The organism is Malaciobacter marinus, assembly GCF_003544855.1.
In the GTDB taxonomy this organism is placed as follows: Bacteria; Campylobacterota; Campylobacteria; order Campylobacterales; family Arcobacteraceae; genus Malaciobacter; species Malaciobacter marinus.
Genome location: NZ_CP032101.1, coordinates 57,672 through 115,342, shown reverse-complemented (window position 1 = coordinate 115,342; position 57,671 = coordinate 57,672). Strand labels below are relative to the sequence as shown.

59 protein-coding genes (2 of these 59 cut by a window edge) are annotated in these 57,671 nt (G+C 27.7%); 22 read left to right on the top strand and 37 right to left on the bottom strand.

From position 1 onward, the window contains the following. The 4 genes in view from rlmB to AMRN_RS00550 are tightly spaced (at most 15 nt apart) and all read left to right on the top strand, a layout consistent with a single transcriptional unit that may run on beyond the window. Positions 1 to 42 carry the final stretch of a 23S rRNA (guanosine(2251)-2'-O)-methyltransferase RlmB gene (gene rlmB / locus AMRN_RS00565; protein ID WP_079580299.1) on the top strand. It extends 648 nt beyond the left edge of the window, so 42 of the gene's 690 nt are visible here — the last part of the coding sequence; its start codon lies beyond the left edge, outside the window; it ends in the stop codon at positions 40 to 42. A 9-nt stretch (positions 43 to 51) separates the two neighbouring features. After that, a complete protein-coding gene (locus AMRN_RS00560; RefSeq protein WP_099311381.1) occupies positions 52 to 873 on the top strand; it encodes a hypothetical protein in 822 nt (273 codons plus the stop codon). Positions 874 to 875: 2 nt separating this feature from the next. After that, a complete protein-coding gene (locus AMRN_RS00555; protein ID WP_099311382.1) occupies positions 876 to 2,087 on the top strand; it encodes an LL-diaminopimelate aminotransferase in 1,212 nt (403 codons plus the stop codon). 15 nt (positions 2,088 to 2,102) lie between these two features. Next, complete coding sequence (locus AMRN_RS00550; protein WP_099311383.1) at positions 2,103 to 3,365, top strand: homoserine dehydrogenase; 1,263 nt, start codon at positions 2,103 to 2,105, stop codon at positions 3,363 to 3,365. Positions 3,366 to 3,447: 82 nt separating this feature from the next. On the opposite strand, the gene AMRN_RS00545 is transcribed toward AMRN_RS00550, so the two are convergent. Beyond that, entirely contained in the window at positions 3,448 to 4,119 is a 672-nt protein-coding gene (locus AMRN_RS00545; protein ID WP_099311384.1) for a cysteine hydrolase family protein, read from the bottom strand. A gap of 113 nt (positions 4,120 to 4,232) precedes the next feature. Between AMRN_RS00545 and AMRN_RS00540 the strand changes: the two genes are divergently transcribed. Together AMRN_RS00540 and AMRN_RS00535 are read left to right on the top strand one after the other, a co-directional pair. Then, on the top strand, positions 4,233 to 4,544 hold the full coding sequence (locus AMRN_RS00540; protein WP_099311385.1) for a MerR family transcriptional regulator: 312 nt from the start codon (positions 4,233 to 4,235) through the stop codon (positions 4,542 to 4,544). Beyond that, complete coding sequence (locus tag AMRN_RS00535) at positions 4,541 to 5,905, top strand: MATE family efflux transporter (protein ID WP_228150833.1); 1,365 nt, start codon at positions 4,541 to 4,543, stop codon at positions 5,903 to 5,905. The genes AMRN_RS00540 and AMRN_RS00535 overlap by 4 nt, the downstream gene beginning before the upstream one ends. A gap of 17 nt (positions 5,906 to 5,922) precedes the next feature. On the opposite strand, the gene AMRN_RS00530 is transcribed toward AMRN_RS00535, so the two are convergent. From AMRN_RS00530 to AMRN_RS00495, 8 genes are all read right to left on the bottom strand, one after another. Further along, complete coding sequence (locus AMRN_RS00530) at positions 5,923 to 6,276, bottom strand: DUF1641 domain-containing protein (RefSeq protein WP_079580295.1); 354 nt, start codon at positions 6,274 to 6,276, stop codon at positions 5,923 to 5,925. Between the two features lie 9 nt (positions 6,277 to 6,285). Further along, entirely contained in the window at positions 6,286 to 7,476 is a 1,191-nt protein-coding gene (locus AMRN_RS00525) for an NAD(P)/FAD-dependent oxidoreductase (RefSeq protein WP_099311386.1), read from the bottom strand. A 76-nt stretch (positions 7,477 to 7,552) separates the two neighbouring features. After that, complete coding sequence (locus AMRN_RS00520; protein ID WP_099311387.1) at positions 7,553 to 8,236, bottom strand: response regulator transcription factor; 684 nt, start codon at positions 8,234 to 8,236, stop codon at positions 7,553 to 7,555. Beyond that, positions 8,236 to 9,672 (bottom strand): PAS domain-containing sensor histidine kinase, encoded by a 1,437-nt coding sequence (locus AMRN_RS00515; protein ID WP_099311388.1) that lies wholly within the window; start codon positions 9,670 to 9,672, stop codon positions 8,236 to 8,238. Before AMRN_RS00515 ends, AMRN_RS00520 begins: the two co-directional genes overlap by 1 nt. Positions 9,673 to 9,722: 50 nt before the next feature. Beyond that, on the bottom strand, positions 9,723 to 10,415 hold the full coding sequence (locus tag AMRN_RS00510) for a hypothetical protein (RefSeq protein WP_099311389.1): 693 nt from the start codon (positions 10,413 to 10,415) through the stop codon (positions 9,723 to 9,725). Then, on the bottom strand, positions 10,408 to 11,229 hold the full coding sequence (locus AMRN_RS00505; protein ID WP_099311390.1) for an MbnB/TglH/ChrH family RiPP precursor modification enzyme: 822 nt from the start codon (positions 11,227 to 11,229) through the stop codon (positions 10,408 to 10,410). The genes AMRN_RS00510 and AMRN_RS00505 overlap by 8 nt, the downstream gene beginning before the upstream one ends. A gap of 13 nt (positions 11,230 to 11,242) precedes the next feature. Then, positions 11,243 to 11,563 (bottom strand): HvfA family oxazolone/thioamide-modified RiPP metallophore, encoded by a 321-nt coding sequence (locus AMRN_RS00500; RefSeq protein WP_191282146.1) that lies wholly within the window; start codon positions 11,561 to 11,563, stop codon positions 11,243 to 11,245. A 14-nt stretch (positions 11,564 to 11,577) separates the two neighbouring features. Further along, positions 11,578 to 12,159 (bottom strand): YceI family protein, encoded by a 582-nt coding sequence (locus AMRN_RS00495; protein WP_099311391.1) that lies wholly within the window; start codon positions 12,157 to 12,159, stop codon positions 11,578 to 11,580. Positions 12,160 to 12,275: 116 nt separating this feature from the next. Between AMRN_RS00495 and AMRN_RS00490 the strand changes: the two genes are divergently transcribed. The 7 genes from AMRN_RS00490 to AMRN_RS00460 all read left to right on the top strand — a co-directional run bounded on the left by AMRN_RS00490 (position 12,276) and on the right by AMRN_RS00460 (position 20,147). Continuing rightward, a complete protein-coding gene (locus tag AMRN_RS00490) occupies positions 12,276 to 12,935 on the top strand; it encodes a response regulator transcription factor (RefSeq protein WP_099311392.1) in 660 nt (219 codons plus the stop codon). After that, entirely contained in the window at positions 12,910 to 14,085 is a 1,176-nt protein-coding gene (locus tag AMRN_RS00485; protein ID WP_133116769.1) for a sensor histidine kinase, read from the top strand. The genes AMRN_RS00490 and AMRN_RS00485 overlap by 26 nt, the downstream gene beginning before the upstream one ends. A 41-nt stretch (positions 14,086 to 14,126) precedes the next feature. Continuing rightward, the gene (locus tag AMRN_RS00480) at positions 14,127 to 14,510 is read left to right on the top strand and encodes a FixH family protein (RefSeq protein ID WP_099311394.1); all 384 of its coding nucleotides are present in this window, start codon (positions 14,127 to 14,129) and stop codon (positions 14,508 to 14,510) included. Further along, positions 14,510 to 15,694 carry a TolC family protein gene (locus tag AMRN_RS00475; protein ID WP_099311395.1) on the top strand — a complete coding sequence of 395 codons (1,185 nt, stop codon included), beginning with the start codon at positions 14,510 to 14,512 and terminating at the stop codon, positions 15,692 to 15,694. The genes AMRN_RS00480 and AMRN_RS00475 overlap by 1 nt, the downstream gene beginning before the upstream one ends. Beyond that, a complete protein-coding gene (locus AMRN_RS00470; RefSeq protein WP_099311396.1) occupies positions 15,695 to 16,696 on the top strand; it encodes an efflux RND transporter periplasmic adaptor subunit in 1,002 nt (333 codons plus the stop codon). A 10-nt stretch (positions 16,697 to 16,706) separates the two neighbouring features. Further along, positions 16,707 to 19,823, top strand: a complete 3,117-nt coding sequence (locus tag AMRN_RS00465) for an efflux RND transporter permease subunit (RefSeq protein ID WP_099311397.1) — start codon at positions 16,707 to 16,709, stop codon at positions 19,821 to 19,823. 93 nt (positions 19,824 to 19,916) lie between these two features. Then, complete coding sequence (locus AMRN_RS00460; protein WP_099311398.1) at positions 19,917 to 20,147, top strand: hypothetical protein; 231 nt, start codon at positions 19,917 to 19,919, stop codon at positions 20,145 to 20,147. 9 nt (positions 20,148 to 20,156) lie between these two features. Here the strand turns inward: AMRN_RS00460 and AMRN_RS00455 are convergent, their stop codons facing one another. The 26 genes from AMRN_RS00455 to AMRN_RS00330 form a co-directional block, all read right to left on the bottom strand. Continuing rightward, positions 20,157 to 20,816 carry a response regulator transcription factor gene (locus tag AMRN_RS00455; RefSeq protein WP_099311399.1) on the bottom strand — a complete coding sequence of 220 codons (660 nt, stop codon included), beginning with the start codon at positions 20,814 to 20,816 and terminating at the stop codon, positions 20,157 to 20,159. 58 nt (positions 20,817 to 20,874) lie between these two features. Then, positions 20,875 to 21,576 (bottom strand): ABC transporter permease, encoded by a 702-nt coding sequence (locus AMRN_RS00450; protein WP_099311400.1) that lies wholly within the window; start codon positions 21,574 to 21,576, stop codon positions 20,875 to 20,877. Between the two features lie 46 nt (positions 21,577 to 21,622). Further along, positions 21,623 to 21,988 (bottom strand): NifB/NifX family molybdenum-iron cluster-binding protein, encoded by a 366-nt coding sequence (locus tag AMRN_RS00445; protein ID WP_099311401.1) that lies wholly within the window; start codon positions 21,986 to 21,988, stop codon positions 21,623 to 21,625. A 9-nt stretch (positions 21,989 to 21,997) separates the two neighbouring features. Continuing rightward, positions 21,998 to 22,339, bottom strand: coding sequence for a NifB/NifX family molybdenum-iron cluster-binding protein (locus AMRN_RS00440; RefSeq protein ID WP_099311402.1), 342 nt, complete (start codon positions 22,337 to 22,339; stop codon positions 21,998 to 22,000). Beyond that, positions 22,311 to 23,225: an ATP-binding protein gene (locus tag AMRN_RS00435; protein ID WP_099311403.1), complete on the bottom strand. Its 915-nt coding sequence runs from the start codon at positions 23,223 to 23,225 to the stop codon at positions 22,311 to 22,313. Before AMRN_RS00435 ends, AMRN_RS00440 begins: the two co-directional genes overlap by 29 nt. Further along, positions 23,222 to 24,070: a nucleotide-binding protein gene (locus tag AMRN_RS00430; RefSeq protein ID WP_118897335.1), complete on the bottom strand. Its 849-nt coding sequence runs from the start codon at positions 24,068 to 24,070 to the stop codon at positions 23,222 to 23,224. The genes AMRN_RS00435 and AMRN_RS00430 overlap by 4 nt, the downstream gene beginning before the upstream one ends. Continuing rightward, positions 24,070 to 24,258, bottom strand: a complete 189-nt coding sequence (locus AMRN_RS00425; RefSeq protein WP_099311404.1) for a hypothetical protein — start codon at positions 24,256 to 24,258, stop codon at positions 24,070 to 24,072. The genes AMRN_RS00430 and AMRN_RS00425 overlap by 1 nt, the downstream gene beginning before the upstream one ends. Positions 24,259 to 24,261: 3 nt before the next feature. Beyond that, positions 24,262 to 24,558: a DUF134 domain-containing protein gene (locus AMRN_RS00420; protein ID WP_099311405.1), complete on the bottom strand. Its 297-nt coding sequence runs from the start codon at positions 24,556 to 24,558 to the stop codon at positions 24,262 to 24,264. A 295-nt stretch (positions 24,559 to 24,853) separates the two neighbouring features. After that, a complete protein-coding gene (gene torA / locus AMRN_RS00415) occupies positions 24,854 to 27,316 on the bottom strand; it encodes a trimethylamine-N-oxide reductase TorA (protein WP_099311406.1) in 2,463 nt (820 codons plus the stop codon). A 9-nt stretch (positions 27,317 to 27,325) separates the two neighbouring features. Further along, a complete protein-coding gene (locus AMRN_RS00410; protein ID WP_099311407.1) occupies positions 27,326 to 27,904 on the bottom strand; it encodes a hypothetical protein in 579 nt (192 codons plus the stop codon). A 75-nt stretch (positions 27,905 to 27,979) separates the two neighbouring features. Further along, positions 27,980 to 28,666 carry a response regulator transcription factor gene (locus AMRN_RS00405; protein WP_099311408.1) on the bottom strand — a complete coding sequence of 229 codons (687 nt, stop codon included), beginning with the start codon at positions 28,664 to 28,666 and terminating at the stop codon, positions 27,980 to 27,982. Beyond that, positions 28,663 to 30,681 carry a sensor histidine kinase gene (locus AMRN_RS00400; RefSeq protein WP_099311409.1) on the bottom strand — a complete coding sequence of 673 codons (2,019 nt, stop codon included), beginning with the start codon at positions 30,679 to 30,681 and terminating at the stop codon, positions 28,663 to 28,665. The genes AMRN_RS00405 and AMRN_RS00400 overlap by 4 nt, the downstream gene beginning before the upstream one ends. 10 nt (positions 30,682 to 30,691) lie before the next feature. Further along, entirely contained in the window at positions 30,692 to 31,588 is an 897-nt protein-coding gene (locus AMRN_RS00395; protein WP_099311410.1) for an NAD(P)H-dependent glycerol-3-phosphate dehydrogenase, read from the bottom strand. After that, positions 31,588 to 33,015 carry an Asp-tRNA(Asn)/Glu-tRNA(Gln) amidotransferase subunit GatB gene (gene gatB, locus AMRN_RS00390; RefSeq protein ID WP_099311411.1) on the bottom strand — a complete coding sequence of 476 codons (1,428 nt, stop codon included), beginning with the start codon at positions 33,013 to 33,015 and terminating at the stop codon, positions 31,588 to 31,590. The genes AMRN_RS00395 and gatB overlap by 1 nt, the downstream gene beginning before the upstream one ends. 10 nt (positions 33,016 to 33,025) lie before the next feature. Continuing rightward, entirely contained in the window at positions 33,026 to 33,850 is an 825-nt protein-coding gene (locus tag AMRN_RS00385) for a peptidylprolyl isomerase (protein ID WP_099311412.1), read from the bottom strand. Positions 33,851 to 33,938: 88 nt separating this feature from the next. Further along, the gene (locus tag AMRN_RS00380; RefSeq protein WP_099311413.1) at positions 33,939 to 36,776 is read right to left on the bottom strand and encodes an FAD-binding and (Fe-S)-binding domain-containing protein; all 2,838 of its coding nucleotides are present in this window, start codon (positions 36,774 to 36,776) and stop codon (positions 33,939 to 33,941) included. 215 nt (positions 36,777 to 36,991) lie between these two features. After that, entirely contained in the window at positions 36,992 to 38,365 is a 1,374-nt protein-coding gene (locus AMRN_RS00375) for a TRAP transporter large permease (RefSeq protein ID WP_099311414.1), read from the bottom strand. Then, positions 38,365 to 38,943: a TRAP transporter small permease subunit gene (locus AMRN_RS00370; protein WP_099311415.1), complete on the bottom strand. Its 579-nt coding sequence runs from the start codon at positions 38,941 to 38,943 to the stop codon at positions 38,365 to 38,367. Before AMRN_RS00370 ends, AMRN_RS00375 begins: the two co-directional genes overlap by 1 nt. 153 nt (positions 38,944 to 39,096) lie before the next feature. Next, a complete protein-coding gene (locus AMRN_RS00365) occupies positions 39,097 to 40,164 on the bottom strand; it encodes a TRAP transporter substrate-binding protein (protein WP_099311416.1) in 1,068 nt (355 codons plus the stop codon). A gap of 88 nt (positions 40,165 to 40,252) precedes the next feature. Continuing rightward, positions 40,253 to 40,897 carry a response regulator transcription factor gene (locus tag AMRN_RS00360; protein ID WP_099311417.1) on the bottom strand — a complete coding sequence of 215 codons (645 nt, stop codon included), beginning with the start codon at positions 40,895 to 40,897 and terminating at the stop codon, positions 40,253 to 40,255. Positions 40,898 to 40,900: 3 nt separating this feature from the next. Continuing rightward, positions 40,901 to 43,093 (bottom strand): sensor histidine kinase, encoded by a 2,193-nt coding sequence (locus AMRN_RS00355; protein ID WP_099311418.1) that lies wholly within the window; start codon positions 43,091 to 43,093, stop codon positions 40,901 to 40,903. A 30-nt stretch (positions 43,094 to 43,123) separates the two neighbouring features. Then, a complete protein-coding gene (locus tag AMRN_RS00350; protein ID WP_099311419.1) occupies positions 43,124 to 43,708 on the bottom strand; it encodes a LutC/YkgG family protein in 585 nt (194 codons plus the stop codon). Continuing rightward, positions 43,698 to 45,074 carry a lactate utilization protein B gene (locus AMRN_RS00345; RefSeq protein WP_099311420.1) on the bottom strand — a complete coding sequence of 459 codons (1,377 nt, stop codon included), beginning with the start codon at positions 45,072 to 45,074 and terminating at the stop codon, positions 43,698 to 43,700. Before AMRN_RS00345 ends, AMRN_RS00350 begins: the two co-directional genes overlap by 11 nt. Further along, complete coding sequence (locus tag AMRN_RS00340; protein WP_099311421.1) at positions 45,067 to 45,813, bottom strand: (Fe-S)-binding protein; 747 nt, start codon at positions 45,811 to 45,813, stop codon at positions 45,067 to 45,069. The genes AMRN_RS00345 and AMRN_RS00340 overlap by 8 nt, the downstream gene beginning before the upstream one ends. 81 nt (positions 45,814 to 45,894) lie before the next feature. Next, entirely contained in the window at positions 45,895 to 46,458 is a 564-nt protein-coding gene (locus AMRN_RS00335; protein WP_099311422.1) for a methyltransferase domain-containing protein, read from the bottom strand. Further along, on the bottom strand, positions 46,455 to 46,892 hold the full coding sequence (locus AMRN_RS00330; protein ID WP_099311423.1) for a deoxycytidylate deaminase: 438 nt from the start codon (positions 46,890 to 46,892) through the stop codon (positions 46,455 to 46,457). The genes AMRN_RS00335 and AMRN_RS00330 overlap by 4 nt, the downstream gene beginning before the upstream one ends. A 77-nt stretch (positions 46,893 to 46,969) precedes the next feature. Here AMRN_RS00330 and accB point away from each other — a divergent pair, with 77 nt between their 5' ends. From accB to AMRN_RS00315, 3 genes are all read left to right on the top strand, one after another. Next, positions 46,970 to 47,434, top strand: coding sequence for an acetyl-CoA carboxylase biotin carboxyl carrier protein (accB, locus tag AMRN_RS00325; protein ID WP_099311424.1), 465 nt, complete (start codon positions 46,970 to 46,972; stop codon positions 47,432 to 47,434). Positions 47,435 to 47,446: 12 nt separating this feature from the next. Next, complete coding sequence (locus AMRN_RS00320) at positions 47,447 to 48,787, top strand: acetyl-CoA carboxylase biotin carboxylase subunit (RefSeq protein WP_099311425.1); 1,341 nt, start codon at positions 47,447 to 47,449, stop codon at positions 48,785 to 48,787. A 217-nt stretch (positions 48,788 to 49,004) separates the two neighbouring features. Next, on the top strand, positions 49,005 to 50,462 hold the full coding sequence (locus AMRN_RS00315; protein WP_099311426.1) for a DEAD/DEAH box helicase: 1,458 nt from the start codon (positions 49,005 to 49,007) through the stop codon (positions 50,460 to 50,462). Between the two features lie 23 nt (positions 50,463 to 50,485). Here AMRN_RS00315 and AMRN_RS00310 read toward each other — a convergent pair whose 3' ends face one another. After that, the gene (locus AMRN_RS00310) at positions 50,486 to 50,701 is read right to left on the bottom strand and encodes a hypothetical protein (protein WP_099311427.1); all 216 of its coding nucleotides are present in this window, start codon (positions 50,699 to 50,701) and stop codon (positions 50,486 to 50,488) included. Between the two features lie 259 nt (positions 50,702 to 50,960). Between AMRN_RS00310 and AMRN_RS00305 the strand changes: the two genes are divergently transcribed. The 6 genes from AMRN_RS00305 (at position 50,961) to AMRN_RS00280 (ending at position 57,413) form a co-directional block, all read left to right on the top strand. Beyond that, positions 50,961 to 52,541, top strand: coding sequence for an inorganic phosphate transporter (locus tag AMRN_RS00305; protein ID WP_099311428.1), 1,581 nt, complete (start codon positions 50,961 to 50,963; stop codon positions 52,539 to 52,541). A gap of 101 nt (positions 52,542 to 52,642) precedes the next feature. Continuing rightward, a complete protein-coding gene (locus AMRN_RS00300; protein WP_099311429.1) occupies positions 52,643 to 53,560 on the top strand; it encodes an AEC family transporter in 918 nt (305 codons plus the stop codon). After that, positions 53,560 to 55,338, top strand: a complete 1,779-nt coding sequence (gene asnB / locus AMRN_RS00295) for an asparagine synthase (glutamine-hydrolyzing) (RefSeq protein WP_099311430.1) — start codon at positions 53,560 to 53,562, stop codon at positions 55,336 to 55,338. Before AMRN_RS00300 ends, asnB begins: the two co-directional genes overlap by 1 nt. A gap of 62 nt (positions 55,339 to 55,400) precedes the next feature. After that, the gene (locus AMRN_RS00290) at positions 55,401 to 55,703 is read left to right on the top strand and encodes a hypothetical protein (RefSeq protein WP_099311431.1); all 303 of its coding nucleotides are present in this window, start codon (positions 55,401 to 55,403) and stop codon (positions 55,701 to 55,703) included. After that, complete coding sequence (gene bluB / locus AMRN_RS00285; RefSeq protein WP_099311432.1) at positions 55,703 to 56,326, top strand: 5,6-dimethylbenzimidazole synthase; 624 nt, start codon at positions 55,703 to 55,705, stop codon at positions 56,324 to 56,326. The genes AMRN_RS00290 and bluB overlap by 1 nt, the downstream gene beginning before the upstream one ends. Before the next feature lie 19 nt (positions 56,327 to 56,345). After that, entirely contained in the window at positions 56,346 to 57,413 is a 1,068-nt protein-coding gene (locus AMRN_RS00280; protein ID WP_099311433.1) for a TRAP transporter substrate-binding protein, read from the top strand. Positions 57,414 to 57,460: 47 nt separating this feature from the next. On the opposite strand, the gene AMRN_RS00275 is transcribed toward AMRN_RS00280, so the two are convergent. Further along, positions 57,461 to 57,671 carry the 3' end of a methyl-accepting chemotaxis protein gene (locus AMRN_RS00275; protein WP_099311434.1) on the bottom strand. 1,616 nt of this gene lie beyond the right edge of the window, so the window shows 211 of its 1,827 coding nt (coding positions 1,617-1,827); the start codon falls outside the window, past its right edge — the gene reads right to left on this strand; its stop codon occupies positions 57,461 to 57,463.

The window sequence follows — 57,671 nt, the reverse complement described above, 5'->3', positions numbered from 1 at the left end:
TCTGTTGCAGCAGGAATATTAATATATAATTTGAAAAAATAGAAGTAGGCCATGATAAAAAAAATATTTTTCTTAACAATTTTAGCTTTAACACTACAAGCTTCAACTATACTTGATAATAAAATATCAAATTTAATTGGAAAGTTTGACTACATTAAGCATAAAAATCTTATCAATTATATATTCAAAGATAAACACAATTATATAATTGGGGAAAATATTGATTATATTAAGGTGATTAAAAAACTTCAAAGCAATGGTCTTTTAAACCTATCATTAGATAGACCAAAAGATGTTTATATTAAATTCAATACAAATCATGACCCTATAAAATCTTTAAAAATTTTAAAAGACACTCTTAAATCTTTAGGCTTTTACTATTATTTTACAAAAACATTAAAATATGACAAAGAAAATCTAAATTGGGAAATCAAGCTGAAAACAGAAGCCGCCATTGACCCTCTCATTTTAGCAAATGAACTCTATAAACAAAACTGTAGAGTTGCTGATATAAAAAGAGAGGGAGATAATAAATGGGAATACAGCATTGATACAACATTTTCATCATTAAATAACTCAATTCAAATAACAGTAGATGAAAAAAAATATTTAAGAAAACCGCTTAAGCCTTATTTACTAAAAATCAAAGGTGATGCAAGCAAAATTACAGTTGTATCAAAAATACTAAATAACTGGTTCCCTAAAGTTGTATTTTATGATAAGAGTTTAAATATTTTAAAACTTATCAAAGAAGATAAGGTGCATGGAAAGTTAGTTCTTGAAGTGCCACAAAACACAAAATATATAAAAATAGATGACTTATACACGCTTATAAATATCAAGCGTGGATTAAGTATTATAATTAAGGAGTAGTAGTGTTTCCTGAAATTGAATTTGAAAGAATGAAAAGACTTCCAAACTATGTGTTTGCAGAAGTTAATGAAATAAAAATGGATGCAAGAAGAAGAGGCGAAGATATTATAGATTTCTCTATGGGTAATCCAGATGGTCCAGCTCCTCAGCATATCGTTGATAAACTAAAAGAAACAGCAGATAAACCAAAAAATCATGGATATAGTGCAAGTGCTGGTATTTATAAATTAAGACTAGCTATTTGTAATTGGTACAAAAGAAAATATGGGGTTGATTATCTTGATCCTAATAAACATGCTTGTGCTACAATGGGTAGTAAAGAGGGATATGTTCATCTTATTCAAGCTATTGTAAATGTTGGAGATGTTGCAGTTGTTCCAGACCCAACTTATCCAATACATTCATATGCATTTATGCTTGCAGGTGGAGCTATTCATAACTTTGAACTACCATTTGATGAGCAAAATTATAGAGTTGATGAAGATCTGTTTTTTGAAAGATTAAATAAAACATTAAGAGAATCTATTCCAAAAGTAAAATATGTTTTAGTAAACTTTCCACACAATCCAACTTGTGCAACAGTAAGACCTGAGTTTTACCAAAGATTAGTTGATTTAGCTAAAAAAGAGAGATTTTATATTATCTCTGATATTGCATATGCTGATATTACTTTTGATGGATATAAAACACCATCAATTTTCCAAGCAAAAGGTGCTATTGATGTAGCAGTTGAGTCATTTACTCTTTCAAAGTCATACAATATGGCAGGCTGGAGAGTTGGTTTTATAGTTGGAAATGAAAAGCTTGTAGGAGCTTTAAAAAGAATTAAATCTTGGCTTGATTACGGTATGTTCACACCTATCCAAGTTGCAGCTACTGTTGCACTTGATGGACCACAAGATTGTGTAGCTGAACATATTAAAAAATATAACCATAGAAGAGATGTTATGATAGAAGCATTTAAAGATGCGGGGTGGGAAATGGAAACACCAAATGCTTCTATGTTTATATGGGCAAAAATCCCAGAAAAAGCCATGCATCTTGGAAGTATGGAATTTTCTAAACAGCTTCTAACAGAAGCTAAAGTTGCAGTAAGTCCAGGTATTGGCTTTGGGCATTATGGTGATAAGTATGTAAGAATTGCCTTAATAGAAAATGAAAAAAGAATTAGACAAGCAGCAAAAAATATAAAAAAATATTTAAAAACTTTATAATTATTAGGATAGAAAATGTTAAAAATAGCAATTATTGGTGTAGGAACAGTAGGTTCAAGTGTAGCAAATATTTTAAAAGATAATAAAGAGATTATTACTGCAAGAGCTGGAAGGGAACTAATACCAACAATTGGAGTTGTAAATAATTTATCTAAAAAAAGAGATGTATCTATTGAATTAACTGATGATATAGATAAGGTTTTAAACGATGACTCAATTGATATTGTAGTTGAACTTATGGGTGGAGTTGAGAAGCCTTATGAAGTTGTAAAGAAAGCTTTAAAAAAAGGAAAATCAGTTGTAACTGCAAATAAAGCGCTATTAGCTTATCATAGATATGAGCTTGAAGAGTTTGCAAAAGATATTCCTTTTGAATATGAAGCAGCAGTTGCAGGTGGTATTCCTATTATTAATGCATTAAGAGAAGGATTAACTGCAAATAATATTCTTTCAATTCAAGGTATTATGAATGGTACTTGTAATTATATGCTTACAAAGATGATTGATGAGGGTGTAAAATATGAGGATATTCTTAAAGAAGCACAAGATTTAGGTTATGCAGAAGCTGATCCAACTTTTGATGTAGGTGGTTTTGATGCAGCACATAAACTACTAATTCTTGGTTCTATTGCTTATGGAATTGATGCAAAACCAGAAGATATATTAATTGAAGGTATTGAAAATATCACAAGTTATGATATTGAATTTGCTAAAGAGTTTAATTACTCTATTAAACTTCTTGGTATTGCAAAAAGAGAAAATGACAATGTAGAACTTAGAGTTCATCCAGCATTTGTTCCAAAAGATCAAATGATTGCAAAAGTTGATGGAGTTATGAATGGTATTTCTGTAATTGGTGATAAAGTTGGTGAAACAATGTATTATGGGCCAGGTGCAGGTGGTGATGCAACTGCAAGTGCTGTTATTGCAAATATTGTTGATATAGCAAGACGAGGTAAAGGCTCTCCAATGCTTGGTTTTGAAAGAAATTATGGAAATAAACTTTCATTATTAAATAAAAACCAAACAAGAACAAAATATTATCTAAGATTAGAAGTTGCAGATAAAACAGGCGTTTTAGCAAAAGTAGCTTCAATCTTGGGAGATTGTGGTATTTCAATAGAAAAAATGCTACAAAAACCTTTAGGTAATCAAAAATCAAATCTTTTACTTTCAACACATAGTTCAGTTGAAAGAGATATTTTAAAAGCAATTGAAGAGTTAGAAAATACTAAAGTAGTAACTCAAAAACCAGCAATGATTAGAATAGAGGATTAATCTCCTCTTCTAATCTTTAAAAAATTGATATTTTTTTATTTTCATCTAACCTATCAATTCTAGAATCAAAATTTTATAATATTTATTTCGGCTTTAGAGATAAAAACTCTTGTGTTGTTATTTTAGCTGCAAAATGATGAACAATATATTCTAAAAAGTGTTCTTGTTCCTCTTTTGTAAAAGAACTTGTAGCATCAGAAATGATAGTTGTATTATAACCCTTGTCATGTGCTTCTCTCATAGTTGAATCTACACAAACATTAGTAGCATACCCAATTAAAAATATATTTTCTATTCCATTATTTCTTAATATTGCATCCAAATTTGAATTAGCAAAACCACTTGCACCTATTCTTCCTGAAACAATAAACTCTTTTTTTAAAGGTTTGAAATCCTCATGAAAATCTTTATTATTTCCTTGCCATGTTTTTACTTTTGGAATAATTGCACGTAATCCGTATTTGGCATTATTTCCAAACTCTTTATAATCGTCACTTATCATAAGAGGAACATGAATTATATTTAAGCCTAGTTTTCTAGCATAAGATAAAACTTTTTTAGAATTCTCAATTGAGTTTTTAAATTGAATTTTATCTTTCATCAATTTTGACAATTTAGTTCCCTCATTAAGCCACTCATTTTGATATTCTATCAATACCAATCCACTATTTTCTAATGATATATTATTCATTTTATCCTCTTTTTTAGCATGTAAGTTCAATATAATCAAACAAATCAAAAATATTCTTGTCATTTACTATCCTTTTTTGTAGATAATCTACAATTTATGAAAGTAAATTCTTACATTAGTTTCCTTAATTGTAAATTAATTACAATTATTGTATCCTAATTTACTAAAGGAATAAAATGATAGAACAATTGTTTGACCCTAAATTAGTTTCTCAATTACTTGTAACTATAGGTGATGTTTCAGAAGTAACAGGGATACCACAAAGAAAATTAAGATATTGGGAAGAAAAAGGAATAATAATATCTTCTTGTCAAAAAGAAGGTGGTACTAGAAAGTTTGATTATTTAAATATCAAAAAAATACTTCTTATAAAAGAACTCCTTGATGAAGGTTTTACTCTTGAATCTTCTGTTAAAAAAGTTGAAGAAAGAATTAAAAAACTTGAAGATGCCTTTAAAAAAATAAAAGAAAAGACACAAATAAATTGAAAAAAAAATCCCATTTACTTAATGATAATATTCCAAGCTTACTTAAACAAATAACTATTCCTGCAAGTACGGGAATGTTTTTTAATACTATGTACAATGTTGTAGATACATTTTATGCTGGACTTATTTCTACACAAGCTATTTCTGCACTTTCTCTATCTTTTATGATATTTTTTACAATTATTGGATTAGGATATGGATTTTCTTCTGCTATTACAGCACTTATTGGAAATGCTAGTGGTCGTTCTAAAAGTTTTTTAGCTTCAATATATGCCCATAAAGGTATTTTCTTTATGCAACTGCTTGCAATAGTACTTACAATAATTGGATTTATAATCTCACCTTATTTATTTAAACTATTGGGTGCAAGTGGTGAATACTTACAAATGGCACTTGATTATATATATATAATTTTAGCTGGAACTATATTTTTCATGACTAATTTTGCACTTAATGCAATACTTGTATCAAAAGGAGATACTAAAGCTTATAGAAATACTTTAATATTTGGTTTTTTTGCAAACTTAGCATTAAATCCTTTATTTATATATGGTTTTTTATTTGTTCCTGCTATGGGTTTAAAAGGAATAGCACTTTCTACTATACTAATACAACTTTTAAATGCTTCATATCTTTTACTTAAAGTTATGGATACTAAGCTTGTACATTTTAATAAAATAAACTATTTCTTTCCCCATAAAAAGATATATAAAGACCTTATAAATCAAGGTATTCCCTCATCAATGAATATGCTTATTATGTCTATTGGTTCTTTGTTTTTAATGTACTTTGTATCACTTTACGGAGTAAAAGCAGTAGCAGGATATGGAGTAGGTTTTAGAGTTGAGCAAATCATGCTTCTACCAGCACTTGGACTTAGTTCTGCTGTTCTTTCTATTGTTTCAAATAACTTTGGAGCAAGAAGATATGATAGAGTTATGGAAACTGTAAATAAAGCTTTAAAATATGGATTTATAATTGCTACTTTTGGAATAATATTTTTATATATTTTTGGTAAAACTATTATTTCTCAATTTGACTCAGATCCTATAGTAATAGGCTTTGGATATGACTATTTAGTTATTGAAGTTTTAGTTTTTTATGCTTATGTAATACTATTTATTTGTGTATCAACACTTCAAGGTATAAAAAGACCTAAGATGATTTTGTATATAGCTTTATATCGCCAACTAATTGCTAAGTATGCTATTGCTTATGTTATAGTTATTTGGCTTGCTTTAGATTATATCTATCTTTGGGTTGGTGTTCTTATCATGATTTATAGTGCTGCGATTTTTGCGTACTTTTATACACAAAAGCTTTTAAAAGAGGTTACGCTAAATAAACTTTCTAAAAAATAGAAAGTTTATTTAAAAAACTATACTTGCTTCCCGATACCTTTTGTTAAGTGAAGAACAAAAGCTAAGCCTTTTCTTGTCTCTTCATCTTTTAACAGTTTAAGTAAACCAAATAAAGATGGTACTTCATTTTTTTTCATTTCTCTATTTGCATATCTTACAGCATTTTCTGTTACAAAACCTGCAGTGGCAAGATTATCTACTGTACCTATCATTTTATCAACCATTGGAGCAGTTGTCATCTCAATATTATCTGATATAACAGCTAATAGATCTATTAGATTATCTATTCTACCAGTTTGTATTAGCATTGAGAACTTCTCTTCAAGTTTTTCCATCTCTTCTGTTTTTAAAACTTCTACTTTTTCACTCATTATTTTCTCCTATACCATTCCACGAGCTGCTGCCCAATAAATTCCCATATTAAAACCTTTTCTTACGAAACTCCCAAGTTTACTACAAGGAGTAGGTTTTACATCTTCGTCATAATCATACCAAAGTGGCATTCCGCAAGATAATCCCATCTGAGCAATTGCAATTACTTTACCATCATAAGTTTCTGTTGGATAGCCGTATCTAAGCTCTGAGGCAATATTATCAGCAACAACATCTGTTTGATTATGTATTGTTCCACCTGCTTTTGAAACTGGTAAATCAACTGTATCTCCTAAAGTATATATATTCTCATATCCTTTAACTTTTAAAGTTTTTTTATCAGTTGGTAACCATCCCTCATCATTAATAGCTTTTGATAATCCTGATTCTCTTATAAATTTTGTTGCAATAAAAGGAGGTGTTGACATCAAAATATCAAACTCAATTTCCTCACCCTCTTCTGAATAAGCAATTTTCTTATCAGGATCAACTTTGTTTAAAGTAAAACTTGTTTTATGCTTTACACCTATATCATCAAAAATAGAAGGTAAAACTTTAGAAGTAGGTCCTTGCATAAAAAGTCCATCTGTTATGCTTTGTGCAACTTTTGGATAAGTATATATAATCTCAACATCTTCTCTTACTCCATGTTCTTTTAAATAATCATGCAACATAATCGTCGTTTCAACAGGTGCAATACCGCATTGATAAGGAACATTTGGAGTTTTTGGAAAACTAACAGTTACTAAAACTCTTCCTTTTTTTAAGTGCCCAAGCTTTTTTGCTAGCTTTTTTGCTCCATCATATGAATAGAACCAATTTCCACCCTCTTTTAATCCAGGAATTCTATCTACTGCTACTTCACAACCTGTAGCAAGAACTACAAAATCATATTTATAAATAGTTCCACTCTCCCCTTTTACAAAATTTTCATTAGGTTTTATCTGTATTGCTTTATCTATTATGAAATTTATTTCTGGCATTAAAAGAGTTTTTTGTTCTCTTACAAATTCATGTCCTGATGCTTTGTGAAAAGCAACATACATAGCACCAGGTCTATAATAATGATATTTTGAATCTGAAATCATTGTAATTTCTATTTCATCTTTATCAATTTCGTGCATCAGTCTTCTTGCTAAATTATTTGCAGTCATTGTACCAGCAGTACCACCACCCACAATAAGAATTTTTTTCTTCATAGAAACTCCTTTTATAATTAATTCTAACAAAAGAACAAAAGGAAATAATAAGATTAGTGTAAGATTAATATAAGATTTAACTCATGCAAAGTTTATAACCAAAACCTTTAATATTTTTGATTGAGTTTTCATAAAGCTTTTTTCTAAGACTTGAAATCACCATTCTAATAGCTTCATTAGTTGTGGGTTCTTCCCAAATTGAATTTTCTATATACTCTAAACTTACAATTGTGTTTCTATTTTCATATAAAAGTTCAAATAGTAAGGACTCTTTTTTTGTTAAATTTATTTTTGAATTTTTATTTATTATCATCTTTTGTACAGAATCATATACATAGTTATTTTTTAGTTTGATTTTCTCAATAATTTTCTTTTGATTTTTTATACTTAAAGAAATAGAGACCAATAACTCATCTATATCTATTGGCTTTTTGAAATAAAAATCCACTTCTGCATCAATTGCCCTATTTAAATAAATATGATTATTAAAAGCTGTCATTACTATTCTGATACAACTTGGCTTAACACTTGCAATTTTTTGTAACAAATGCAAACCATCAACTTCTGGAATCTGAATATCCGCAACTATTACATCAATATCTTCTTTTCTAAATATTGCAAAGGCATCCATTGCATTATTTGCAACTTTTACATCTTTAAAATAAATTGAGAGTATTCTTTCTAGCCATTTTAATGTACTCTCATCATCTTCAACAATTAATAAAGTTAATGCTTGTAGTTTTGTATGTAATTTTTCCATTAATTTTCATCTTTTGATTTTAAGGAAATAGTAAATACTGCACCCATTTGATTATTTTGCACAGTTAAATTTCCTTTCATATTATGTTCTATAATCACTTTTGACATATACAAACCTATTCCATTTCCTTGTTTTTTTGTAGTAACATAGGGTCTAAATATTTGTTCAATATTTTTCATACAAATACCTCCACCATTATCAGAGATATTAAGTTCTGTGAAGTTTCCATTTTGAATAATATCAATATTAATAAAACTATTTAACTGTTTTCTTAATATTAAAATATCTAAAGCATTTTGTATTATATTTAAAAGAGCTTGCCTAAACTCATTTTCTAAACTATAAAGTTCTAAGTTTACACCCTCTTCAATATTTACATTTATTTTTATATTTTCATTTTTTAATTGAACATCAATTAGTTTGATTGTATCTTTTACACTATTTAATATATTAAAATTTTTTTTTTCTTTGGAAATTTTAAAGAAATTACTAAAATCATCAATTGTTTCAGACATATAATTGATTTTTTCAATCATCTCTGTTTCCATTTCATTTAACAAATCAAAATCAAAATTTTCACTATTGTTTAAATGTTTTAAACCTTGAACAATAACTCCAAGACTATTTAAAGGTTGTCTCCATTGGTGCGCAATTGATTCAATCATCTCTCCCATTGAAGCAAGTCTTGATTGATGACACATGATTTCATATTGTTTAGTTCTTCTTTGTACTTCTTTGTTTATTCTTCTTTTTAAATCTTCTTGATATTTTACATCAGAAGTAATATCAGAAGTAATCATCACAATTTCATTTGTACTTTTAATATAACTTAAAGACATACTAGCATTGATTTTTTTACCTGATTTTGTAACACATATTTTCCTAAATCTTTCAACAATCCCTTCCTCAATAGCTCTTTGTACTGCACTTTTACTAGGCTGTGCATATTCAGGAGAGGATAAAGATATACAAGACTCATTGTATAACTCTTCCATTGAATACTCCATCATTGTTTGAAAAAATTTATTTGCATAAAGAAAAGTACCCTCTTCATTTAAAATAGAGATACCATTTCCTGCTAAATCAAAAACTGCATGAAGTTCTTCTTTTTTAGACCTTAAATCTCTAAGACTTTTTTTTAATTCTAAATATAAATTCCTATACTTTGTAACATCTTTGAAGTAATATGTATCATCAAAATATGAAACTTCATAATCTTTACTATTCCAATATATAGTCAAGTTATCTATATTTTTTGATTTTAATAATAAAAGTTTATTATAAGTTACTTTACTAAAATGTTCATATAATTTGCTATTATTAAACTTCTCTTTTATCTGCCCAAAGGAATCAATTATTGTGTCGTTTTTTACTACTAGAATAATGATTTCAGGAAGATTATTTAAAATTGTTAAAAAATTATTGTTCTTTTGCATTATTTATAATATCTATTATTAAATTAAAGTTTTTATAAAAGATGAGTATATTATTTAGATTCGAAGATTCTATTATGAAATAACTCACTTAAAGGCTCAAACAAAACATCTTTTGCTTCTTGAAACTCTATATCATTTTCAAAACATAGTTCTAAAAGATGGCTTTGAATATTTTTAGTTTTATCTATTTTTCGTAAAAGATAAAATATCACTGGGTTTATTTGTCTATACTTAACCTCATCATCTTTAAAATCATAATAAATAATTGCAAAATTCTCTTCTTTTTTTTCTATATTTGCATTTAAAATATCATAGTTAAATTTCTTAAGTCTTGCACTATTTGAAAGTTTATAGCTATTTTCATAATGAAACTCTTTTAACTCTTCTATTTTGTACTCTTGCATAGCTAGTTCAATCTCAATCCAATCAAAATACAAAAGTTCATAAAGATATTTTCTATCATGAAATAGTCTGTTTTTCTTTACAAACTTTCTATAATCATTTGCAATTTGCCAAACAAACTCTGTAGTGCAAGGCTCTTTTAGAAACTTTTTTATTGAGTTTTCTAACTCTTTTTCACTAATATACTTTTTAAACTCTAAAAAACTATTTTTTATAATCTCTTCATATCTATAGTAAACTAACTTTTGATAAACTTTATATTTTGAAGAGATCTCTTTTTTATTATCTTTTGTAACAATATTAATAAAATTTTCTTGTATATCTCTTTCTAAATCAGCCATTTTGAACTTCTTTTACTATGTTTTTCATGTGCAGATACTCTTTTTCAAGCTCACTTAATGGTGGAATATTATTATCCCTTTCTATCATCACAGGGGCATTTATTTGCTTTAAAGTATACTCTAAAAGTTTCCAAACTCCACTACAAATTGGCATGCCATGAGAATCTATTCTAAGATTTGACTCCTCATCAAAATAGTGTCCTGCTATATGCATATATGCAATTTTACTTTTGTCAATTTGGTCGATAAAATCTCTTGCTTTAAAAGAGTGATTTACTGAATTTACAAATACATTATTTACATCAAGAAGCATTTTAGCACCTGATTTTTCCAATACTTCATTTATAAAGTCAACTTCACGCATATTTGCATAAGGTATTAAGTAATATGTGGCATTTTCTAAGATTAAATTTCTTTGAATTATATCCTCAACCTCTTTTACTCTATCACTTATAATATTTACCATTCTTTTTGTCATAGGCAAAGGCAAAAGCTCATATGTTTGCATATTATTTAATGATGAGAAACTAAGATGTTCAGAATAAAACTCAATATTATATCTATCTAAGAACTCTTTTATCTTTTTAACAAACTCTTTATTTAATTTATCAATAGAACCAATTGATAGTGATAATCCATGGGCAACGGTAGGTTTTGAGAATACTTCTTGCTCAAAGGCTTTTTCATAAACCCTTGGCATATGCATCCAATTTTCAGGAGTAACTTCCCACCAATCAGGTGAGAAATTGTTATGTTTTAAATCTAATAAAAAATCACTTCTTAGACCTAATCCACACCCCTTCAATTTAGTCATACAAAACTCTTAGTTAGCTTCCACATTTACCAGAACCACAAGAACCAGTAACTTTTTTATCTTTTTTCATACTATTGTTGTGCATGTCATTTTTCATGTCATTGCTTTTCATATCACCACCACATTTAGCAGAACCAGTAGAACCTTTCATCTCTTTTTGCATATCAGCTCCACATTTACCAGAACCGCATGAGCCTTTTTTCTCTACTTTCTTCATATCGCCACCACACTTGCCAGCGCCACAAGAACCACTACTTGCAGCAACTGCTGTTGTTGATGTAAGAGCAGCTCCTAGCATCATACCTGCTAGTTTTAATTTTGTATTACTTCTCATGTTTTTTCCTTAAACTACTTTTCTACTGCTTGAGCTTCAACTTCTAATTCAACTTTTTCACTAACAGCTACTCCACCAAACTCTAAAGCTTTATTCCATTTCAAATCAAAATCTGTACGATTAATCTCTCCCTCAAGTGAAAACCCTACTCTATTATTTCCCTCTAAGTCTTTGATTGTACCACCAATTTCAACTTCTAATTTAACCTCTTTTGTAATTCCTCTTATTGTCAAGTCACCAATCATAACACCTTCGTCATCACTTTTTTTAATATAAGTTTTCATAACAAATTTAAGTTCTGGATATTTTTTTGCTAAAAAGAAATCTGCACTTCTTAGGTGATTATCTCTTTTTTCAATACCTGTATCTATTGATTCTGTTTTTATTGTTGCGTTTAATGATTTGAAAACTTTTGTTTTAGAATCAAAATCTATATTCGCATCAAACTTCTTAAACTGACCATTTACTTTTGTAATCATAAGATGCTTAACCGAGAAACCTACTTCTGAATGTGCTTTATCTAAAGAGTAAGGCGTTGCATTTAATAATCCCACTGCTAAAAATAAGCCTGCTAGTAATTTTGCTGTTAACTTCATATTGTCTCCTTCGTGTCATTTTTATACAAAAGCATTATAGAATACTTATGTGTATTGTTTGTGTAGAAATCTTATTTATTATTATGTTATACTTACCTTAACTTTTAGGATTAATTATGAATATACTATTATTAGAAGACGACCTTATATTAAATGAAATAATCACAGAATATCTTGAAAATAAAGATTTTGAAGTAACTTCAACTTATGATGGAGAAGACGCATTATCATATCTATTTTCAAATATCTATGATTTATTACTTTTAGATGTAAATGTACCAAATATAAATGGTTTTGAAATTTTAAAAAGATTAAGAGATGAGGGTATTACAACTCCATCTATTTTTATTACTTCACTAAATCAAATTGATGATTTGAAAAAAGGCTTTGATGTAGGTTGCAATGACTATATCAAAAAACCCTTTGAACTTGAAGAGTTAGGATTAAGAATTGAAAATATAAAAAAAATATTTAATATAAATGCAAATATTTTACAAATTGAAGAGAATATTACTTTTAATACTCAAGATTTAATTTTAAATAATGATGGTATTATTCATCATCTTCCACAAAAAGAGGCTAAGATACTTATTTATTTAGTAAATAATGCAAATAAAATAATACCCCATGAAGAGTTGATATCTAATGTTTGGGGATATGAAGATACTCCTAGTTCTTCAACACTTAGAACATATATAAAAAATCTTCGTAAAATTTTAAGTGATGAGTATATACAAACAAAAAAAGGAGTTGGTTATAGTTTTAACAAGAAGTGAAAAATCTGCACTTGTTAGATTTTTGAGCCTATATCTTGGTTCATCGTTTATTTTACTTACTATTATTGCTTGGCTTTTTTATAAAGTAGAGTCAAACTTATATTATGATTTGATAACTTCAAATATGAAAAGTGTTGCCTCTAAAATATCTTCAACCATAATCTATGCACATATGACAAATCAAAAAATAAATCCTGAAAAGATTAGAAAAAATATTGATTTTGATTTTGCACTTTATAATAACAAGCATGAAAAACTTGTAGGGAATATTGAAGATAAGATTGATTTTACAAAAAAGATAAATCAATATGGAAACAGTTTTATTTTAATTGATGATTCTGCATTGGGACATTTAGGAATAAATTATGTTGTTATTAAAGAGAATTTCTTTCATAAAAAAATACTTGAATTAAAAGAGAAGATTTTTATATCCTTTTTACTAATTTTTGCATTTTTATTTATAACTGGTTTTTATCTTGCAAAGATGTTTATTAAACCTATTACAAATGAAAGGCTAAAATTAAATAACTTTATAAAAGATACAACCCATGAATTAAACACCCCAATTACTGCTATTTTAATGTGTACAAGCAAAGGTTCATCACTTAGTGAAAAAAACTTACAAAGAATAAACCTAAGTGCAAAAAGAATTTCAGAAATATATAAAGACCTAATTTATCTATTTTTAGAAGAGAAGAAAAAAGAGTCACCAAAGGTTTTAAAAATTGATGAAATTTTAAATGAACAAATAGAGTATTTTACAACTTTAGCATCAAAAAAAAGAGTGCAAATCACAACAGATATTGAATCAACTTCTTTTTTTATAGACAAAGAGAGTTTTATTAGACTAAGTAATAATCTTATTTCTAATGCAATAAAATATAATAAAATAGGTGGTTCAGTAGATATTATTTTGAAAAATAATCAATTTATTGTAAGTGATACAGGTACAGGTATTGATAAAAAAAATTTAAAAGATATTTTCAAAAGATTTTATAGAGCAAATAGTGTTCAAGGGGGATTTGGAATAGGTCTAAATATAGTATATACAATATGTAAAGAGCACAATATTGATATAAATGTTGATTCTACACAAAATAAAGGCACAACTTTTACTTTAAATTTAAATTCCACGTTAATTGCACAGTAAAAATGTAAGAATTCCTTATAAAATAACAAAAAGGAGTTCTTATGAAAAGTTTTTTAAAACTTTTTTCTATTCTAATCTTAGCATTTGGTATTGCAAATGCAGAACCTATTTCACAATCTGGAAATAAAAATGGCTATGATGTAAAATTTACATCTGAAAAATCACTTGTTGTTGGACAAAATAGTTTCTTTGTTCAAATCTTTAAAGATGGCAAACAAATCACTAATGCAAAAACTAAAATAAAGTTTTATATGCCAGAGATGCCAGGTATGCCATATATGGAGTTTAAAGATAAAGGTAAGCTTGTAGGAGATAAATATAAATTAGATGTAAATTTATCAATGAGTGGAACATGGCAATATCAACTAAAGTTTAAAACTTCTAATGGAGAAGTTCATACTTTAAGAGGAAGCGTGAACTTATAATGAAAAAGTTTTTATTTGTAATCACTCTTTTTATATCAACTCTAACAGCAAATAGCATTGATACTTTAGTAAATAGTGCTATTTTGAAAAATAGTGAGCTTAAAAGTATAGAAAAATCTATTATGATTGCAAATGAGAACATCTTACTTGCAACAAAGTATTCAAATCCAACTTTGTCTTTAGGTTTAACAGATATTCATACAAATGAAAACTATAACAAAAGAGATTTAGAACCAATGCAAGCACAGTCTATAGGGATAACTCAAGCTATTCCTATAACTGATAAACTAGAAATTAATCAATCAATTCAAATCACAAATAAAACTATTTTGGCTCTTAGTTTAGAGGATAAAAAGCTATTATTAAAATCAAAGATTTATGAACTTGCATATAAAATAGCTATTTTAAAAGAAAAAAGAGATTTTATAATAAAACAAAAACAAAATTTAAACAAAATTGAAAAACTACAAAACTATAAGTATCAAACTTCTAATATAGATGTAAAATCCTTATTTGATACAAAAATTGCAAGTAAGAGTTTTGATATTGTATTAAATAATTTAGATACAAATATCCAAACACTTAAATTAAATTTAGAAGAGATAACATATAAAAATATAAAAGATATAAATATAAATACTACAATTAATAAAAAACTTATTAAACTAAAATCTGATAATCACCCTAAAATAAAAGCTTTACAACAACAATTAAGATTAAATAAACAGCAAGAAGCTTTTGAAGAGGCTTCTAAAACATCTGATATTAAATTAAATGCTACATATTTTAATAGAAGAGAGTTTCAAGATTATGTAAATGTCTCTGTTTCTATTCCTTTGTCAATTTATAATACAGAAAATATAAAAGTAAAAAAAGCACAACTACAATACTTAAAAACCAAAGATGATTTACAAACTTTAAAACAAAACTTTATTATTTCAAACAAAATCTTACAAAAAGAGTTAGATAATAGCTATAAAAATCATGAGTTAATTTCAAAAGATATTATTTCATTACAAAAAGCTATTGAAAAAAGTTTGAATATAAACAATAGATTTAAAAATAATACTACAAAAATTATTCAAAATCTAAATAAAACAATTAGCTTAAAAATTGCAGCATTAGATGAAAAAACAAAATATTTCACAGCTTTATCAAAAGCTATTTATTATGAAGGAAAATAGATGAAAAAAGTACTATTTATATGTTTAATTAGCTTAACTTTTATAAATGCAAAAATAATAGAAGTTGAACAACTATTTAATAAAAAAATCACCACTGTAAAAAAAGAAAAAGTATCATTTAGCAAAGAATTTTATGCAAATAGCTTAATAATAGAAGATAAAGTTGTTGATATAGTAACAAGATTTGATGGCTTTATAACAAAACTAAATGCAAATAGATTATATATGGATGTAAAAAAGAACCAAGCACTTTTTTCTATCTATTCTGATGATATTTATAATATAACTAAAGAGTTAAAAATAGCAAAAGATTTAGATAAAAACCTTTATGAAAGTACACTTGATAAACTCGAAGTTCTAGCTATTAATAAAAAAGAGATAAATAGAATTCAAAATTCAAAAAAAGAGTTTAAAGATGTGACTTTTTACTCTCCTATAGATGCAATAATCTTGCAAAAAAATATAAACTATAAATCATTTGCAAAAAAAGGGAAACTTCTTTTACAACTTGCAAATATAGATAAACTTTGGGTTATTGCAAAAATATATGAAAGTGATTTAAAAGATATAAAAGTAGGTCAAAGAACAAAAATCTATTTTGATGGATTAGAACAAGCAGTTGAATCAAAAATAGATTTTATTTATCCAAACATAGACTCAACAAGCAAAACAGTTGATGTTAGAATGATAATTGATAATAAAGATAAAAAAATATATCCAAATATGTTTGCAAAAGTAAAAGTAGAGATTGCACATGAAACAATGCTTACTTTACCTAAAACAGCTGTTTTAAATAAAGCAAGCAAATATTATGTTTTTGAACCAATTTCAAAAAGTGAATTTGAACCAATTGAAGTAAAAGTAAAAAGAGTATCTTCAAATAAGTATCAAATCCTAAGCGGTCTTAGTGAAGGTCAAAAAGTAATAAATAACTCTCTATTCTTACTTGATAGTGATGCTGTTACAAATGGTCTTTATGACAATGATGACGATGATTGGTAGGAAATAAATTATGGTTGAAAATATAATCTCATATAGTATAAAAAACAAATTTCTAGTACTTTTTTCTATTATAATATTAACATTAGGTTCATTTTGGGCAGTTAAAAATACTAGTTTAGATGCCTTGCCTGATTTATCTCCTCCTCAAGTAATTGTACAAGTAGAATGGGCAGGACAAAGTCCTAAGACAATTGAAGAGCAAGTTTCATATCCTCTTATATCAAACTTGATGAGTTTGCCAAATATTGAAACAGTAAGAGCTATGAGTTCTTTTTCAAATGCATTAATTTATATAATTTTTAAAGATAATACAGACCTTTATGAATCAAGAAACAGAATATTAGAGCAACTATCTCAACTTCAAGGGGAATTTCCCTCAAATGCAAAAATAACTATTGGTCCAGATGCAACTGGTGTTGGTTGGGCTTATGAGTATGCATTAAAATCTGATACAAAAAGTTTAGATGAGCTAAAAACATTACAAGATTATTACTATAAATTTGCACTTTTAGGTGTAGATGGAGTTAGTGAAATTGCTTCAATTGGTGGATTTATAAAAAATTATGAAATTACTTTAAATCAAAATAAAATGGTGCAATACAATATAGGTATTGACGAGATAAAAAAAGCCCTTGAAAAAAGCAATAATGACAAAGGTGGAAGAATAATCTTAGAGAATGGTTATGAACACTTAATTACAGCAAAAGGCTATTTACAAAGTGTTTATGATATTGAAAATATCACTATAAAAACTCAAAATAATATCCCTTTAAAAATAAAAGATATTGCAAGTGTTAATATAAGTTCAGCAAGTAGAAGAGGAATGGCTGATTTAAACGGTCAAGGTGAAACTGTTGGTGGTATTGTAGTTGTAAGGTATGGAGAGAATCCATATAAAGTAATTAAAAATGTGAAAAAAAAGATTGAAACACTTAAAATTGATGGAGTTGAAGTAGTTGAGACATATGATAGAAGCTCACTAATTGATAAAGCCATTGATACTTTAAAATCTACATTAATAGAAGAGTCTATTATAGTAATGGTAGTTACTGCTTTATTTTTATTTCATGCAAGATCTGCATTAATTATAATAATTACTCTTCCTATTACTGTACTTTTAACTTTTTTGTTTATGAAGATATTTGGAATGGGTTCAAATATTATGAGTTTAGGTGGTATTGCAATAGCAATTGGAGCTATGGTTGATGCAACTATTGTAATGGTAGAAAATGCCCATAAACATTTACAAGGAAAAGAAGATATTTCAAATAAACAAAGGATTGAAATTATTATAAAATCAGCAAAACAAGTAGGTCGCCCTATTTTCTTTGCTTTAATTTTAGTTGTTGTATCTTTTTTACCAATCTTTGCATTAACAGGACAAGAGGGAAGATTATTTACTCCCCTTGCATTTACAAAAACTTTTGCGATGGTTAGTGGAGCTATTTTATCAATTACAGTGGTACCTATTTTAATGATATTTTTTATAAAAGGCAAGATTTTAAGTGAAGACAAAAATATACTAAATAGATTCTTTGTAAAGCTTTATTCACCACTTTTAAAACTCTCACTTAGATTTAGATATGTAATTGTAGCCCTATTTTTAGCAACTATAATATTAGCATACCCTGTTTATAAAAAACAAAACTGGGAATTTATGCCAATGATGAATGAGCAAACTTTTATGTATATGCCTGTAACTCCTTATGGACTTGGAATTGATTTATCAAAAGAGTTAACTCAAAAAACAGATAAAATTCTGAAATCTTTCCCTGAAGTTGAAACTGTATTTGGAAAAGCAGGAAGAGCAGACACAGCAACTGACCCTGCTCCACTTGCAATGATTGAAACAATTATAACTTTAAAGCCACAAGAGAAGTGGAGAGAAGGCATGACATATAAAAAACTTATGCAAGAAATGGATGAAAAACTAAGAATTGCTGGACTTACTAATTCATGGACTTATCCTATTAGAGGAAGAATAGATATGCTTTTAACAGGGATTAGAACTCCACTTGGAATAAAATTATATGGAAATGACCATGAAACATTGGAAAATGTAGCACTTAAAATTGAGCAAAAATTAAAAAAATATGATAAAACTCTTGCAGTATCATCTGATAAAATAAACTCTGGATATTATTTAAATATAAAAATCGATGATAAAATGTTATCAAGATACTCTATTACAAAAGATGATGTATTAAATACTATCTCTTTTGGTGTAAGTGGAGCAGAAGTTTCTACTTTCTATAAAGATTTAGAAAGATATCCTATTAGTTTAAGATATGAAACAACACAAAGAGAAGATATTGCAAGTTTAGAAAATCTTCAAATTAAAACAAAACTTGGATTTCAACCTTTAAAACTATTTGCAAAATTAAAATATGAAGAGGGGCCATCTGTTATAAAATCAGAAAAAGCTTTAAATGTAAACTTTATATATATTACACCTAAAAGTGGGGTTAGTGCGAAAGAGTATAAGGATGGTGCTAAAGAGCTTTTAGAAGAGATAAAGCTACCAAGTGGTTACTTTTTTGAATGGGCAGGTCAAAGTGAATATTTAGAATCTGCTATGCAAAGACTTACATATATTATTCCTTTTACTTTGATGATTATATTTATTTTAATCTATTTTGCATTAAGAAATATCACATATACACTAATTATCTTCTTTACACTTCCTTTTGCATTAACAGGAGGAGTATTTTATTTAGAGTATTTAAACTTCAATATTTCAATCGCAGTTATTGTAGGATTTCTTGCATTACTTGGAGTTGCAGCTGAAACTTCAATAGTTATGCTTGTATATTTACATGAAGCAATGCTTGAACTTAAAAATAAAGGTATAAAGTTTACAAAAGAGCATATCTTTCATGCAGTTTTTAAAGGTGCCGTTTTAAGATTAAGACCTAAACTTATGACTTTATTTGCTATTTTAGGTGGACTTATACCTATTATGTATATAAATGGTGTGGGAAGTGAAGTAATGCAAAGAATTGCTGCACCTATGATTGGAGGAATGATATCTTCAGCATTCTTAACACTTATAGTTATTCCAGCAATATTTTTTATATTAGCTCTTAAAAAAACAGATAAAATTTTAGAAACTAATATTTCTGTCTAAAAAGTCTTCTTAATTGAAGACTTTTAGTTTTTCCATATTCTTTCCATATTAAACTACTAAAATCATACTACAAATCAAGAAAAAGGATGTATGATGAAAAAACTTACAGTTACAATTTTAGGAACAGCTTTATTTACAAGCGCACTTTTTGCTTCAAATATGAGTCACCATAATATGCAAAGCATGAAAGGTGCAATGACAAAAGAGTTATGCATTAAGATGCATAAAAATTTTGCAAAAAAAGATTCTCAATCTAATATAAAACAAACAAATTATGATAGATTATTAGAAGATTTAAATAAAACAGCTAAATATTCTGGATAAAGACAGCTTTTATGCTGTCTTTAATTTATAACCAATACTTTTTATAGTCTCTATTGTCTCTTTTCCCACAATTTTTCTTAAATTTTTAATATATGTTCTAATTGTAGTATCAATTGGTATATCATCATAAACCCAGTTATTTAATCCTATTTCTTCTATTGATACTGCTCTATTTTTGTTTTTATAAAGATACTCAAATACTTTTGCTTCCATCTTTGAAAGTTGATACTTCACCTCATCTTTTAAAATTATTCTATTGCTCACATCATAACAAAGATTAGGTGCTATTTTTACAAAAGTTGAGTCAATACTATATAGTCTTTTTAAGTTTTTAATTCTTAAATTTAACTCATCTAAATTAAAAGGCTTTTTAATATAGTCATCACAACCAGCATCAAAGCCCTCTTGCATATCATCTGCTTGATTTTTTGAAGTAATAAAAATTGTGGGTACATATATTGAGTTTTTTCTTAATTTTTTTAAAAGGGAAAATCCATTTAGATAAGGGACATTAACATCTAAAAGTAAAATATCAAAAAGATTATCATAGATTAACTCTAAAGCCTCTTGTGAGTTAGTAGTTGCCTTTACATCATATTTATTTTCAAGTAAATACTCTTCAATTATCTCATTTAAGATCATATCGTCTTCAAGTAATAATATTTTCATTTTTTCAACCATTTTTATTTAAATATATAAAAATAGTATGGATTTATCGTGTAAAATCTTACTTTTTAAAAATAATTTTTGATTTTAGTATATAATAAAAAATAGTTGCCATTCCTCCACTGGATATTGCCATTATCATAATCATGATTTGATATCTTACAGCAATTAAAGGATCAACTCCTGATAAAATTTGTCCTGTCATCATACCAGGCAAAGCCACTAAACCTACGGCTAAAAGTGAGTTTATTTGAGGAATCATAGAGGCTTTAAAGCTTATTTCTCTTGCTTTTTTAAAGCTTTCATTTCTACTTAACTCTTTTTCAAATCTTTCAATAGCTAAAGAAATAACATTCATTGAGTTTGCAAATATCATCCCAGCAATAGGAATAACATATCTTGGCTCATACAAACTATCTAAATCTAAAACCACTACAATAATTAAAAAAAGATGTATAAATGATGAAATAAAAGTAGCTATAAATATATGCATATAGTTTTTAAGACTTTTGTCTTTGGTTACTCTTAAAATAATAAAAGTTGCAAATACAAGCATAAAAAGAAGAATAAAAGAACCAATAAGTAAATCTTTTGTTTTAAATATAAAAATTAATACGTAGCCTATTAATGTCAACTGTAAAACCATTCTTAAGCTTGCATAAGCTATCTCTTTTTTATCACTTGTATATCTATAATAGAAAAAGCCTACAAAAGCTAAAGGCAAGAGCATTATTGATAAATTTAAAAAAGAGATAGTTACCATAAAAATTCTTTATATTATTTTTTATGTAAATTATACACAAAAACTCCTAATGTACACTGCAAGTACCTTTTCCTACACTTTTTTCTAATTTATTTGATAAAAACAGTTTAATACTATCTTCGACAGTTTTACTTGTTTCATCAAAATATACATCTAGTCCTGCTTCTTTAAAACCCTCAGCTGGTTTTGTACCAATTCCACCTACTATTAGGGCATCTGGATTAAAACTTAGAATATTACTAATTGCATTACTACAAGCACCTGTTTCATGACCTGGGTTTTTCAAAGATTCTACATCTACTATTTTTTCATCTTCTAATGTAATTACTGTATAGAATTTTGCTTTGCCAAAATGGGCACCTCTTTTACTTAAATATCCTTGATTTTCATTTGTTGGAAAAATTAATCTCATCTTTACTCCTTAATTTTGTAATTTTAATTTATTATTTTTAAAAGCTTTATACGCTTCATCTATTGTCATATCAATAGCTCCAATATAGACTTTTATATCTGTTTGTTTTATGACATCTAAGGTTTTATATCCTATTGCATTTGCTATAATTATCATATCAGGATTTATTTTTAAAACTTTTTGTGCTGTTTGTAATCCAGCACCTTGACTCATGCCCTCACTTTCATCATTTGATATAAATTCTTTTGTTTTAGTATCTTCATCATATACTACTAATACACTTGCTCTACCAAATCTACTATCTATTAAGCTATCTTCACTTTTATTTATTGCTGTAAAAACTATTTTCATTATCTTGTCTTCTTATTGTCCATTTTATTTCATTCCAACTCTCATTTATAAGATTAGAGATTTCACAATCTTTATCAAACTCTATTAAACTTTGTGAATGAACTAATGCTTCAGAAAAAATCTCATTATAAGGTAGTTTTGAAACAACTTTTATTTTTTTTCTTTTTAAATATTGTTCTATTTTTTCTGATAATTCCTGATTTAAATCATACTTATTTATTATGCAAATTGCTTCAAGTTCAAATGATTTTACAAGTTCAACTACTCTTTGCAAATCATGAAAACCAGACTTACTAGCTTCTGTTACAATTACAACTAAATTTGCCCCACTTAAACTTGAAATAACAGAACATCCAATACCTGGACTTCCATCTGTAATGACAAACTCTTTATTTTGTTTTAAAGCTAAAACTTTTCCCTCTTTTTTCACCTTTGAGACAAGTTTTCCTGAATTTTCTGCTCCAAATCCAAGTTTTGCATGTACTAATTTTGAACCAGTTTTTATATTTGAAATATATAAATCACCAGCTTTTTGATCTTTCATACGAATAGCATCTGTTGGACAAATTTGACTACAATAGCCACAACCTTCACATAAAATTGCATCTACTATTAGTTTATTATTTTCTTTTGTTATTGCTTCAAACTTACAACCTCTTAAACAAGCCCCACAACTAAGACACTCTTCATTATCAATTACTGCAAGTTTACCACTATAAAACTCTTCACTCTCTTCAAAATCTGCATCCAAAAGTAAATGTAAATTTGCTGCATCAACATCACAATCAGTTATAAGTGCATTACTCTTTTCTAAATACGCAAAAGATGCACTTATAGAACTTTTTCCTGTACCACCTTTTCCAGAAATTATTACAATTTCCCTCATTTTATACCTCCTATAAAAGAGCTTATTTCTTCTAATGATTCTTTAAAATGTTCAACTTTGTTATATATTATTTTTCCATTAGAATATAATTTTGCAACATTTTTATCATTTTTGATTTTTGTAATTATTTGTATTGATTCTTTATTACAATAATCCTCTACTTCACTATTTCCTATTCCATCTCTATTTATAATTACTGCAAACTCTTTTTTTATTACTTTTAAAGTTTCAACTGCCAGTTTTAAATCATTTAAACCAAAAGGTGTTGGCTCAGTAACTAAAAAAATAAAATCACTTTGTCTGCAAGCTTCCACAAAAGAACAACTAGTTCCAGGTGGAGCATCAAAAAGATTTAAACTTTTTTGAAATTTTTTGTTTGTATAAGAAATAGTTTGAGATATAACAGGTATAGCCATTTCTTGCCCTAAATCAAGGCATCCTTCTATGAAAACAAATTCATTAAAAAACTCTTTTATTCGACCTATTTTTGTAGGTTTCATCAATAAAGATGTAGTAGGGCATAATTCACTACAAGCAAAACAACTATGACAAAGTTCATTAAAAATCAAAACTTTTTTGTCTGTTGTTACTATTGCATTAAAATTACAAATTTCGGAACAATGTCCACATAAGGTGCAATTGTTTTCTTCCCATTGAGGAACAAACTTATTACAAAGATACTCATTTTTCAAATCACCTTTTAAAAACTGAGTAATATTTGGTTCTTCAACATCTAAATCTGTTAAAACAATATCTTCTTTTTTACTTTTTAGATACATTGCTAAATTAGTAGAAAGAGTTGTTTTTCCTGTACCACCCTTTCCACTAGCAATTGTAATTTTCATTAGAATTGATTTCTATTTTGAAATCTTCTAGTCATTGAAGATTCAAAACTATTTTCAATTTTATTTGAATTTCTACCTTCTTTTAATCCTTGAGCTCCTCTTCTTTGTCTTTTTCCTTGAGCTCTTCTTTTACCTTGTCCTAATCCTTGATTAGAACTTTTATTATTCAGTTTTCTACAATTTCTCATTTTTTATCCTTCAATTCTTGATTCTACACTTATGGCTTTTTGATTTAATAAAGCATCCGCAATTTTCTTTCTTGCACTTTCAATCAATCTTGAAAAAGTAGAACGAGATATATTCATCTTATTAGCACAATCTTGATGATACATTGATTCATAATCTGCTAATTTAATTGATTCCATTTCATCTTCATAAATAATTACTGTTTCTAGTAATTTTCTTCTTATACCAGCTGGTTTAAATGCGATATTGCAATAATCAGCATTAATATTTCTACTCTTTCTTTTTCTGCCACAACAATTCATTTTTTCTTCCTATATGCACATATGTTCATAATTATAACGAACATATGTTCATAAGTCAAGATTAATATTAGCTAATTTTGAAATTTTATTTTTTATATTCTATAAATCGATAAAGATAAAAAATTGTGTAAAGTACTATTTTGAGGGAGTTTATATAAAAAAAGCTACAAGTAAAAAATACTTGTAGCTTAATGAGTTTGTTTTGATTTATTTTGTATGAAAACTATTATAAAGTTTTCATACTATTAATTAATTAAAAAAGAACAAGCTGATTTCACTTGTTCTTTTTATATGTTTATACTATTGAAGGTTTTTCAAAAACTGATATATGTGGTGCTTCTTTAGTATATTTTTCAATTTGAACTAAAGCTGTGTTTGAGATATTTCCTTGTGCAAGTTTTGATGTACCTTTATCAATAGTAAGTTGATTTACATCACCATGTTTGCACATTGTTTTCTCTTCACCTGGATTTTTTGGGTCATACCATCCACCCTCATCCATTTTAACAACACCTGGAAGAACATTCTTAGTTACAATTGCACCTGCAAGTGTAGAACCTCTTTTATTGTAAACTTTTACAATATCTCCGTTTTTAATTCCTCTTTTTTTAGCATCTTTTGGATTTAACCAAATTGGCTCTCTTCCATTTACTTCATATAAGTCTCTTATCCAAGTATTAGATAACTGTGAGTGTAATCTATATTTTGGATGAGGAGATAATACATGCAATGGATACTCTTCTGATTCTTCTGAACCTAACCATTCAGCTGGTTCTATCCAACTTGGATAATGTAAGCAATCATCATAATTGAATTTTTTAATTACTCTTGAACTAATTTCGATTTTTCCAGATGGTGTTCCCAAAGGATTTAGCATTGGATTTTTTACATATTCTTCATATCTAGTAAAGTTTTTGTCTTCTTCTCTTACGTCAAATTTAACATATCCTTTTTCCCAGAATTCTTCAAATGTAGGCATTTTTATACCTTTATTTTCACCTTGAACTTTTGAGTTATTATAAAACTCTTTAATCCAATCCATTTGTGATTTTTTACCATCTGTAAACTCTTCTTCATATCCAAGTCTTTTACTAATTAATCTACAAATTTCATAATCATCTTTTGATTCTTTAACTGGGTCAATAGCTTTTTTCATAGCAATAATATGGCTACTATTATAGTCACCAATTATTTCAATATCATTTCTTTCAATTTCAGTTGTAGCTGGAAGAACTATGTCCGCCATTCTAGCTGTTGGTGTCCAAAAAGGTTCATGCACAATAAATGTTTCTAGCTTTTTCCAAGCTTCAATCATTGTGTTTCTATCTTGATGATGATGAAATGGGTTACCACTTGTCCAATATACCATTTTAATTTCTGGATACTCTATTTTTTTACCATTAAAGTCAATAACTTTACCAGGATTTGATATCATATCTACCATTCTTGCACAAGGAATATTAAATGGCTCATATTTTGTCCAAGGACCATTTTTACTACTATTAATGTTTGTAGAGATTCCACCTAAACCTGGTGCGTATGAACTTGGTGTTCCTCCATTTGAGTAGTGATAACTAAATCCAAATCCACACCCAGGTACTCCTACTTGACCTAACATACAAGCTAATGTAACTAAAGTCCAGTGAAATTGCTCTCCATGGTCAGCTCTTTGAACTCCCCATCCAGCCATTAACATACTTTTTTCATCTTTTAATTTTTGTGCAAAGTCTTTAATATCTTTTTCTTTTATTCCACAAATATTTGAAGCCCATGTCAATGTTTTTGGAGTGTTATCTACTTTTCCAAGTAAATACTCTTCAAAATCTTTAAATCCAACAGTATATTTTTTGATAAACTCTTTATCATATTGATTTGAAGTATGTAAATAATACATCATACCAAGCATCATTGCAACATCTGTATTAGGTTTTGGTTGTATCATTTTTGAATCAAAATACATTGCTGTATCATTTTTTACAGGATCAACAGAGAATACATCAACTTGACCTTTTTTATGTGCTTTTTTTAACTGTTCTAAATAAGGAAAAGCTCCATGTCCTGATACATCCCAATCAATTTGACAAGTAACAAGTGGATTTGCACCCCAAAAAACTACATTTTTAGCATGTTTTAAAACTAATGGCCAAGAAGTTTGTTGCTCATAAACTTCAATACTTCCTAAAACATGAGGTAAAATAATTTGTGCAGCTGCAGTTGAATAATCACCAATTCTTCCTACAAAACCACCTGATATTTTCATCATTCTATTCATTAATGTTTGAGGATTATGAAGTTTACCTGTACAATACCAACCATAACTTCCTGCATAAATACTTTTATATCCATATGACTTTTGAACTCTTTTAACTTCAGAAGCTACTAAATCAAGTGCCTTTTCCCAACTAACTCTTACAAATTTGTCAGAACCTCTTTTTGAAGTATCACTTTTATGTCCATGTTTTAAGAAACCTTCTCTTACCATTGGATATTCAACTCTTGTTTTTGCATATGTTCTACTTGGTAATGCATTAATCATAGGAGATGGGTTTGGGTCATCTTCAAAAGCTGTAACGCCAGTAAACTGTCCACCTTTTACATGAGCTCTAAATGCTCCAAAGTGAGAACCACTTAAAGATTTAGATTTATTTGCAACTGGACCACTAATTAAACTATTTGCTGATAAATCACTAAATAAAAGTGTACTAGCTGCTGCTGCACCACTTCCTTTTAGAAACTCTCTTCTTTTTATATTTCCCATAATGTCTCCTTATTTTCCATGTTTTTGAACAAATTTCACAACAAACTGCATATCTTCATCTGTTAAACCAGCTCTTGGTTTCATAGAGTTAATAATACTTGGCCATTGATTTACTGTATAGTGCTCTAATTCAGGTGCAGCATGACACGCTCCACATCTATTAGTAAATAGTTCTTTCCCTTTAGCATAAATACTATCTATATCTTTACTTAAAGAGTCTTTTTTTACCCAAAATGTATAAGATACATTTTTCCATACAGTATCATATGTATCAGTTTTTTCTCCTAGAACTTTTGGTTTTATAGTTTTGTTATCATCAAGTACTAAATAAAAAATTCTTTTCCCTGCATCTTTAAAAAGTACATTTTCAAAACCATAAGCAGCCCAACCACTTACTTTTACTTTTTTAAAGTTACCTTTTTCTTTTAAAACTTCCACTGGTGTAGCTGTGTCAATCTTTCCTATCTCTTTTTTTGCATTTGGAGTTATAAATACTTGCCCATCATTTTTCAAATAAGCATTTTGTCCTGCAAAAAGTAGTGAGTTTGAAAAAATTAAACCAATTAAGATTAAGCTTCTCTTTTTCATAGTTTTTCCTTAATTTTTTTACTTAAAGTTATTGTATAAGTAAAGTGTGAATAAACTATGAATTTTTTATTCTATTTAGATTTTAAGTAAGTATCCAATACCTTGGATATTTTCAATAAGTTCTTGATAAGTTTTTTTACGAAGTTTTTTTATGTATGCTCTTATAACCTCTTGAGTAGCACCTTTTTCTTGCCATACAAAGTTTTCAATCATTTCATATGTTACAACATGCGTTTTATTATGTACTAATACTTCTAAGAGTTTTTTTTCTAACTTTGTTAATGAAATTAATTCTTCTTTGTAAAATAATTCTTTATTTTTTACTGAATATGAGAAACCTTCACCTAATTCTATTATCTCTTCATTGATATTTTGTTGTCCCATAACCATTTGAATAGTTGTAAGTAGTTGTTTTTTCTCAAAAGGTTTTTTAAGTAAAAAACTATTTGTAAGATTTATCGCATCAAGAATATTTTCATCTGTATCATATGCAGTTAAAAAAATCACAGGAATAGTTGAGTTATATTCTCTTATTTTTTTCAACATCTTAAGTCCACTCATCTTTTGCATATTTATATCAGAAAGTATTAAATCAATATCATGTGAAAGAAACTTTTCTAAGCCTTCTGCTCCATTCTTTGCTTCTACTATACTATTTACATATTTATAAATGGAACGCTGAATTATAAACCTTAAATCTTCTTCATCTTCAACAAGTAAAACCTTTGTGCTTTTTAGAATATTTTCAAGTTTTCTAATCATCTACTTTCCTTTAATTCAATTACAAAAGAAGTTGGATTTTTATTGCTTTCAAGAAAAATCTTTCCATCCATTTTATCTTCTATTAAAAGTTTACATAAATGCAAGCCTGTCCCTGTACCCTTATCACCTTTTGTTGTAAATGAAGAGTTAAAGATATCTATTATTTTTGATGAATCTACTCCATTTCCATTATCTTCAAATCTTATTATAATATTATTATCATGCTTTTCTAAATAAATAGAAATTTGTGCTTTGTCAAAATCACTATCATTAATCTTTTCTACAAGTGCATCTTTTGAATTAGATATTAAATTTAATATTACTTGCTTTAAGTATGTTGGATAACCATAAATTTTATAGTTATACTCTTTATTATAGTAAAAATTTATAGAAATTGAGTTCATTTTAATCAAAGCTGAACTAATATTTATTATTTCATCTATTGTTTGAACTAAATCAAACTCTTTTTGCTTTAGTTGTTCCTTATAAAAACTTCTAAAAGCATCCATAGTTTCACTCATTAATTCTATATTTGTTCTAGAACGAGAAATGTATTCATCTATATCTTCAAAATCTTTTTCTTGAATCTTTTCATCAATATTATTTATTAGAAGAAGAAGTGAGCTTAAAGGTTGTTTCCATTGATGTGAAATTGCGCTAACCATTTCTCCTAAAGCAATCATCTTACTATTTTGTATAAATATCTTTTCTTGTTTTAGTTTATTTTTTTCTATTAATCTTTCATTTGTAATATTATTTACTGTTACAATAATTCCCTCAAAATAACGATTCGCTTTTAATAAAGGAGTAACTTGAAAATTATAGATTTGTTCATCACCGATTTTATAAGTTGCTATATTTTCAGGATTTTGTTTTGCTAAATTAAAAAAGTGTGTATCTTTATCAAAATAGTTTTTTTGTCCTATTCTATGAGGTATCTTCAAGATATTTTTTTCATATAAAGATTTGTTTCCAAGTGAAAATATTTTTTCATAAAATTTATTTATAAAAACTATATGCCCTTCTTTATCAGTCATTAAAACTCCCCAACTAGAGCTTTTAGCAAATAGTTCCAATAAATTTTTATTTCTTAAAAGTTTTCTTTGAATAGAAGATAGATAAATTACTACTAATATTCCAACTAACATTAAAAACGCAGCAATTAAAAGATTTTTGAATAATTCTTTATTTATATTTTGGAAAATTTTCTTTTCACTTAATACGGTGATAAATATCCAATCACTATTTTCTAAAGAGTCATAAGTGAATATATAATTCTCACCTTCTATTTTATATATATTCACTCCCGATGAATTTTGTGAGAAATCTTTGCTTATTTGTTTTAAAAATTTTTCATCAATATTAAAACTAAATTTTTTAGGTTGCAATACAACATCACCGTCATTTGACATCATAAAGGCAAAACCTTCTTTTACAGGTAATAAAGATAAAATATCATGTCTAAAATCATCGATTTTTATATCACTTGATAATACAGCATATAGTTTGTCATTTACAAATAATGGTGTTGCAATTGAAATAACATTTGAATCTAAATCTGAATCCAAATATGGTTTTGTAACAACTATAGATTTTGCTTGTTCTACTTGTTTGTACCATTTTCTTTTTGTTACTTTATACCAACTTGGTGCTATCCAATTAATACCTGTAATAAAATAATCATCATAATAACCTATATATACACTTCTAAAATCCCCATTTAAAATAGCTAAAGCTAATGTTTCTTTTATAAGAGTATAATTTTTTTCTCTATCTTTTTTCTTTATATAATTTGCAGTTGATTTTATAATTCTTTTTTTCTGTAAAAGTTTTTCATCAATTTTTGATTTATACGCTTTTACAAGTTTTATTTGATTTTGAGTGGTTGAGTTTAATAAAAACTCTTTATTGCTAGTATAATTTGAGTAAACAATATAAATATATACACATAAGCTTATGATAAATAAAAAGACTAAGATTAAATACTTTTTTGTATATAATTTTACATCACTCATTATTACTCTTTTAATCTTTTAATAAATCTTTTAAACTATCCTTTGGATTTTTACCCTCTAATATAGAGTAGACTTCATTTGCTATTGGCGTATAAATTTTATGCTTTTTATTTAAAGAATTAATTGCATAAGATGTTTTAACGCCCTCTGCTACTTCTCCTAATTCTTCTAGTATTTCATCAAGTGTTTTATTATTTGCAAGTCCAAGCCCTACTCTAAAATTACGACTCAATTCACTACTCGCAGTTAAAAAAAGATCCCCTGCACCACTTAATCCAATAAATGTTTCCATTTTTGCACCAAAATGGCTACCAAATCTTTGCATTTCTACTAAGCCTCTTGAGATTAATGAAACCCTTGCATTATTTCCAAGATTCATTCCCTCACATATTCCACTTGCAATTGCAAGTACATTTTTATAAGCACCACATATTTCTGCACCTATAACATCATCACTATAATATGTTTTAATAAAATCAGGGAATAGTTTTTCAAATTCAATAAAAATTTGTTTATTTAAACTATTTAAAACAAGAGCACATGGTAAGCCTTTTATTACCTCTGCTGCAAAAGAAGGTCCTGAAATAAAACCTAAGTTTTCACTAGGAATAAACTCTTCATATATTTCATTTAAGAACTTTCCTGTACTAGCTTCAATACCTTTTGAAGCTACAAGTATTTTTTGGCCTTTAAACTCAAAGTGTTCGTCTAACCATTGTCTAATTTGTTGTGCAGGAATAGCTATTATAAGATATTCACAACTCAGAGCTGTATTTAAATCTACAAAATTATTTATATCTCTTTTTGTTCTTGAAGTAATATAACACTTTTGTTTTTGACCAAGGGCAAAATGAAGTGCTTGTCCCCACTTCCCTGCTCCTATTACTGCTACTGAGTTTTTTTGCATTATGATAATCTTTGTTTTAAAAGTTCATTTACTTTTTGTGGATTTGCACTACCTTTAGATGCTTTCATTGTTTGACCAACAAAAAATCCAAATAGTTTATCTTTCCCACTTTTATATTGTTCTACTTTATCTTCATTGGCTGCAAGTATCCCATCAATAATTTCAAGTATTGCTCCATCATCAGATACTTGTTTTAATCCAAGTTCATCAATAACTGAATCTACTTGCATCTCAGGTTTTTCCATTAAGTAATCAAGTACTTCTTTAGCAGCTTTTCCTGAAATAGTTCCATCTTCAATTGCTTTTACAATAGAAGCTAATTTTTTAGCTTTCACAGGAGAGTTTTCTAAGCTTACACCCTCTCCAAATCTTGCTGGTAACTCAACAGTTAACCATGTTGCTGCATTTTTACCACTGATATTCTCTTCCATCATTTCATCAAAGAAGTTTGCAGTTTCTAATGAAGAAGTAATAACAGATGCATCATAATCTTTAATTTTGAAATCACTTACAAATCTAGCTTTTTTCTCATCTGGAAGTTCAGGAATTTTTGAATATTTTTCCATCATTTCATCTGTAATAATAACAGGCAAAAGATCTGGATCTGGGAAATATCTATAATCAGCAGCATCTTCTTTACCTCTCATAGATCTAGTTTCACCTTTTTCTGGATCAAATAGTCTTGTTTCTTGAACTACTTCTTTTTCATAAAAACCATCTTCCCAAGCTTCAATTTGTCTTTGAACTTCATATTTAATTGCTTTTTCAATAAACTTAAATGAGTTCATATTTTTAATTTCGCATCTTGTATAAAGCTTATCATCACCTTTTGGTCTAATAGATACATTTACATCACATCTGAAACTTCCCTCTTGCATATTAGCATCACTAATACCCAAGTATCTTACAATAGAATGAAGCTTTTTAAGATATAAAATAGCCTCTTCAGAGCTTCTCATATCAGGTTCTGAAACTATCTCAAGAAGTGGTGTTCCAGCTCTATTTAAATCCACATGAGAAACATCCCCTACATGGATACTTTTTCCTGCATCATTTTCTAAGTGAGCTCTTGTAACTCCAATTTTTTTATTTGTTCCATCTTCAAAGTCAATAACAAGTTCTCCAAGTCCTACAACAGGAACTTCAAACTGAGAGATTTGATAACCACTTGGTAAATCTGGATAAAAATAGTTTTTTCTATTAAAAATTGATTTTTTATTTATTTGTGATTTAAGTGCAGTTCCTAGCATAATAGCTTTATGAACTGCTTCTTTATTTAATACAGGAAGTGCTCCTGGAAGTCCTAAACAAGTAGGACAAACATTTGTATTTGGTTCTTCACCAAAACTTGTCGCACAAGAACAAAATAGTTTACTATTTGTATTTAATTGAACATGTACTTCTAATCCTATAATAACTTCAAACATCTATTTCCTTTTATCTTACAACTTTTATATTAGCAGTTAGTTTTAATTTCTCAAAATACTCTTTTAAGAAGTTTTGTTCTCTTTTTTGCATTAATACTGTAAAAATCTTATCTTTTACATCTTCAAAAGCTAAAGTATTAACACCTTTCTTTTGTGTAACCAATAAAGTCACATATTGTTTATCTGCAGTGATAATTGGTGTAAATTGATTTATTTTAGTATCATTTAAAAGAAATCTCATTTGTGAATTTAACTTTTCTTGATCAAGTGAAATATTACTTTTTGATACTTCATTGTTTACAGTCAGAGGATTATTTTGAATTTCTAATAATGCTTTTTTATTATTTGAAGCATATTGAACCACATCAATCGTTTTTGCTGTAGTAAATTGATTTTTATTATTTTTATAATATATTTTTAAATCTTCTTGAGTGGCAATTTTTAGATTCCCTCTTACAAGTTGACCTATTAATTTCTCTCTTTGTATTCTTTTTCTTATTTCATCTTCATAAGCATCATAATTTTTATATTTTTGCTTAACAACTGATTTAAAAGTATATAAATCCATACCATTTGATGCTGCAATTTTTTCTAAATAGTTATTTACATCAAAGATATCTACATTGATATTTTTCTCTTGAAGTAATTGCTCATATAATGCTTCATCTATTAAAGAACTAACTGCCTCTTTTTTACTAACTTTTGATTCAACCATTCGCTTATCAATATCATAAAGTGTAATTGGTTCATCATTAACAACTAATGCAACTGCATCAACTAAACCTGCAAAACTTATAGTTGTTGATAATAAAAGTATACCTAATAGCTTTTTCATAATCTAATCCCTTTATCTTAAAAGTGATATTTTACCAAAAAAATAGTAAATATCACTTTTATGAAGAAATATTTAAGAAAATTACTTTTTATTTAGCCTTTGAACACTTATTTATTAAGTAAAAAATTGAATTATAATCAATCCCTGAATATTCACTAAGTCCTATCTCACAAGTTTTAGAAGTTGAAAAGGCATATTTTGCATCTTTTACACTTTTTGGAAGATTTCTTAGTGCACTTTGATTTAGTTCTGGATAACTAAAGCCTCTATCTCCTGCAAATCCACAGCATGTAACATCTGAGGGAACTATAACTTTTGATGAACACATATTTGCAAGTTTAATAAACTTTTCATGTAATCCCATTTTTCTTGAAGAACAAGTTGTATGAATAGTAATTGCCTCATCAATTTTTTCAAGCTCTAATTTATCAACTAAATGTTCTAATGCAAACTCAATTGGTTCATATAAATCTAAATTTGAGTTAAAACTCTCCATCATTTTTTTAGTACAAGGACTAGTATCACAAAGAATTGGATATTGGCCATTATTACTAGCTTCATTTAGTGCTGTTTCTAATTCATCTGATTTTATTTTTGCTTGTTTTGTAAAACCTTTTGATGAAAAAGGCATACCACAGCATAAATTATCAATTTGTTTTGGAAATATAATTTCAAAACCTGCTTTTTGAAGTAGTTCTACTGTTGTATCAAAAAGTTCTTTTTCTTCTTTACTTGCACTACTTAATCCCATAGTTCTGTTAATACATGATGGGAAATATACAACTTTTAAACTATTTGCTTTTTGCTCAATTCTTGTATTTATTGAGATACCTTTTGGTAAATGTTCACTCCATCTTGGAATTTTATCACTTGATATTTTTCTAAGTCCTGATGTTAAGCCACTCATTAAACTTGTACCTAAAATAGTGTGTGTTAAATTTGCTGCTTTTAAACCAAACTTCATTCCTGTTAATGTAGCTGAAAAATTGTTTGTAATAACATTTGCAACTTTATTTTGAGTACTGCTTACTTGTTCATGTCTTAAGTACTTTGTTAAACTTCCTGTATCAATTCCAACAGGACAGGCAGTTGAGCATAAACTACATGTAGCACATGTTTCTATTCCATCATATTGATATAGTTGTTTTAACTCTTTTGCTTTTTTTAGATTGTGTTCTTCATCTTCAAGTCTTGAAATTTCTCTATTTATAACTATTCTTTGTCTTGGAGTTAATGTTAAAACATTTGATGGACATACAGGTTCACAAAAACCACACTCAATACATTTATCAACTAAATCATTTGTTTTTGGAAGTGGTTTTAGATTTTTTATGTGGGCTTTTTTATCATCATTGATGATTACCCCTGGATTTAAAATATTATTTGGATCAAATAAGCTTTTAATTTTTTTCATCATTTCATAAGCTGTATTACCCCACTCTAATTCAACAAAAGCAGCCATATTTCTACCTGTTCCATGCTCTGCTTTTAAACTTCCTTGGTATTGCACAGCAACAAGTTGTGTAACATCATACATAAAGTCATCATATCTTTGAATCTCTTCTTGTGTTGAAAAATCTTGTGTAAAAACAAAGTGTAAATTACCCTCTAAAGCATGTCCAAAAATTAAAGCTTCATTGTATTTATGTTGCTTAAATAATCCTTGAAGTTTTAATGTTCCTTCTGCTAAATACTCAATAGGAAATGCAATATCTTCAATAATAACAGTTGTACCTATTTTTCTTACTGCTCCAACTGCTGGAAAAAGTCCTTTTCTAATCTTCCAATATTGAGTATACTCTTCAACATCTTTTGTAAAATAAAGCTCTTTTGCTAAAGAAAACTCTTTTAAACTATCTTCAATTTGCTTAATTTGAGTATCTAACTCTTTATCACTTTTTGCTCTTGTTTCAATTAATAAAGCTGTAACATTTTCATCAAACTCTTTTATATATGAAGGCATTTTAGGATCATCTTCAATACTTGCAAGACCTGCTCTATCCATAAGTTCAACTGCATCAACACTTATTATATTTTTCTGTTTTTCAAGTTTTAATTTTGTTACTGCTTTACAGGCTTCATTTACATCTTTAAAATATACTAATGCACTTGCTTTATCTTTATAATCTTCAACTGTATAATATGTTACTTCTTTAATAAAAGCTAATGTTCCCTCACTTCCAATAATTAGATGTTGTAAAATCTCAAATTCATCTTCAAAATCAACAAGGGCATTTAAACTATACCCTGTTGTATTTTTCATTTTAAATTTTTTTCTAATTTTTGCACTTAGCTCTTCATCATCTTTTATATTTTTTGCATACATTTTTAAACTTTGCAAAAACTCTTTATGCGTTTTTGCAAACTCTGCTTTGCTATCTTCATTTCCTGTATCTAATTGTGTTCCATCACTAAAAACTAGTTTCATTGATTTTAATGTTTTGTATGAGTTTTGAGCAACTCCACAGCACATTCCAGAAGCATTATTAGCAGCAATCCCACCAATCATTGCAGAATTAATACTAGCTGGATCTGGTCCAATTTTTTTACTAAATGGTGCTAAAATATTATTTGCTTGTGCTCCTGTTAAAGAAGGTGATAATGACACATGTGATTTATCTTCAGCAATTTTAAAATCTGTCCAATTTCTTGAAGTAATAACTAAAATTGAATCACTAATTGCTTGTCCAGAAAGCGAGGTACCAGCTGCTCTGAATGTAACACTTAGTTTCATATTACAAGCTAATTGCAAAATATCTTTTACTTGTTTTGAGTTTTCAACTTTTATAACCAATTTAGGAATAAGTCTATAAAAAGAAGCATCTGTTCCATACGCTAAAGTATGTAAATCATCTGTATATATTATTTCTTGGGGTATTTTGTTTATTATTTGATTATAGAAATCTTGGTATTTTCCAGCTAACATTTGAAATCCTTAATTATATTTTATATTTTTATATGAAAATTAAGAAAGTACTATTCAAGCCTTGGCACAGTATATATTCTTTGTTGTGGGTCATCAATAAAGAAAAACATTTTATCACAACATTTAAAGATAAGGTTTTTAATAAGTTTTATAATATCTTTTTTACACACAATCTTTATCCTAAAATATTATTAGAATAAGAGATTTCTCTTATTCTAAAGACTTGGATTTATTCCAAAAAACTCTGGGAATACAGCCAATAATCCTAAAACTATTATTTGAATTAGAATAAAAGGAAGTACTCCTTTGTATATTTGCATCGTTCTAACACTTGAGGGGACAACTCCTTTTAGATAAAAAAGAGAGAATCCAAATGGTGGTGTTAAAAATGATGTTTGTAAATTCATTGCTATTAGTATAGCAAACCAAACTGGATTTATATCTAAATTTACAGCAATTGGAACTAAAATTGGAACAATAATATATGAGATTTCAACAAAATCAATAAAAAATCCTAAGATTAAAATAGCAATCATTGTAAATAAAATAAATGTCCATTTTTGATCACCTGGTAAACTTAACATAAAGTGTTCAACAAGTTCATCTCCACCTGTGTAAGTAAATACCATAGAAAAAGCTGTTGCACCAATTAAGATTGCAAATACCATTGATGTAATCTTTACTGATTCTAAAGCTGCTTCTTTTACCATACCAATAGAAAAGCTTTTATATAAAAAACTTAAAGCAATTGCACCTAAACATCCAACAGCTGATGATTCTGTAGGTGTTGCAACACCTGCAAAAATTGAACCTAAAACTAGAATTATTAATGTAAGTGAAGGAATAATATCAATCAATGCTCTTACTACTTGTTTTGATTTTTTTCCTCTACTTGGGTCTGCTGGAATTGCAGGAGCCATATCTTTTTTTACAAAAGCTACAATTAATATAAAAAGAATATAAGAAGCAACCAAAGTAAGACCAGGCCAAATAGCAGCTTTAAATAAATCACCAACAGGAACTTGAAAAACATCTCCTAAGATAATCAATACAATTGATGGAGGAATTATTTGTCCTAAAGTACCAGAAGCACAAATCGTTCCAGCTGCTAATTCTGTATTATATTTATATTTTAGCATCACAGGAAGTGAAATAACTCCCATAGCAACAACAGATGCACCAACAACACCAGTTGATGCTGCAAGTAATGACCCAACTAATACAGTTGAAATTGCAACTCCACCTCTAATTTCTCCAAATAAAAATCCCATAGATTCTAAAAGTCTTTCTGCAAGTCCTGTTTTTTGAAGAACAATTCCCATAAAAATAAACATTGGTACTGCCATTAAAATAGTATTATTCATAATAGACCAAATTCTATGTGGCATAAAATCAAACATATACATACCCTCAGTTAAACCTTCTGATATAATTGCAGTAATTCCCATACTAGCATCAGCATATGTATATATTTCAACAATTCCAGCAATTAATCCAAATAAAACTGAAACAGCACCAAAAGTAAAAGCAACAGGAAAACCAATTAACAGCATAAATAGTGCTGTAAAAAACATTATTATACCAATCATTATTTATCTCCTGTTTTTCTTGTTATCTCTTCTTTATATTTTTGAGCTTCATGGGCGATTGAATGGTCTTCATACTCATGTAAACCTAAATATATATTCAAATTTCTAATAAAAAATCCCACTGATGTTATAATCAAAAGAGAAAATGATATTGGAATCATAGCTTTGATTATCCATCTATGAGTTAATCCACCTGGATCACCTGAAATTTCATTGAATTCATAAGCTTCTTGCGCAAAACCTATTGATGAAAAAATAACTAAAAGTGTAATAGGTAAAATAAATGTTATTACTCCAATCATATTAATAATTGCTTTTTTCTTTGGTTTTAATCTATCATAAATCAAATCAACTCTTACATGTCCATCTTCTTTTAATGTATAAGAAACTCCAAATAATATTACAACAGAAAAAAGATGCCACTCCATTTCTTGCATTGCAATATCTCCTGTATTAAATAGATACCTCATAATTGCATCATAAAATACATTTAATATCATAAGTACCAATACAATTGCAGTAAAGCCACCTATGATATTTGCGAACTTGTCAAAACCTCTCTCTAGTTTTAAAAGCATCATATTATCCTTTTTTTCTCTCTCAAATGAGTTAAATAAATGCAAATTTTACACTTATTAAATTCATCACTTATTTTAAATTTTATCTAATATATAAACTAAAAATACGTAGTTTAGAAAAACTACGTATTTTATTTGTGCAGTTTGTAAATCTTATAAGTTATCTTCTAGATATTTATAGTCTGACATCTTTGTCCATTCTCTAGCTTTTTCTAGATACTCTTTTTGAGATTTTAAAACCTCTTTTACTAAAGGACTCTCTTTTGCCTTTTCTATAAGTAGTTCATTATTTGCTTTTTTCATTGCATTGATTACATTTTTTGGTAATGTTTTGATTTTTACATTTGGATAGTCTGTTGAAATTTTTGACCATGCAACAGCATTCATATGATAATTTTGAATATACATATCATAAGCAGCAACTTTCATAGCAGTTATTAAGATTTTTTGTAAATCTTTTGGTAATCTTTTAAATTGTCTTTCATTTACTAAAAACTGTAATTCAGTTGCTGGCTCATGCCATCCAGTATAATAATATGGAGCAATTTTATGAAAACCCATTTTTACATCCATTGATGGACTTACCCACTCTAATGCATCAATAGTTCCTCTTTCTAAAGAAGTATAAAGTTCACCAGGAGCAATATTTGTAACAGTAACACCAAGTTTAGCTAAAACTTCTCCTGCAAAGCCTGGAATTCTCATCTTAAGACCTTTTAGATCTTCAAGTGAATTAATCTCTTTTTTAAACCATCCACCCATTTGATTTCCTGAATTTCCTCCAGGGAATGATAATACTTTATGTCTTTTATATGCTTTTTGCATTAGTTCTAATCCACCACCATAATAAAACCATGCATACTGTTCAGGTGCTGTCATACCAAATGGCATTGTAGTAAATGGTAAAGTATTTATATCTTTACCTTTCCAATAATATGAAGCAGAATGACCCATTTCATATTGACCACCTTTTACCATATCTAAAATACCTAAAGGTGCTTTATGCTTATTTGCAGCATCAACTCTAATATCTAATCTACCATTAGACATCTCTTTTGCTAATTTTGCCATATTTGTTGGAGCATCAATAAATGGAGATAAAGTTGAACCCCAAGTAGTTGCCAATTTCCACTTATAAACTTTATCTTTCGCAAATGCTGCTGTGCTTAGTCCCGCAACTAAAGCAGAAGCAACAAGTAATTTTGTTGTCGTTTTTAACATCTTAACATCCCCTTTTATGTTGTATTGACACAAATTGTAACTACTTGATATGATAATAATATGATATTTTGGAATTATTATGTAATTTTTATGTAGTTTTAAAAATATACCCCGTATCAACTACAGTTTCTATATATTTGTTAGAAAGTACTTTTCTTAGACGTCTAATAAGACTTCGAATAGATTCTAATGAAGCGAAACTTCCTTCCCAAACATAATTTTGTATTGTGTCATATGATAAAACTTGATTTCGTTTTGTTAAAAATAGATTTAATAAAAGTCTCTCTTTTTTTGTTAAACGTTGAGGTTGATTCTCTAAGTAAACAACTGATGATTTATAATCAAAATAGCAGCTTTCATCAAAATATATTAAATCATTCTTTATTTTACAAAGTCTTTCAACTTTAATTTCAAGCTCATCTATAAAAAATGGTTTTTTTAAATAATCACTACAGCCAAAATTATATGACTCTTTAATTACTTCTAATTCAATTGATGCACTAATAATTATAACTGGAACCTCATCATAAAATTCTCTAATTTTTTTAAGTATTTTTATTCCATCAATATTTGGTACATTAATATCTAAAATAAAACAGCTAAATCCTTCTGTTATGTTATTATATGCTTCATTTCCATCTACATATGAATCAACTTTATATCCTTTGAGTTTCAATCTCTTACTTATTATTTGATTTAGCTTTTTATTATCTTCTAGAAGTAATATATTCATATTCTAATCCTTTTTAAAAGGTACTTTAATTGTAAATACCACTTTATTGTCTATATTCTTTACTTTTATCTTACCTTGCATTTTATCTTCAACTATTACTTTTGCCATGTAAAGTCCTATTCCTGTTCCATCTTTTTTTGTAGTAAAATATGGTTCAAATATTGAAGATATTATTTTTTCATCAATTTTTCCACCATCATCAATTATCTCTATTTTATTATACTCCTTTGACTTAGAGATATTTATAATAATATTTCCTTTAGTATTTTCTTTCAATAAATTTTCAAGTATTTTTGTTTTTGCATTATTAATCAAGTTTAATAATACTTGTTTAAACTCATTTTCATATCCATAAACAACTAAATCTTCACCATTTATATAGTTAAATTTCATATTTATATTTGAGTAAAATACCTGTTTTCCTATTATTTCATTTATTTCATCAAGAGCTTTTTTTATAGGAAAAGTTACTTTTTTAGTTGAAGGTTTTAAAAAGTTTCTAAAATCATTTAATGTTGTTGACATATATTTTATTTGAACCATTGAATCATTTACAAACTCTTTTACTTGACAATCTTTTAATTCATCTAATAAATATGAAGTTTGTATATCTTGTATTTGAGCAGACAGTTCAACTAAAGGTTCATTCCATTGATGAGCAATTGCTGCAACCATATCTCCCATTTCTGCTAATTTACTTTGTTGAATTAGAAATTGTTTTTGCTGTACTCTTTCTGTAATATCATCCATTATACAAACTATTCCACCTATTCTTCCATCTATATTTTTATATACTGCTTTATTTAAAATGAAATATTTTATTTTTTGATTACTAAAATGAAGTGCCATTTCAGAAGTGTCTGTTTTTAGAGTTTTTAAAAGTTTATCATCAATCTTTGTATTCTTAACTGCAATATCATGTGGAAAAAAATCAAAAGCTGTTTTACCAATTACACTACTTTTTGAAAGTTCCATCAAATTTGCAAAAGCTAAATTTGAGCCTATAAACTTACCATCAACATTTTTATAATAGATTGCATTTGGAATGGTATCTAGTAATACTTTATCAAATTCTAATCTATTTGATAAATCCCTTTGAAGTTTTTTTCTTCTATTTATATTTGCTTTCATTAAGATTATTAAAATTACAAAAATAAGCATTGTTGCAATAGTTATATTAACAAGTAGTTTATATTTTCGATAAAAAGAAAAAGGTTTATTTACAATAACAAAATCATCAACATAGTCTTCTATTTTTATATCAAATTTTTTCAATTCATTAAAATCAAAAATATACTCATTGGGTGACTTTCTTAAAATTGGTATTTCTGTTATTTTCTTTCCATTTAAAACTTCTAATACCATTTTTGAAACGGCATCACCTTGAGCTTGTGCAGAAGTTAAAAGCCCTCCAATTACTCCATAATTTAAATAAAAATCCCAAAGACCATATATTGGGACATGAGAAAAACTTTTTATATGTTCTAAACTCTCTTTATATGTAAAAAACTTTCCTGTTTTATCTTTAAATAGAAGCACAAAAAGTAAAGCTGTATTATTATTTGTATTAGATACATATTTTTTTAAATCATTCATTTGCATATCATCAATATATTCAACTTCAAATTTATTGTTGAACTTAGGAATAATTTTTTTTAAATCATCTTTCATGATAAGTCCTGTTTTTGACTTATCATTTATTATTATTAATTTGTCTAGTTTTGGATGAATCTTTGAAATTAATTCAAAATTCTTTTTTAAATCAACTTGTTCAATTACTCCACTTATATATTTTCTCATTCCATTTTTTTCAATAAGTTTTTCATCAAAATAGTTTATTCCAGAAAATAAAATTGGTGTTTTTGGAAATAGTTTTTTTTGATATTCAACTAAAAACTCCAAAGCAGAATTATCACTTGCAATTATTACATCAAATTTTCTATTTTTAAACTGCTCTTTATAAAGTTCGTATAGTTTTTGGAAATAGTTATCATTAGATACTTTTTTAGTATCCATATATATTGTTGTTAGATTTATATTTGAGTATTTTTCAAAGTTTTTTTCAATTGCTTTTGAAATATCATCAGTCCACTTATAACCTTTATGATATGAATGAAGTAATAAAACTTCTTTTGAAGGCTCTTGTGCAAATAAATATATACTAAGTAATAGGCTTAAAACTAATATCTTTTTCAAAATATAATCCTTTAAACCTATATTATATCATTATGAAATAAAAATTACATATCCTGACTTTGGTCCATGTGCTCCAATTACTAAAGATTGTTCAATATCAGCAGTTTTTGAAGGTCCACTTACAAATACTCCATAACCAGCTTTATCAAAAGATATTTTTTCATATGCTTCATGCATATTATTTAAAATATCCTCTTTTTTAACTACAATTACAATATTTTCAGAAATAAAATATAAACCTCTATGTCTATTTTCTTCATTTTTTAGCCAAACAGCACCATTTTCAGCTACTGCAAAATTTCCATTTACAACACATAATTCAATATCTTTTAAATTATGTATATCATCTTGGGCATTTGAATCAAATGTTCCTAAAGAACACTCTTTAACATTTGTTGCAACTATTTTTACTTCTGGATAAAGCTTTTTAATTGTTTCATCTAACTCTTCTTTTTTTATATCTAAAGCTTTACCACCTACATTTTCAAGCATTTTTGAAAACATTGAGAATTTATCATCAAATGTAATTCCGAAATTATCATATGATGGTAAAGTTGCATCATTTACTACATTGTTTTGTCTAATTTGTGATAGGATTTGCTCTTTACTTGTCATCTTCTAATCCTTTTTTATATAGTTCTTTGAAGCTATTTTTTGGCATTTGTGGTAAGTCTCTTTGTTTTCCCCAAACATTTGCTTTATTATAAATAAATGATTTTGGAAGTATTGGAACTACTTTTCTTGCTACTTTTCCTGCAATATCAAATAAAGTTGGATGAGACATCAACCAAGATGTAGCTTTCATAGCAAATTTTTTCTTAGGATCAATAATATCTTGTGCTGTTAAATCTTGTCTATGATTATATAATTGTGAATCTAAATCAATTTTTACTGGACAAACATGAGAACAAGAACCACAAAGTGTACAAGCAAAAGATAGTGTTTTATGCTTTTTAGGGTCTCTAAATGTTGCTAAAGTTGATCCAATTGGTCCAGGAATAACATACTCATAAGAGTGCCCTCCACTTCTTCTGTATATAGGACAAGTATTCATACATGCGCCACATCTAATACAATTTAATGCTTTTTGATACTTTTGTGATTGTAAAAAAGGTGTTCTTTTATTATCAACAATTATTATATGCATTTGTCCACCCTCAACTGCTCCAGCAAAGTGTGATGTATATGAAGTAATTGCTTGACCTGTTGCACTTCTTGCAAGTAATCTTGTAAATACTCCTAAATCTTCTAATCTTGGAATAACTTTTTCAATTCCCATAGAAGCAATATGAAGTTTTGGTAAATTTGCACCCATATCTGCATTACCTTCATTTGTGCAAACTACAATTGCGCCTGTATTTGCAATTGCAAAATTAACCCCTGTTATTCCAGCATCTGCATCTAAAAACTTTTGTCTTAAATCAGCCCTTGCAGCTCTTGTTAAATAAGTAGGGTCATAATTTCCTTTTTCTGTTCCCATTTTTTCATGAAATGTATCAGAAACATCTTGCTTTTTTAAATGAATGGCAGGAAGTACAATATGTGATGGTGGTTCTTTTCTTAATTGAACAATTCTTTCACCTAAATCTGTATCAACTACTTCAAACCCTTTACTTTCTAAATAAGGATTTAAGTGGCACTCTTCTGTTAACATAGATTTTGACTTTACAACTTTTTTAACACTGTTTTGGCTCAAGATTTTTTCTACTATTTCATTATGTTCTTTTGCATCTTTTGCCCAATGAACAGTAATTCCTTTAGCTGTTGCATTTTTTTCAAACTCTAAAAGATATTTATCAAGATTTGCCATTGTATGAGTTTTTATATTATTTCCATGCTCTCTTAATTGTTCCCATTCAGGAATTGTTTTAGTAGCTACATCTCTTTTTTCTCTTACAAACCATAATGCTTGGTCATGCCAATGCATTCTTTCATCATTTGCAACGAACTCTTTTGCATTTTGAGGGTGTTTATTACTCATATTTAACTCCTGCAAGTATTTCTACTATATGCATAACTTTAATATTTTCATTATCTCTATTAATGATTCCATCCATATGCATTAAACATGACATATCTGCTCCTGTTATTACTTGGGCATGAGAATCAAGATGATCTTTAATTCTATCTTTTCCCATAGAAACTGATATATCTTCTTCTGTTACACAAAAAGTTCCACCAAAACCACAGCACTCATCATCTCTTTTTAAACTTACAATTTCTATATCTTTTACTAATGATAATAGATTTTTCAATTTTGATTGATAAGGTATATTTAATTCACTAGCACTTCCAAGTTTAAGCATTCTATGTCCATGACATGAATTATGAATACCTACTTTATGAGGAAAACTCACATCAAACTTTTCAATTTTTATTATATCATGCAAGAATTCACAAATTTCATATATTGAAGTTTTAACTTTGTCATAATCACTATTATTCTCAAAAAATGGTGCATAGTGTTCTTTTACCATTGAAACACATGATCCACTTGGAGCAACAATGTAATCATAATCTTTGAAATTTTCTACAAACTGTTTTGCTAGTGTTTCTACATCTTTTGAACAGCCTGAATTAGCCATTGGTTGACCACAGCATGTTTGACTCATAGGGTAATCAACATCTAAGCCTTGATCTTTTAAAATTTTAAGTGTTGCCATACATATATCTGGATATAGCTCATTCATAAAACATGGGATAAATAATCCAATTTTCATGCAAACTCCTTTTAATTATGAGAAATTTTACACTAGATATATGAAAAACTTATGATATTTTCTTTCTTTAAGACATCTATGCTATTTTTCAAGGTATATGGTACAATCATTGTGTAAATATGTATCTTCAATCTTTATTTTAGTAGTAATTGTTTTACAAAAACTTAAAATTTCTTTTTGACTTACATAAGTAAAGTTATCCTCTTTTAAAAAATTAAAAACAAAACCTTTTTTACTTGAATCAAAACATTTTTGTATAAATATTTGCATATCATTGAATTCTAATAAATTCATAGCTCCACTACAAACAAAATAATCAGCTTGTGGTAATCTGTTTTTTAATACATTAAGAAGTAAAAACTCATAATCATTAAATCTTTTTTTACTTATTTGTATCATATGTTTTTCACAATCAATGCCAGTATATTTTTTAAAATCTATTTTTTTTCTTTTTAAAAAGTTCAAATATTCAGCAAATCCGCAACCTATATCAATAATAGTTGAATCTTCTAAATTATTTAAATACTTAGTAAGTACTTCAAATCTTAGATATTGAGAAAATTTTGAGTTCCAATGAACACCTCTTGCTGTTACTCCATATTTTAATGTTGACTTTTTATAAAAGGTATGATTGTCTAGTTTCATTTAGCTATTTGTTCTATTATTACGCCATTATCTTTTATAAATTTTGTTACAACATCAGAGTTTGTATGCTCATAAGCTTTATCATAAACTATTCTTTTAATACCACTTGCTATTAAATTTTTTGAACAATCTGCACAAGGTTCTAAAGTTACATAAATAGTGGCACTTTCAATACTTATTCCATTTCTTGCTGCCCAAATTATTGCATTCATTTCTGCATGAATTTCATAAGTTCTTGACCATTCATGATGGTCTTTTGTATATGCACCATCCCAATGTTCGCAACAATTTACATATCCTGCTGGTGTTCCATTATATCCTGTTGAAAGTATTCTTCCATCTTTTACTATTACTGCACCTACTTGTTTTGACACGCACTTAGATGCACTTGCTATCTCATGAGCTATATTTATAAAATTTCTATCACTTAACACTTAAACTCCATTAATTAAATTGGTTTATAATCATTTTTTTGCTACATTATAGCAAAAATTAATAAAAAAGGTACGTCATGGATTTTAAAGAGATAAAAGAATTAATTAAAGTATTTGACAAAAGTGAACTTAATAAACTAAAAATAAAAGAGAGTGATTTTGAAATTTCAATGGGTAAAGGATTTGACGGAGACATTCAAGTTTCTTCTGCACCTGTAGCACAACAAGTTGCTGCTCCTGCTCCAAGCGTAAGTGCTCCAATTGAGACATCTTGCACTACTGAAAAAAGTACTCAAACTTGTTCAGATACTATTAATTCACCAATGGTTGGAACGTTTTATACTGCACCATCACCTGATTCTTCTGCATTTGTTAAACCAGGAGATACAGTTAGAAAAGGTGATACTTTATGTATTTTAGAGGCTATGAAAATAATGAATGAAGTTGAGGCTGAGTGTGATTGTAAAATTTTAGATGTATTAGTTAACGACGCTGATCCAGTAGAATTTGATATGCCACTGTTTACAATTGAAAAACTTTAGGAAAGAGCTAGTATGGCTGAAATAAAGAAAATTTTAATTGCTAATAGAGGTGAAATTGTTCAAAGAGCAATTAGAACAATTAGAGAAATGGGAAAAAAGTCTGTTGTAATTTATAGTGCAGGTGATAAAAATGCATCTTACTTAAAACACGCAGATGAAGCAGTTTGTATTGGTCCAGCAAGATCTAATGAATCATATTTAAATATTCCAGCAATTATCACAGCAGCTGAGATGACTGGAAGTGATGCAATTTTCCCAGGTTATGGTTTCTTATCAGAAAACCAAGATTTTGTTGAAATTTGTAGATTACATGGTATTAAATTTATTGGTCCATCTGTTGAAGTAATGGAAAAAATGGCTGATAAATCAAAAGCTAAAGATGAAATGGTAAGAGCAGGGGTTCCTGTTGTACCAGGTAGTAAAGGCGCTATTCATTCACTAGAAGAGGGTAAAAAAGTTGCAAAAGAAATAGGTTATCCTATCATGGCTAAAGCTGCTGCTGGTGGCGGTGGTAGAGGAATGAGACTTATAAATGAAGAGTCTGAATTTGATCAACTATTTATGGCAGCTTCATCAGAAGCACTTGCTGCCTTTGGTGATGGAACAATGTATTTAGAAAGATTTATCAACAACCCAAGACATATTGAAGTTCAAGTTGTTGGAGATTCTCATGGAAATGCAATTCATATTGGTGAAAGAGATTGTTCATTACAAAGAAGACACCAAAAAGTTATTGAAGAATCACCTGCTATTTTATTAAATGATGAAACAAGAAGACAACTTCATGAAGTTGCAGTAAAAGCTACAAAATACTTAGAGTATGAGGGAGCAGGAACATTTGAATTCTTAGCAGATGATAAACAAAACTTTTACTTTATGGAAATGAATACAAGACTTCAAGTAGAACATCCTGTTTCAGAAATGGTTTCTGGAATTGATATAGTTGAACTAATGATTAGAGTTGCAGAGGGTGAAAAAGTTCCTCCACAAGAAGAAGTTAAATTTAGAGGTCATGCAATTGAGTGTAGAATTACAGCAGAAGATCCTATTTCTTTCTTACCTTGTCCTGGAAAAGTAAAACAATGGATGGTTCCTGGTGGAAGAAATGTAAGAGTTGATTCTCACGTTTATACAAACTATGATGTTCCTCCATATTATGACTCAATGATTGGGAAACTAATTGTTTGGGGAAGAGATAGAGATAAAGCTATAAATATTATGAAAAGAGCATTAAATGAGTTTGAAGTTGAAGGTATTAAAACTACTATTCCATTTCATATGAAGATGATGCAAAACGAAGACTTTAAAAACAACAACTACGATACAAAATACTTAGAAAACTACAAAGGTTAAAAGTAGGGCATTAAGCCTTACTTTTACTCTAAAGCTTAAATTTATATAAATTTAGCTATAATCAGACAATTATACACAGTTATATACCTATTTTACTTTGATTTCAACTCAGAGATTTTAAATTATTGACATCCAATTATTTATCATAGATTTTTTTAAAAAGAACAAAAGAAGTTATATAAAGTGTATTTTAAATTCAAATATACGAAGGTAAGAAGTGACTTTTCAAGAGTTCAATTTCAAAACAAATTTACAAAAATCAATTGATGATGCAGGCTTTAAAGAGCCAAGTCCAATTCAAAAAGATGCAATTCCAGTTATTTTAGAAGGTAAAGACATAGTTGGTCAAGCCCACACAGGTACAGGAAAAACAGCAGCATTTGGACTACCAATTTTAAATATGATGAAATGTAACAAAGAAGTAGAAGCTGTAGTAATCGTTCCAACAAGAGAACTTGCAATGCAAGTTTCAGATGAATTATTTAAGTTTGGAAAATATTTAGATATAAATACAGCAACAGTTTATGGTGGACAATCTTATAGCAGACAACTAAAGCATATCTCTAATGCATCAATTTTAGTTGCAACACCAGGAAGATTTTTAGATTTACTAAGAGATAAAAAAATCAATATTAAACCAAATTATGTAATCCTTGATGAAGCAGATGAAATGCTTGATATGGGGTTCTTAGATGATATTAAAGAAATCTTTACTTATATGCCTAAGCAAAGACAAACATTAATGTTTTCAGCAACTATGCCAAATGCAATTAAACAATTAGCAAAAACAATCTTAAATGAACCAGAGTTTATTACAGTTACAACAAGTGAAATAACAAACTCAAAAATTAAACAAGCATTTTATGTTGTTGATGAATATGAAAGAGATGATGCACTTATTAGATTGTATGATTATAAAAATCCTGATAAATCAATTATTTTTTGTAGAACAAAAAAAGAAGTAGATAGACTTTCTACATTTTTAGTATCTCAAGGTTTTGGTGCTAAAGGTCTTCATGGAGATATGGAGCAAAGACAAAGAGAAGAAGCAATTAATGCCTTTAAAAAAGGTAGACTTGATGTTTTAATTGCTACAGATGTAGCTGCTCGTGGACTTGATGTAAATGATGTAACACATGTATTTAATTATCATTTACCTTTTGATTCTGAAAGTTATGTTCATAGAATTGGAAGAACAGGTCGTGCAGGAAAAGAAGGTGTTGCTGTTTCTATTGTAACTCCACATGAATTTAGAATGCTTCAAAAGATTCAAAAATCTACTGGTGGAAGATTAGAAGCTAAGACGATTCCAAATATTAAATCTGTAAAAGATAAAAAAACAAATTCACTTGTTGAAAAAATCAAAGCACACAAAGTTGATGATTCAGCATTATTAATTATTGAAAACTTAAAAGAAGAGTATGATATTTCTACAATTGCATTTAAACTAGCTTCAATGCTTACAAGTGCTACTTCTGTAAAAGGAAGCAATACAATTGGTAAATCTCATAAAGATATTGAAAAGTTAATTGAAAGTGCTGTTAGAAATAGTAGTAGAAATAATGATAAAAGAGGCGGACAAAGAAGAAGAGGTCCAAGAAGTGGAGGATTTAAAAATAATAGAAATAAATCTTCTAGTTCATCTTCATCTTCAAATAGAAGACGAAGAAGCTAGATAAATAAAGAAGATTTTCTTCTTTATTTATTATAATATTTAATAACAGCTCTTTTTGCTCTTTTATAAGCAGCTTTTGTATCTCTACCAAAACCTCTAAATACCCCATCTTTATTGAAAAATTCTACCATTTCAAGTTTACCTTTTTTAGTATCAACAACTCTAAAGATATTGAAATCTTGTTTCATTTTTTCAATTTTAGGAATATCGTTGTTTGTCAAAATTCTTATGCTTAACATAACTACTCCTTTATGTGTTTTGTCTATATTTTATTGGCATTATATATATAAAATCTTAAAGAAAGATTAATTTCTTATTCTGTAATATTGTTTAAAATGGAGTAAATTTTCAAATTATAAAAGAATAATATATAGACAACTTGAATATTATAAATATTTTATCCATATAATTTTTAAGCTTATTTAAAGGTTATGTAAAGAATTATCCATTACAATACTAAACAAATTAAATTACAAAATGGTTACGTAAAGGGTTACATTGGACTTTGAAACTATCAATAAGATGGATAAAGCTACAGACAAGACACTTCCGGGCTTTGCTAAACTATCACTAGGACTTCTATTTATAGTTGTTGTCTTTTTATGGAGTTATACCTCACATGGTAATGTTCCTAATAATTCATTTTTGATTATTGGAGCTGTTTTTGGAGCCTATATGGCTATGAATATTGGTGCAAATGATGTTGCTAATAATGTAGGTCCAGCAGTTGGTTCAAAAGCAATAACAATGTTTTGGGCAATTGTTATTGCAGCAATTTTTGAAGCAGCAGGTGCATTAATTGCTGGTGGAGAAGTTGTAAAAACAATAAAAAAAGGAATTATTGATCCAGCTTTAATTTCTGATCCTGAAATATTTATTTGGGCAATGACAGCAGCACTACTTTCAGCTGCACTTTGGTTAAACTTTGCAACTTCTGTTGGTGCTCCTGTATCAACAACACACTCAATTGTAGGTGGTGTTATGGGTGCAGGAATTGCAGCAGCTGGTTTTGCCATAGTTTCTTGGGGAACCATGGCTAAAATTGCAGCTTCTTGGATAATCTCCCCAGTTTTTGGTGGAGTGGTTGCGGCACTGTTTTTATTATTTATTAAAAAAAATATTATGTTTCAAAAAGATATGGTAAGCTCAGCTAAAAAGTTTGTTCCATATTTAATTGCCATTATGTCTTGGGCCTTTTCTACATATTTAATCGTAAAGGGAATAAAACATTTAATTAAAGTTAATTTTTTGACAGCTTCTTTAGTAGGATTAATAATTGCCCTTATAGTCTTCTTTGTAGTAAGACCACTAATTGAAAAATCTGCACAAAAAATTGACAATACAAGACTTGGCATTAACTCACTATTTACAATACCATTGATTTTCTCAGCAGCACTTTTATCTTTTGCTCATGGTGCAAATGATGTTGCAAATGCAATTGGTCCACTTGCTGCTATAAATGATGCAATTATTAAATCATCTGTTTCTTCACAAGTAGGAATTCCTTTTTGGGTTATGGCTGTAGGTGCATTAGGTATTGCAATAGGTTTAGCTCTTTATGGACCAAGAATCATCAAAACAGTTGGCTCAGAAATTACAGAATTAGATCAAGTAAGAGCATTTTCAATTGCAATGGCAGCAGCTATTACTGTTATTATTGCTAGTCAATTAGGACTACCTGTATCTTCAACACATATTGCAGTAGGTGGAGTATTTGGAGTAGGGTTCTTAAGAGAGTTTTTAGATTCAAGTGAATCAAAAATATTAAGTGATATTAGAAAAAAATTAAAAAAAGACAAAAAAATTCTTGATAAATATGAAGCGGAATTAATTGACTTAGAAGATAAAAATAAAAAAAGCAAATCTGAATATATTAGAGTTGTTGAACTTTATAAACTAATTGAAGAAAAAATAGAGCAAGTAAGAATTGAAAAAAGAGATTTTAAAGCTAAAAAAAGAGTTAAGTATGTAAAAAGAGATGCAATCAAAAAAATTGTTGCTGCATGGTTAATAACAGTTCCTGCAGCTGGACTTTTATCTGCATCAATATTCTTTATGATAAAAGGTATTATGTCGTAAATTTACGACATAATATCTAAATCCTAATACTTCTAAGACTAAATTATATTTTTTACTTCTTTATGATAAAATAAAATTTATTATATTATAAAGGTAACTTCATTCAAACTTTAATTTCAGTACTTCCTGTTTATTCTTTTATTGTAATTGGACTAATTTTAAAAAAAAGTTTTAAAGAAAAAATCGATGAAAAAAGCTATGTAATTTTATCTTTTTATTTTTTACAACCAATTTTAATATTTTGGGGACTAACTAAATCTCCTATTGATTATGCATTTGTAATGTCACCAATTATTTATTTATATGCAGTTTTAAGTGTTGTATTCTTTTTAATAATATTCTCAAAAAAAATATTTACTGATTCAAAAGATAGAACTATATTTATCGCTGTGTCATTAGTGGGTAATACTGGAAATATTGGTGTTCCATTAGGGATTGCTTTATTTGGTGAACAATCTGTTCCTTACACAAGTATTATAAATATTGCAAATATGTTTTTTATTTATATTTTTAGTATATATTTCTTTGCAAAAGACTCTTTTACATTAAAAAAGTCAATCTATTCAATTTTAAAACTTCCTGGACTTTGGGTTGCTTTTTTTGCTATTGCTATAAACTATTTTAATGTTCCTATTCATAAAGATATTTCAAGAACTCTTGAAATGGGAGCATATGCTTCAATGGTTATTCAATTAGTAATCTTTGGTGTATATTTAAGTGAAGTTAAAATAAGAACGATGAATTGGAAGTTATCACTTAACATTTCTTTGGTAAAACACTTTATACTTCCTGCTGTTGGAATCTTTTTTGTTTTACAAAGCGATTTAAGCTCATATGTAGCCTCTGTAGTCTTAATGCAACTAATGATACCTCTTGCAGTAAACAATGTTAATTTAGCTGCTTTATATAACTGTAAACCCTATGATGTAACTGCAAGCATATTAATCTCCACAATTACCTTTTCCTTGCTTTTATATTTTTATATTTTTATAATCAAATATTTTATAGGAGATTTTTAATGTGTGGAATATTAGGTGCAAATTTTACAAACGATAAATTCAAAAATGCAATCAAATATATAGAAAATAGAGGACCTGATTTTCAAGCTATTAAATCATTTAATAACAATACTTTTGCCCATACAAGACTTTCAATTATTGATTTGGACAATGAAGCAAACCAACCTATGGTTTTTGATGAGATTGTAATAGTTTTTAATGGTGAAATTTATAATTATCAAGAGTTAATAAAAGAGCATGATTTAAAATGTAAAACCAAATCTGATACAGAAGTTATTATAAGGCTTTATCAAAAATATGAAAAAGATTTTTTAAACTACCTAAATGGAATGTTTAGTTTTTGTATTTATAATATAAAGCAAAATAGCTTTTTTTGTGCAAGGGATAGATATGGGAAAAAACCTTTTTTCTACTACTTTGCAAATAATAAGTTTATTTTCTCTTCTTCAATAAAAGCTATCTTAGAACTTTTAGATAAAAAACCAAAATTAAATAAAGTTGCTTTATCACAATATATGCAATATTTCGTAAGTTTAGATGATAATACTTTTTATCAAGATATTAAAAAACTTGAAGCATCAAATTATCTTTTATTAAAAAATGATAGCTTGCAAATTAAGAAGTATTATAAGATTAATACATATAAAAAAATAAAAGATGAACAAACAGCTTTAAAAGATATAGAAGAGCTTTTATTTAAGAGTGTTGAGGCTAGACTAACATCAGATGTAGAAGTTGGCTCACTTTTAAGTGGAGGTATTGACAGTTCACTTATTTCTGCACTATATACTAAAATTTCTGGTAAAAAAATAAATACCTTTAGTGTGGGTTATGATGAATACAAAAATTATAGCGAATTAGAGTATGCAAATATCACTGCAAAGCACATAGGCTCAAATCATCACCCTTTAATTATCTCTCAAAAAGATTTTATAAATAGCTTTGAAGATACATTAGAAGCTTTAGAAGAACCTCACGCAGATAGCGCAGCAATTCCTTTGTATATATTAACAAAAAAAATTAAACAAATGGGAATAAAAACTGTTTTAAGCGGTGAGGGCAGTGATGAGATATTTTTAGGTTATGATAATTATGCAAAATTTTTAAAATATTATGAGTTTGAAAAAACATTAGATAAAAATCAAACACAATTTTTAAATAGTATAATCTCTGCTTTACAAAATAATACAAAAGAGAGTGAGTACTTAAGAAGAATTATAAAAAAAGAGAATGTTTATAATGGTTTTGGAGAAGTATTTACATCTATTCAGAAAAAAAAGCTATTTAAAAAAGTACCAACTTTTAAAAGTGAAACAGCAAAAAAAGATCCAGTTGACTGGATGAGTTATACAGATTTAAAAGTTTGGCTAGGGCAGGGCTTACTCAGTAAAGTTGATAAAATTTCCATGGCTAATTCTTTAGAAGTTAGAACTCCCTTTTTAGACTTTAATTTAGTAAACTATTTATTTAGTGTGGATTCAAATATAAAAGTAGGAGACACAAACAAATATTTACTTAAGAAAATTGCTTCAAAATATATACCACAAACAATCATAAATAGAACAAAAAAAGGATTTAATTCACCCTTTAATGAATGGATTCAAAATGAGTATAAAGATGAAGTTTTAAATCTAATTTTAAGAGTGAATAAACAAACAGAACTTTTTAATGATGAGTATATAAAACAAATTTATAATTTAGCAAAAAATAGAAAATTTAAACAACATTTATGGTCTTTATTTATATTTTCTAAATGGTTTGAAAAAGAGTACTTATAAATCATATATTTTTAAATCATTATTAGATATCATTTTAGAAGCTAAAATATGCGAGGGAAAAAATGAATATACTAATTCCAGTAGACTGCAACAGAAGACATGAAGCTATTATAAGTGCTATTGAAGAGTCTAATTATTGGGCTTATATTGATCTTGATGAAGGTAGAATAGTAAATTGTGACTTTTTTAAAAATAGAAAAGAAGCAAATTGCTGGATTGATCATATTATTGTAATAAATGAGACTGATTATTTAATTGATTTTAAACAAAAAAATATTTCTGTTTTAAGCGTAGATACTCAAAAAAGTATTGATGAAATTATTGAATCTTTTTTACTTGATAAATTAAAACCTATTAAATATTAATGTTAAGGTTTAATAAAAAAGATTTAAACACTTTAAATAAGATTATTAGTTCAAGAAGAGATATAAGAGGTAATAATTTTATAAATAAAAAAGTATCTAAAAAAAAGTTGAATATTATTTTAGAATCTGCTTTAAAAGCACCATCTGTTGGCTATTCACAGCCTTGGCATTTTAAAATCATTGAAGATAAAAACCTTAAAGATAAAGTATATAATCAATTTGAAATAAGTTATAAAAAGAGCTTTAAAAAGTTTGAAAATAGACCACTTTATAAAAAATTAAAACTTGAGGGAATAAAAGAATCACCTATAAATATTGCAGTTTTTTATAAAAAACCAAAAAAAGAGATTCTTGGACAAACATATATGAAAAAAAGTGGAGAATACTCTGTTGTTTGTGCTATATGCAATATGTGGTTAACAGCTAGAGCTTTAAACTTAGGTCTTGGGTGGGTATCTATCGTAAAACCAAAAAAAATAAGAAAAATACTAAATGTTTCAAAAGAGTATAAATTAATTGGATATTTATGTATTGGATATTCAAAGGATTTTTTAAAAGAGCCAGAACTTAAAACAATAGGATGGGAAAAGAAGAAAAGCTTAAAAGAGTCTATTCTAAAATAATTTTTTTAAAGGGAGAAAAATGAAAAAATTAATTGGAAAACTAGGAGTAATATCTGTTTTACTTATAGCTATGAGTATGACAGTGTTTGCAAATCAAAGAGTTTATAAACTTAAAATGGCTACTACTTGGGGTAAAACTGCAAGTCCTTTAATTGATACTTCAATAAAAATGGCTAATTTAGCAAAAGTTATGTCAAATGGTCAACTAATTATCAGAGTTGATAGTGCTAGCAAACATAAAGCACCTTTAGGTATTTTAGATATGGTTAAAGCAGGACAATATGATATTGGACATAGTGCTTCATACTATTGGAAAGGCAAAGATATAAATACTTTACCTTTTACTTCAATGCCATTTGGAATGACAGCTGCTGAACAGTATGCTTGGTTTTACCATGGTGGTGGATTAGAACTAATGCAAAAAACTTATAAGATTCATAAAGTATTATCTTTTCCAGGAGGAAATACTGGTGTTCAAATGGGAGGTTGGTTTAAAAAAGAGATTAAATCGGTAGAAGATTTAAAAGGTCTTAAAATCCGAATTCCAGGCTTTGCAGGTGAAATAATGGCAAAAGCAGGAGCATTAGTTACAAATATTGCCCCAGGTGAACTTTATACTGCTTTTGAAAGAAATACAATTGATGCCTTAGAGTGGGTTGGCCCATCAATGGATATTAATATGGGCTTTCACAAAGTTGCAAAATACTACTATACAGGATGGCATGAACCAGCTTCAGAATTGCAATTTATTGTTAATAAAAGATCTTATAAAAAGCTTCCAAAAAATCTACAAGAGATTTTAGTCTTGGCATTTAGATTAGCAGCTTATGATATGTATATTCAAAATTATGATATGAATGCAAAAGCTTGGCAAAAAATGAAAAAAGAGCATCCTCAAATAAAAGTTAAAAGCTTTCCAGAAGATGTAAAAAAACTGTTAAAAGATTCAAATAAAAAGCTAAGAGAGAGTATGGCTGCAAAATCACCACTTTTAAAAGAGATTTTTAAATCACAAGAAGATTATATGCAAAGTATTAGAGAGTGGACAATTATTTCTGATTATCAATACATAAAAGATAATTTATAAGTTATCAAAACCCAATTTAATATTGGGCTTTGATATAAAATTTACTTTTAATATAAGACTTCATTTTTACCTATAAACTTTTTATTATTTGATTCATAGACTATTGTAGTTGCTAATTTCTCAGAAGAAAGTGCTATTTCTTGTACTTGTGAGGCTATAGTTGCATTTTTTTGTGTCTTTTTATCAAGTTCATTTATTGCATTATTTATTTGAACAATACCTTTTTCTTGTTCATTACTTGAAGTAGAAACATACTCA

Excerpts from the sequence above, each read along its gene's own strand:
- AMRN_RS00435 (WP_099311403.1), bottom strand. The coding sequence starts at position 23,225 with ATGAGGGAAATTGTAATAATTTCTGGAAAAGGTGGTACAGGAAAAAGT.
- AMRN_RS00540 (WP_099311385.1), top strand. The coding sequence starts at position 4,233 with ATGATAGAACAATTGTTTGACCCTAAATTAGTTTCTCAATTACTTGTA.
- AMRN_RS00515 (WP_099311388.1), bottom strand. The coding sequence starts at position 9,672 with ATGCAAAAGAACAATAATTTTTTAACAATTTTAAATAATCTTCCTGAA.
- AMRN_RS00560 (WP_099311381.1), top strand. The coding sequence starts at position 52 with ATGATAAAAAAAATATTTTTCTTAACAATTTTAGCTTTAACACTACAA.
- AMRN_RS00430 (WP_118897335.1), bottom strand. The coding sequence starts at position 24,070 with ATGAAAATTACAATTGCTAGTGGAAAGGGTGGTACAGGAAAAACAACT.
- AMRN_RS00360 (WP_099311417.1), bottom strand. The coding sequence starts at position 40,897 with ATGAATATATTACTTCTAGAAGATAATAAAAAGCTAAATCAAATAATA.
- AMRN_RS00405 (WP_099311408.1), bottom strand. The coding sequence starts at position 28,666 with ATGATTAGAAAACTTGAAAATATTCTAAAAAGCACAAAGGTTTTACTT.
- AMRN_RS00370 (WP_099311415.1), bottom strand. The coding sequence starts at position 38,943 with ATGCTTTTAAAACTAGAGAGAGGTTTTGACAAGTTCGCAAATATCATA.
- AMRN_RS00410 (WP_099311407.1), bottom strand. The coding sequence starts at position 27,904 with ATGAAAAAGAGAAGCTTAATCTTAATTGGTTTAATTTTTTCAAACTCA.
- AMRN_RS00440 (WP_099311402.1), bottom strand. The coding sequence starts at position 22,339 with ATGAAAATAGTTTTTACAGCAATAAATAAAAGTGAAGATAGCTTAATA.
- bluB (WP_099311432.1), top strand. The coding sequence starts at position 55,703 with ATGTTAAGGTTTAATAAAAAAGATTTAAACACTTTAAATAAGATTATT.
- AMRN_RS00510 (WP_099311389.1), bottom strand. The coding sequence starts at position 10,415 with ATGGCTGATTTAGAAAGAGATATACAAGAAAATTTTATTAATATTGTT.
- AMRN_RS00500 (WP_191282146.1), bottom strand. The coding sequence starts at position 11,563 with ATGAGAAGTAATACAAAATTAAAACTAGCAGGTATGATGCTAGGAGCT.
- AMRN_RS00530 (WP_079580295.1), bottom strand. The coding sequence starts at position 6,276 with ATGAGTGAAAAAGTAGAAGTTTTAAAAACAGAAGAGATGGAAAAACTT.
- AMRN_RS00450 (WP_099311400.1), bottom strand. The coding sequence starts at position 21,576 with ATGGTAACTATCTCTTTTTTAAATTTATCAATAATGCTCTTGCCTTTA.
- gatB (WP_099311411.1), bottom strand. The coding sequence starts at position 33,015 with ATGTTTGAAGTTATTATAGGATTAGAAGTACATGTTCAATTAAATACA.
- AMRN_RS00490 (WP_099311392.1), top strand. The coding sequence starts at position 12,276 with ATGAATATACTATTATTAGAAGACGACCTTATATTAAATGAAATAATC.
- AMRN_RS00400 (WP_099311409.1), bottom strand. The coding sequence starts at position 30,681 with ATGAGTGATGTAAAATTATATACAAAAAAGTATTTAATCTTAGTCTTT.
- AMRN_RS00320 (WP_099311425.1), top strand. The coding sequence starts at position 47,447 with ATGGCTGAAATAAAGAAAATTTTAATTGCTAATAGAGGTGAAATTGTT.
- AMRN_RS00545 (WP_099311384.1), bottom strand. The coding sequence starts at position 4,119 with ATGACAAGAATATTTTTGATTTGTTTGATTATATTGAACTTACATGCT.
- AMRN_RS00520 (WP_099311387.1), bottom strand. The coding sequence starts at position 8,236 with ATGGAAAAATTACATACAAAACTACAAGCATTAACTTTATTAATTGTT.
- AMRN_RS00375 (WP_099311414.1), bottom strand. The coding sequence starts at position 38,365 with ATGATTGGTATAATAATGTTTTTTACAGCACTATTTATGCTGTTAATT.
- AMRN_RS00365 (WP_099311416.1), bottom strand. The coding sequence starts at position 40,164 with ATGTTAAAAACGACAACAAAATTACTTGTTGCTTCTGCTTTAGTTGCG.
- AMRN_RS00445 (WP_099311401.1), bottom strand. The coding sequence starts at position 21,988 with ATGAGATTAATTTTTCCAACAAATGAAAATCAAGGATATTTAAGTAAA.
- AMRN_RS00475 (WP_099311395.1), top strand. The coding sequence starts at position 14,510 with ATGAAAAAGTTTTTATTTGTAATCACTCTTTTTATATCAACTCTAACA.
- AMRN_RS00335 (WP_099311422.1), bottom strand. The coding sequence starts at position 46,458 with ATGAAACTAGACAATCATACCTTTTATAAAAAGTCAACATTAAAATAT.
- AMRN_RS00480 (WP_099311394.1), top strand. The coding sequence starts at position 14,127 with ATGAAAAGTTTTTTAAAACTTTTTTCTATTCTAATCTTAGCATTTGGT.
- AMRN_RS00495 (WP_099311391.1), bottom strand. The coding sequence starts at position 12,159 with ATGAAGTTAACAGCAAAATTACTAGCAGGCTTATTTTTAGCAGTGGGA.
- AMRN_RS00345 (WP_099311420.1), bottom strand. The coding sequence starts at position 45,074 with ATGAGTAATAAACACCCTCAAAATGCAAAAGAGTTCGTTGCAAATGAT.
- AMRN_RS00395 (WP_099311410.1), bottom strand. The coding sequence starts at position 31,588 with ATGCAAAAAAACTCAGTAGCAGTAATAGGAGCAGGGAAGTGGGGACAA.
- AMRN_RS00455 (WP_099311399.1), bottom strand. The coding sequence starts at position 20,816 with ATGAAAATATTATTACTTGAAGACGATATGATCTTAAATGAGATAATT.
- AMRN_RS00505 (WP_099311390.1), bottom strand. The coding sequence starts at position 11,229 with ATGACTAAATTGAAGGGGTGTGGATTAGGTCTAAGAAGTGATTTTTTA.
- AMRN_RS00385 (WP_099311412.1), bottom strand. The coding sequence starts at position 33,850 with ATGAAAAAGCTATTAGGTATACTTTTATTATCAACAACTATAAGTTTT.
- AMRN_RS00380 (WP_099311413.1), bottom strand. The coding sequence starts at position 36,776 with ATGTTAGCTGGAAAATACCAAGATTTCTATAATCAAATAATAAACAAA.
- AMRN_RS00280 (WP_099311433.1), top strand. The coding sequence starts at position 56,346 with ATGAAAAAATTAATTGGAAAACTAGGAGTAATATCTGTTTTACTTATA.
- AMRN_RS00550 (WP_099311383.1), top strand. The coding sequence starts at position 2,103 with ATGTTAAAAATAGCAATTATTGGTGTAGGAACAGTAGGTTCAAGTGTA.
- AMRN_RS00465 (WP_099311397.1), top strand. The coding sequence starts at position 16,707 with ATGGTTGAAAATATAATCTCATATAGTATAAAAAACAAATTTCTAGTA.
- AMRN_RS00460 (WP_099311398.1), top strand. The coding sequence starts at position 19,917 with ATGAAAAAACTTACAGTTACAATTTTAGGAACAGCTTTATTTACAAGC.
- AMRN_RS00525 (WP_099311386.1), bottom strand. The coding sequence starts at position 7,476 with ATGAAGAAAAAAATTCTTATTGTGGGTGGTGGTACTGCTGGTACAATG.
- AMRN_RS00420 (WP_099311405.1), bottom strand. The coding sequence starts at position 24,558 with ATGAATTGTTGTGGCAGAAAAAGAAAGAGTAGAAATATTAATGCTGAT.
- AMRN_RS00470 (WP_099311396.1), top strand. The coding sequence starts at position 15,695 with ATGAAAAAAGTACTATTTATATGTTTAATTAGCTTAACTTTTATAAAT.
- AMRN_RS00310 (WP_099311427.1), bottom strand. The coding sequence starts at position 50,701 with ATGTTAAGCATAAGAATTTTGACAAACAACGATATTCCTAAAATTGAA.
- accB (WP_099311424.1), top strand. The coding sequence starts at position 46,970 with ATGGATTTTAAAGAGATAAAAGAATTAATTAAAGTATTTGACAAAAGT.
- asnB (WP_099311430.1), top strand. The coding sequence starts at position 53,560 with ATGTGTGGAATATTAGGTGCAAATTTTACAAACGATAAATTCAAAAAT.
- AMRN_RS00425 (WP_099311404.1), bottom strand. The coding sequence starts at position 24,258 with ATGAGAAATTGTAGAAAACTGAATAATAAAAGTTCTAATCAAGGATTA.
- AMRN_RS00340 (WP_099311421.1), bottom strand. The coding sequence starts at position 45,813 with ATGAAAATTGGATTATTTATCCCATGTTTTATGAATGAGCTATATCCA.
- torA (WP_099311406.1), bottom strand. The coding sequence starts at position 27,316 with ATGGGAAATATAAAAAGAAGAGAGTTTCTAAAAGGAAGTGGTGCAGCA.
- AMRN_RS00290 (WP_099311431.1), top strand. The coding sequence starts at position 55,401 with ATGAATATACTAATTCCAGTAGACTGCAACAGAAGACATGAAGCTATT.
- AMRN_RS00350 (WP_099311419.1), bottom strand. The coding sequence starts at position 43,708 with ATGACAAGTAAAGAGCAAATCCTATCACAAATTAGACAAAACAATGTA.